Annotated in this window: 49 protein-coding genes and 1 tRNA gene (2 of these 50 only partly in view); 28 read left to right on the forward strand and 22 right to left on the reverse strand. The window is 72.5% G+C overall.

The window, feature by feature from the left end:
* A protein-coding gene (gene arc, locus ACFC09_RS09325; RefSeq protein WP_376525278.1) for a proteasome ATPase crosses the window boundary here: on the reverse strand, window positions 1-404 show its beginning. Its footprint begins 1,363 nt before the window's first position; only the first 404 of its 1,767 coding nucleotides appear in the window; it begins with the start codon at window positions 402-404; its stop codon lies off the left edge, out of view.
* A gap of 242 nt (window positions 405-646) precedes the next feature.
* On the opposite strand from arc, the gene ACFC09_RS09330 reads away from it, so the two are divergent.
* Window positions 647-952: a ferredoxin gene (locus ACFC09_RS09330; RefSeq protein ID WP_376525279.1), complete on the forward strand. Its 306-nt coding sequence runs from the start codon at window positions 647-649 to the stop codon at window positions 950-952.
* Window positions 953-1,014: 62 nt separating this feature from the next.
* Here the strand turns inward: ACFC09_RS09330 and ACFC09_RS09335 are convergent, their stop codons facing one another.
* From ACFC09_RS09335 to ACFC09_RS09345, 3 genes are all read right to left on the reverse strand, one after another.
* Window positions 1,015-1,584, reverse strand: a complete 570-nt coding sequence (locus ACFC09_RS09335; RefSeq protein WP_376525281.1) for a hypothetical protein — start codon at window positions 1,582-1,584, stop codon at window positions 1,015-1,017.
* Window positions 1,585-1,840: 256 nt separating this feature from the next.
* On the reverse strand, window positions 1,841-2,743 hold the full coding sequence (locus tag ACFC09_RS09340; protein WP_376525283.1) for a tRNA (adenine-N1)-methyltransferase: 903 nt from the start codon (window positions 2,741-2,743) through the stop codon (window positions 1,841-1,843).
* A gap of 158 nt (window positions 2,744-2,901) precedes the next feature.
* Entirely contained in the window at window positions 2,902-4,566 is a 1,665-nt protein-coding gene (locus ACFC09_RS09345; protein WP_376525285.1) for a site-2 protease family protein, read from the reverse strand.
* 585 nt (window positions 4,567-5,151) lie between these two features.
* Here ACFC09_RS09345 and ACFC09_RS09350 point away from each other — a divergent pair.
* Both ACFC09_RS09350 and ACFC09_RS09355 read left to right on the forward strand, forming a co-directional pair.
* On the forward strand, window positions 5,152-6,045 hold the full coding sequence (locus ACFC09_RS09350) for a RecB family exonuclease (RefSeq protein WP_376525286.1): 894 nt from the start codon (window positions 5,152-5,154) through the stop codon (window positions 6,043-6,045).
* A gap of 14 nt (window positions 6,046-6,059) precedes the next feature.
* Window positions 6,060-6,731, forward strand: a complete 672-nt coding sequence (locus ACFC09_RS09355; protein WP_121888237.1) for a response regulator transcription factor — start codon at window positions 6,060-6,062, stop codon at window positions 6,729-6,731.
* A 149-nt stretch (window positions 6,732-6,880) separates the two neighbouring features.
* Here ACFC09_RS09355 and ACFC09_RS09360 read toward each other — a convergent pair whose 3' ends face one another.
* The 3 genes from ACFC09_RS09360 to metH all read right to left on the reverse strand — a co-directional run bounded on the left by ACFC09_RS09360 (window position 6,881) and on the right by metH (window position 13,579).
* The gene (locus ACFC09_RS09360; RefSeq protein ID WP_376525287.1) at window positions 6,881-8,482 is read right to left on the reverse strand and encodes an ABC transporter substrate-binding protein; all 1,602 of its coding nucleotides are present in this window, start codon (window positions 8,480-8,482) and stop codon (window positions 6,881-6,883) included.
* A 423-nt stretch (window positions 8,483-8,905) separates the two neighbouring features.
* Window positions 8,906-9,607, reverse strand: a complete 702-nt coding sequence (locus ACFC09_RS09365) for an HAD family hydrolase (RefSeq protein WP_376525288.1) — start codon at window positions 9,605-9,607, stop codon at window positions 8,906-8,908.
* 447 nt (window positions 9,608-10,054) lie between these two features.
* Entirely contained in the window at window positions 10,055-13,579 is a 3,525-nt protein-coding gene (gene metH / locus ACFC09_RS09370) for a methionine synthase (RefSeq protein WP_376525290.1), read from the reverse strand.
* A gap of 454 nt (window positions 13,580-14,033) precedes the next feature.
* On the opposite strand from metH, the gene ACFC09_RS09375 reads away from it, so the two are divergent.
* The 6 genes from ACFC09_RS09375 to ACFC09_RS09400 all read left to right on the forward strand — a co-directional run bounded on the left by ACFC09_RS09375 (window position 14,034) and on the right by ACFC09_RS09400 (window position 21,739).
* On the forward strand, window positions 14,034-14,798 hold the full coding sequence (locus tag ACFC09_RS09375; protein WP_376525292.1) for an IclR family transcriptional regulator: 765 nt from the start codon (window positions 14,034-14,036) through the stop codon (window positions 14,796-14,798).
* Between the two features lie 773 nt (window positions 14,799-15,571).
* Window positions 15,572-16,375, forward strand: coding sequence for an MIP/aquaporin family protein (locus tag ACFC09_RS09380; protein ID WP_376525294.1), 804 nt, complete (start codon window positions 15,572-15,574; stop codon window positions 16,373-16,375).
* Between the two features lie 86 nt (window positions 16,376-16,461).
* Complete coding sequence (glpK, locus tag ACFC09_RS09385) at window positions 16,462-18,000, forward strand: glycerol kinase GlpK (protein ID WP_376525296.1); 1,539 nt, start codon at window positions 16,462-16,464, stop codon at window positions 17,998-18,000.
* A gap of 9 nt (window positions 18,001-18,009) precedes the next feature.
* On the forward strand, window positions 18,010-19,632 hold the full coding sequence (locus tag ACFC09_RS09390) for an FAD-dependent oxidoreductase (RefSeq protein WP_376525298.1): 1,623 nt from the start codon (window positions 18,010-18,012) through the stop codon (window positions 19,630-19,632).
* A 113-nt stretch (window positions 19,633-19,745) separates the two neighbouring features.
* Window positions 19,746-20,417 (forward strand): FadR/GntR family transcriptional regulator, encoded by a 672-nt coding sequence (locus ACFC09_RS09395; protein WP_376525300.1) that lies wholly within the window; start codon window positions 19,746-19,748, stop codon window positions 20,415-20,417.
* A 317-nt stretch (window positions 20,418-20,734) separates the two neighbouring features.
* Window positions 20,735-21,739, forward strand: coding sequence for a PAC2 family protein (locus tag ACFC09_RS09400; protein ID WP_376525302.1), 1,005 nt, complete (start codon window positions 20,735-20,737; stop codon window positions 21,737-21,739).
* A 39-nt stretch (window positions 21,740-21,778) separates the two neighbouring features.
* On the opposite strand, the gene ACFC09_RS09405 is transcribed toward ACFC09_RS09400, so the two are convergent.
* The 5 genes from ACFC09_RS09405 to ACFC09_RS09425 form a co-directional block, all read right to left on the reverse strand.
* A complete protein-coding gene (locus ACFC09_RS09405) occupies window positions 21,779-22,738 on the reverse strand; it encodes an SMP-30/gluconolactonase/LRE family protein (RefSeq protein ID WP_376525304.1) in 960 nt (319 codons plus the stop codon).
* Between the two features lie 454 nt (window positions 22,739-23,192).
* Window positions 23,193-24,422, reverse strand: a complete 1,230-nt coding sequence (gene mshC, locus ACFC09_RS09410) for a cysteine--1-D-myo-inosityl 2-amino-2-deoxy-alpha-D-glucopyranoside ligase (RefSeq protein WP_376525306.1) — start codon at window positions 24,420-24,422, stop codon at window positions 23,193-23,195.
* A 197-nt stretch (window positions 24,423-24,619) separates the two neighbouring features.
* Complete coding sequence (locus ACFC09_RS09415) at window positions 24,620-25,453, reverse strand: SCO1664 family protein (RefSeq protein WP_376525308.1); 834 nt, start codon at window positions 25,451-25,453, stop codon at window positions 24,620-24,622.
* Window positions 25,417-26,007, reverse strand: coding sequence for a DUF3090 domain-containing protein (locus tag ACFC09_RS09420; RefSeq protein ID WP_376525310.1), 591 nt, complete (start codon window positions 26,005-26,007; stop codon window positions 25,417-25,419). The genes ACFC09_RS09415 and ACFC09_RS09420 overlap by 37 nt, the downstream gene beginning before the upstream one ends.
* 87 nt (window positions 26,008-26,094) lie before the next feature.
* A complete protein-coding gene (locus ACFC09_RS09425) occupies window positions 26,095-26,781 on the reverse strand; it encodes a histidine phosphatase family protein (RefSeq protein WP_376525312.1) in 687 nt (228 codons plus the stop codon).
* Between the two features lie 86 nt (window positions 26,782-26,867).
* Between ACFC09_RS09425 and corA the strand changes: the two genes are divergently transcribed.
* Window positions 26,868-27,863 carry a magnesium/cobalt transporter CorA gene (gene corA, locus ACFC09_RS09430; protein WP_376525313.1) on the forward strand — a complete coding sequence of 332 codons (996 nt, stop codon included), beginning with the start codon at window positions 26,868-26,870 and terminating at the stop codon, window positions 27,861-27,863.
* Between the two features lie 24 nt (window positions 27,864-27,887).
* Here the strand turns inward: corA and ACFC09_RS09435 are convergent, their stop codons facing one another.
* Together ACFC09_RS09435 and ACFC09_RS09440 are read right to left on the reverse strand one after the other, a co-directional pair.
* On the reverse strand, window positions 27,888-28,676 hold the full coding sequence (locus tag ACFC09_RS09435; protein WP_376525315.1) for a ferritin-like domain-containing protein: 789 nt from the start codon (window positions 28,674-28,676) through the stop codon (window positions 27,888-27,890).
* 313 nt (window positions 28,677-28,989) lie between these two features.
* Window positions 28,990-30,045, reverse strand: a complete 1,056-nt coding sequence (locus ACFC09_RS09440) for an LLM class F420-dependent oxidoreductase (RefSeq protein ID WP_376525316.1) — start codon at window positions 30,043-30,045, stop codon at window positions 28,990-28,992.
* Between the two features lie 323 nt (window positions 30,046-30,368).
* Here ACFC09_RS09440 and ACFC09_RS09445 point away from each other — a divergent pair, with 323 nt between their 5' ends.
* Together ACFC09_RS09445 and ACFC09_RS09450 are read left to right on the forward strand one after the other, a co-directional pair.
* Window positions 30,369-31,352, forward strand: coding sequence for an aldo/keto reductase (locus ACFC09_RS09445; RefSeq protein ID WP_376525318.1), 984 nt, complete (start codon window positions 30,369-30,371; stop codon window positions 31,350-31,352).
* A complete protein-coding gene (locus tag ACFC09_RS09450; RefSeq protein WP_376525320.1) occupies window positions 31,349-33,733 on the forward strand; it encodes a helix-hairpin-helix domain-containing protein in 2,385 nt (794 codons plus the stop codon). Before ACFC09_RS09445 ends, ACFC09_RS09450 begins: the two co-directional genes overlap by 4 nt.
* Window positions 33,734-33,844: 111 nt before the next feature.
* On the opposite strand, the gene ACFC09_RS09455 is transcribed toward ACFC09_RS09450, so the two are convergent.
* Entirely contained in the window at window positions 33,845-34,585 is a 741-nt protein-coding gene (locus ACFC09_RS09455; protein ID WP_376525322.1) for a hypothetical protein, read from the reverse strand.
* Between the two features lie 47 nt (window positions 34,586-34,632).
* Between ACFC09_RS09455 and ACFC09_RS09460 the strand changes: the two genes are divergently transcribed.
* On the forward strand, window positions 34,633-34,821 hold the full coding sequence (locus tag ACFC09_RS09460; RefSeq protein ID WP_005485166.1) for a DUF5703 family protein: 189 nt from the start codon (window positions 34,633-34,635) through the stop codon (window positions 34,819-34,821).
* A gap of 88 nt (window positions 34,822-34,909) precedes the next feature.
* Here the strand turns inward: ACFC09_RS09460 and ACFC09_RS09465 are convergent, their stop codons facing one another.
* The 3 genes from ACFC09_RS09465 to ACFC09_RS09475 all read right to left on the reverse strand — a co-directional run bounded on the left by ACFC09_RS09465 (window position 34,910) and on the right by ACFC09_RS09475 (window position 37,601).
* Complete coding sequence (locus ACFC09_RS09465; RefSeq protein ID WP_376525325.1) at window positions 34,910-35,737, reverse strand: chaplin family protein; 828 nt, start codon at window positions 35,735-35,737, stop codon at window positions 34,910-34,912.
* A 150-nt stretch (window positions 35,738-35,887) separates the two neighbouring features.
* On the reverse strand, window positions 35,888-36,121 hold the full coding sequence (gene chpH / locus ACFC09_RS09470) for a chaplin ChpH (RefSeq protein WP_376525327.1): 234 nt from the start codon (window positions 36,119-36,121) through the stop codon (window positions 35,888-35,890).
* A gap of 154 nt (window positions 36,122-36,275) precedes the next feature.
* A complete protein-coding gene (locus ACFC09_RS09475) occupies window positions 36,276-37,601 on the reverse strand; it encodes a M20/M25/M40 family metallo-hydrolase (protein WP_376525328.1) in 1,326 nt (441 codons plus the stop codon).
* 201 nt (window positions 37,602-37,802) lie between these two features.
* Here ACFC09_RS09475 and ACFC09_RS09480 point away from each other — a divergent pair.
* The 4 genes from ACFC09_RS09480 to ACFC09_RS09495 all read left to right on the forward strand — a co-directional run bounded on the left by ACFC09_RS09480 (window position 37,803) and on the right by ACFC09_RS09495 (window position 43,950).
* A tRNA-Leu gene (locus ACFC09_RS09480) sits at window positions 37,803-37,887 on the forward strand.
* 275 nt (window positions 37,888-38,162) lie between these two features.
* On the forward strand, window positions 38,163-42,050 hold the full coding sequence (locus ACFC09_RS09485; protein WP_376525329.1) for a Pls/PosA family non-ribosomal peptide synthetase: 3,888 nt from the start codon (window positions 38,163-38,165) through the stop codon (window positions 42,048-42,050).
* 74 nt (window positions 42,051-42,124) lie between these two features.
* Window positions 42,125-43,468 carry a M1 family metallopeptidase gene (locus ACFC09_RS09490; protein WP_376525376.1) on the forward strand — a complete coding sequence of 448 codons (1,344 nt, stop codon included), beginning with the start codon at window positions 42,125-42,127 and terminating at the stop codon, window positions 43,466-43,468.
* A 104-nt stretch (window positions 43,469-43,572) separates the two neighbouring features.
* Window positions 43,573-43,950: a YchJ family protein gene (locus tag ACFC09_RS09495; protein WP_376525331.1), complete on the forward strand. Its 378-nt coding sequence runs from the start codon at window positions 43,573-43,575 to the stop codon at window positions 43,948-43,950.
* Between the two features lie 16 nt (window positions 43,951-43,966).
* On the opposite strand, the gene ACFC09_RS09500 is transcribed toward ACFC09_RS09495, so the two are convergent.
* Complete coding sequence (locus ACFC09_RS09500) at window positions 43,967-44,668, reverse strand: FadR/GntR family transcriptional regulator (protein WP_376525333.1); 702 nt, start codon at window positions 44,666-44,668, stop codon at window positions 43,967-43,969.
* A 142-nt stretch (window positions 44,669-44,810) separates the two neighbouring features.
* On the opposite strand from ACFC09_RS09500, the gene ACFC09_RS09505 reads away from it, so the two are divergent.
* The 4 genes from ACFC09_RS09505 (at window position 44,811) to ACFC09_RS09520 (ending at window position 48,624) form a co-directional block, all read left to right on the forward strand.
* Complete coding sequence (locus tag ACFC09_RS09505; protein WP_376525335.1) at window positions 44,811-45,329, forward strand: gluconokinase; 519 nt, start codon at window positions 44,811-44,813, stop codon at window positions 45,327-45,329.
* A gap of 79 nt (window positions 45,330-45,408) precedes the next feature.
* Complete coding sequence (locus tag ACFC09_RS09510) at window positions 45,409-46,806, forward strand: GntP family permease (RefSeq protein ID WP_376525337.1); 1,398 nt, start codon at window positions 45,409-45,411, stop codon at window positions 46,804-46,806.
* A gap of 13 nt (window positions 46,807-46,819) precedes the next feature.
* Window positions 46,820-47,584 (forward strand): SDR family oxidoreductase, encoded by a 765-nt coding sequence (locus ACFC09_RS09515; RefSeq protein WP_376525339.1) that lies wholly within the window; start codon window positions 46,820-46,822, stop codon window positions 47,582-47,584.
* 14 nt (window positions 47,585-47,598) lie between these two features.
* Window positions 47,599-48,624, forward strand: a complete 1,026-nt coding sequence (locus ACFC09_RS09520; RefSeq protein ID WP_376525340.1) for an L-idonate 5-dehydrogenase — start codon at window positions 47,599-47,601, stop codon at window positions 48,622-48,624.
* Window positions 48,625-48,875: 251 nt separating this feature from the next.
* Here the strand turns inward: ACFC09_RS09520 and ACFC09_RS09525 are convergent, their stop codons facing one another.
* The 3 genes from ACFC09_RS09525 to ACFC09_RS09535 all read right to left on the reverse strand — a co-directional run bounded on the left by ACFC09_RS09525 (window position 48,876) and on the right by ACFC09_RS09535 (window position 51,418).
* A complete protein-coding gene (locus ACFC09_RS09525) occupies window positions 48,876-49,508 on the reverse strand; it encodes a cytochrome b/b6 domain-containing protein (RefSeq protein ID WP_376525342.1) in 633 nt (210 codons plus the stop codon).
* Window positions 49,492-50,241 carry a molybdopterin-dependent oxidoreductase gene (locus ACFC09_RS09530; protein WP_376525377.1) on the reverse strand — a complete coding sequence of 250 codons (750 nt, stop codon included), beginning with the start codon at window positions 50,239-50,241 and terminating at the stop codon, window positions 49,492-49,494. Before ACFC09_RS09530 ends, ACFC09_RS09525 begins: the two co-directional genes overlap by 17 nt.
* A 169-nt stretch (window positions 50,242-50,410) precedes the next feature.
* Window positions 50,411-51,418 carry a hypothetical protein gene (locus ACFC09_RS09535; protein WP_376525343.1) on the reverse strand — a complete coding sequence of 336 codons (1,008 nt, stop codon included), beginning with the start codon at window positions 51,416-51,418 and terminating at the stop codon, window positions 50,411-50,413.
* A gap of 374 nt (window positions 51,419-51,792) precedes the next feature.
* On the opposite strand from ACFC09_RS09535, the gene ACFC09_RS09540 reads away from it, so the two are divergent.
* The 7 genes from ACFC09_RS09540 to ACFC09_RS09570 all read left to right on the forward strand — a co-directional run.
* Window positions 51,793-52,686, forward strand: coding sequence for a DMT family transporter (locus tag ACFC09_RS09540; RefSeq protein ID WP_376525345.1), 894 nt, complete (start codon window positions 51,793-51,795; stop codon window positions 52,684-52,686).
* Window positions 52,687-52,869: 183 nt separating this feature from the next.
* Window positions 52,870-53,385, forward strand: a complete 516-nt coding sequence (locus ACFC09_RS09545; RefSeq protein WP_376525347.1) for an NUDIX hydrolase — start codon at window positions 52,870-52,872, stop codon at window positions 53,383-53,385.
* Between the two features lie 176 nt (window positions 53,386-53,561).
* Window positions 53,562-53,954 carry a YidH family protein gene (locus tag ACFC09_RS09550; RefSeq protein WP_376525379.1) on the forward strand — a complete coding sequence of 131 codons (393 nt, stop codon included), beginning with the start codon at window positions 53,562-53,564 and terminating at the stop codon, window positions 53,952-53,954.
* Window positions 53,951-54,262, forward strand: coding sequence for a DUF202 domain-containing protein (locus tag ACFC09_RS09555; protein ID WP_376525349.1), 312 nt, complete (start codon window positions 53,951-53,953; stop codon window positions 54,260-54,262). Before ACFC09_RS09550 ends, ACFC09_RS09555 begins: the two co-directional genes overlap by 4 nt.
* 177 nt (window positions 54,263-54,439) lie before the next feature.
* A complete protein-coding gene (locus ACFC09_RS09560) occupies window positions 54,440-54,739 on the forward strand; it encodes a hypothetical protein (RefSeq protein ID WP_376525352.1) in 300 nt (99 codons plus the stop codon).
* Between the two features lie 155 nt (window positions 54,740-54,894).
* The gene (locus ACFC09_RS09565; RefSeq protein ID WP_376525354.1) at window positions 54,895-55,917 is read left to right on the forward strand and encodes a phosphotransferase family protein; all 1,023 of its coding nucleotides are present in this window, start codon (window positions 54,895-54,897) and stop codon (window positions 55,915-55,917) included.
* A 5-nt stretch (window positions 55,918-55,922) separates the two neighbouring features.
* On the forward strand, window positions 55,923-56,846 hold the 5' portion of the coding sequence (locus tag ACFC09_RS09570) for an acyl-CoA dehydrogenase family protein (RefSeq protein ID WP_376525356.1). 294 nt of this gene lie beyond the right edge of the window; the window shows 924 of its 1,218 coding nt (coding positions 1-924); its start codon is at window positions 55,923-55,925; the stop codon falls past the right edge of the window.

A 56,846-nucleotide genomic window follows, 5' to 3' on the forward strand; every position in this document is an offset into this window, starting at 1 on the left:
CCGCGCCGCAGGACGTCGAGGTCGACACTGGGGCTGACGTTCACGCGGAGTTTGCGGCCTCCGGTGAAGATGTCGGCGGTGCTGTCCTCGTTGGCCTGTAGGAAGACGCCGAAGCCGGCCGGTGGCTGGGCGAGCCGGTCGACCTCTTCCTTGAGGGCCACGATCTGGTCGCGGGCCTCGCGGAGTGTGTTGGCGAGTCGCTCGTTCTGTGCGGACACGCCGGCCAGGTTGGTCTGCAGCTCGACGATCCGCTCTTCGAGAATCCTCGTGTGTCGCGGAGAGTCGGCGAGCTTGCGTCGCAGGACGGCGATCTCCTGCTCAAGGTAGGCGATCTGTCCGGCAGGGTCGTCGGACCCTCGTCCCGGGCGGATGCCGCGGTTCATGTCGTCGTCGTGGGCTGCCACGGTCCTCACCTCCTCCAAGGGGAGCTGGACGCTTCCAGACCCTACCTGGGTGGGTGTCGATTGAAACCCCTAGATCACAAAGACTGTCAAGGAGTGTCCGATCTTCACCCTTGCGCTCTCCCTCACGCCAGGGGAATACCCAGCGAACATGATTGGGAAGCGGCCGGCGGTAGGGTCGAGGGGTTCAACACCCGCCAGAGCTGGCCGGATTCCCGTCGGCTCTTTCGTCAAGGGTAGGTGAGGTGACCGTGTTGCAGGAGACCCTGGGCGACGGTGAGGCGCTGGAGGTCTGGATCGATCAGGATCTGTGTACGGGGGACGGGATCTGCGTCCAGTACGCGCCTGAGGTGTTCGAGCTGGACATCGACGGTCTGGCCTACGTGAGAGGCGCCGGGGGCGAGCTGTTGTCGGCCAAGGGGGCTGTGGCCGGGGTGCCGTTGCCGCTCGTCGTGGATGTGGCGGACTCGGCGCGGGAGTGTCCGGGCGAGTGCATCCATGTGCGTCGGGTTTCGGACAGGGTCGAGGTGTACGGACCCGACGCGGAGTGACGGGAGCGCCACCCCGCGTAATGATTGTCTGATTTCTCACATTCCCACCGTAGCGGGGGTTTTCATACGCTGTGGGAGCCCACCGGGGTGGAGCGTATGAACGCGCTGCCGTTCCACTGCCACTTGGCGGGCGTCTTCACGTCCGGGCAGCAACTCGGCACGTCGGACGTGGAGTAGCCGAGCAGGGTCGCGGTGACCGCGCCGAACCGCACGGCGAAGTCGGTGACGGTGATCCGGTCCTTGGGATCGACGAGCGTGGCGACGACGCGGGGGTGCTTGTCCTTCTCGCCCTGAGTGAGGACGTACACCCCGTCGGGCGGGGTGCCCATGGGGGCGTCGCAGTGCACCACGGCGACCGTCTCGGGGCGGCCGTCGCCGTCGAGGTCTCCGCCGGCCTTCTGTTTGACGACGGCTTTCACGGGACCGCACTGGACGGGGAAGGCGACGCCCGCGGTGCTGGGCGCGGTGGCCGCGGGGTCCGGCTGTCGGCCGTCGGTGGCCTGGGCCGCCTTGGCCGAGCCGGGCTGGAGCAGCGAGGAGAGGGCCATGACACCGGCGACGGCGGTAGCGGTGGCCACCCAGTGGATGGGGCGGGTGTGGGTGTGTGCGAGTTCCGGGGCGGCGGATTGCACTAGGAGTGTCTCCTGTGAGGGCTGTGCCGGTGGGGGCTGTGCCGGTGGGGGTGGCCAGCATGGTGCCACACGTCACAGGACGGGGGAACGGCGGGGTCGGGATTCCCGTGGGGTGCTCGTCCCGCGGGGTGGCCGGCACGGATGCCGACGTGCTCCGGGGTGCTTCTTCTCAACGTGCGGGCGCCGCGGGCGAGTTCCCGGTGGGTCCGGGGGAACTCGACCACGGCGCCGTCGTGTTGTCGGTCGGGAGGGGTTGTCAGCGGCCGGGGCCGCCGTCGGCGTTGGGTCCCGCGTAGTCCTCGCCGTAGGCGCCCTTGGCGGGGCGGCGGCGGCGCATGGGCGGCTCGACGCCGTCGGCGAGGCGGCGGGCGGTGAGCAGGAAGCCGGTGTGGCCGATCATCCGGTGGTCGGGGCGGACGGCGAGGCCCTCGATGTGCCAGTTGCGGATCATCGTCTCCCAGGAGGTCGGCTCGTTGAAGCTGCCGATCTCGCGGATGGACTCGACGGTCCGGGCGAGCTGGGTCGTGGTGGCGACGTAGCAGCACAGGATGCCGCCGGGGACGAGCGCCTTGGAGACGGCCTCCAGGCATTCCCAGGGGGCGAGCATGTCGAGGATGACGCGGTCGACCTCGGTGTCGGACAGGTTGTCCTGGAGGTCGCCGACGGTGAGCTGCCAGGCCGGGTGCGGGCCGCCGAAGTAGCGTTCCACGTTCTGCCGGGCGATGTCGGCGAAGTCCTCGCGTCGCTCGTAGGAGTGCAGCATGCCCTGGTCGCCGATGGCCCGCAGCAGGAAGCTGCTGAGCGAGCCGGAGCCGACGCCGGCCTCCACGACGCGGGCGCCGGGGAAGATGTCGGCGAAGGCGAGGATCTGTCCCGCGTCCTTCGGGTAGACGACGGCCGCCCCGCGGGGCATGGACAGGACGTAGTCGGGGAGCAGGGGGCGCAGCGCGAGGTAGGCGACGTTGCCGGTGGTGCGGACAACGCTGCCCTCGGGGGCACCGATCAGTTCGTCGTGCGGGAAGGAACCCTTGTGGGTGTGGAAGTTCTTCCCGGCTTCGAGCGTGAACGTGTAGTGGCGACCCTTGGGGTCGGTCAGCTGTACCTGGTCCCCGACCTTGAAGGGCCCGCGTCTGCGGGCGGCACCGGTCGGTTCGGACATGTGACCAGCCTACCGGGCCCGGGGGCGGGCTCCGGCCCGCGGACGGCGGCGGGCTCCGGCCCCGGACGGCGGCGGGGGCGGCCGTCCGCGGTGGGTGCTCGGGGTGCGGGTGGTGCGGTGGCCGAGGTGCGGTTCCGCGTGCCCCTGGGGGGCGCTTTTCAGGCGGGTCGTGCCATGGCCCTGACGAAGGCCCGTTCCACGTCCGCCGCGGACAGGACGCCGTAGATCTCGCCCGTCTCCTCCACCACCAGGTATTCGGTCGCCGGGGTGGCCCGCAGGGCGTCCAGCAGGTCCTCGCCCGCCAGTTCCACGGAGACGCGCATGCCGTCGGTGAGTTCCTGGGCGAGGCCGCTGACGGCGACCCAGGGGCGGCGGTGTTCGGGTACGCCGACGATGGCGGCTTCGCGGACCAGGGAGAGGGGGGCGCCGTTGGCATCGACGACGACGAGGGCGCGGGCGCCGGCGGAGTTGGCGCGGCGCAGTGCCTCGGACAGCGGGGTGTCGGTCTCCACCGGGACCGCGCGCCGGGTGAGGGCACGGGCCCGCAGCTCCGGCAGGTGCTCGCGCAGCCGGGCCATGCGCAGGCTGTTGCCGGCGCCGGTCCAGATGATCGCCGCGAGGATGGCGGCGAGCAGGGCGTCGGTGACGGTGTCCATGCCGCTGATGTCCTGGGAGCCGGAGCCGAGGGCGCCGGACTGGTTGAGCAGCGGCAGGCCGATCAGGACGGAGATGGCGAGGGCGCGGCCGACCCAGGCGGCGGCCACGGTGCCGCTCATGGGCCTGCCGGTGATCTTCCAGATGACGGCGCGGAGCATCCGGCCGCCGTCGAGGGGGAGGCCGGGCAGGAGGTTGAAGGCGGCGACGATGAGGTTGGAGACCATCAGGCCGGCCAGCAGGACGCCGGGCACGGTGCCGGGTTCGACGGGCTGCATGGCCAGGTAGAACACTCCCGCGAGAACGAGGGAGAGCAGCGGTCCGACGAAGGCGAGGACGAACTCCCGTCCGGGTGTCTCGGCTTCCTTCTCGATCTCGGAGACGCCGCCGAAGAACTGGAGCTGGATGCGGCGGACCGGGAGTTTGAAGCGGACGGCGGCGACGGTGTGGGCGAGTTCGTGGACGAGGACGGAGGCGTAGAAGGCGACCGCGAAGAAGAGGGAGACCAGGTAGCGGGCGGCGCCCAGGTCGGGCAGGACACGGTCGAGCTGGCCGCCGAACACCCAGGTGATCAGCGCGGCGACGAGGAACCAGCTGGGCGCCACGTACACGGGTACCCCGAAGGGGCGGCCCATGAGCAGTCCGCCGCCGGGATCCTTGCGCCGCTGTCGGGCCGGTCCCTTGCCGGTGGCGGAATCGGCGTGAGCGCGGGAGGGGTCACCGGCGGGTCCGTGGCGGTCCGCGGTGGGTCCGGGGGCGCGGGACGGGGTGTCCTCGCCGTCGGGTCGCTTCCCGGTCCTGTGCGCGGGTTCGGGGGTGCGGGTGGGCTCGGCTGCCTGCGTCCGCTCGGGCGTCCCGGTGGGGTCCGCGTTCTGCGCCGGCGTCTTTTCCGTCGGCGTCCTCTCGGTCGGGCCCGGCTGCTCGTCGGAACGGGTGGTCCCGGCGGAGCCGGGTGCGGGGGATCCGGGGGGCTGCGTCGGGGGCGGTGGCGTCTTCGCCGGGCCCGGTTCGGCGGGCTTCTCGGGGTTCGGGGCGGATCCGGTGGTTCCATCGGGCCCGGTGGTCCCGGCGCCGTCGTCGTCGCTGCTCGGGGCCGTAGGACCTGCGGGGCGCTCGGTCGGCCCTTCGGTGCCGGACCGCGGCTGCCCGCTCCCGCCGCTCACGTCCACGGTGTCCCCTCGTTCGAAGCGTTTCCGCGCCTGCCGGGGCGGAAGGGTCTCTGGTCGATGGTATGCGGCCGTCGTCACACGTTCCGCCCCGGCACCCCTCGTGTTCGCCCCGAGGTTGTGCGGGCGGGCGGCGCCGCGGGTCACTGTCAGTGGCGGCACGTATGGTCTGTGGTCATGGACAGCAGCATCGAGGGTGCCACGGAGACCCGTTGCGGGGACGTGGCGATGGGGGATCCACCGGTCTCGTCGGCGGCTGCGGAGGCGAGGGACCGGGCCGACGCGGCGGACGCCCTCGCGGCAGGGGGGACGGGCACGGCGGACACCTCGGCGTCGGACAGGGCGGGCTCTGCCGGCGCGGGCGGTCCGGACAGTGCGGCAGGTCTGCCTGAAACAGCTGGTGCGATCGGTACGGGTGATGCCGTTGAGGCCGCCGGTACCAGTGAGGCCGGTACCGGTGATGCCGCCGGTACCAGTGATGTCGTTGCTGCGGCCGAGGCGGCTGGTGCGGGTGGTGCAGCCGGTGCGGGTGTCAGAGCCGGGGCGGTGGCCGGAGCCGGGGCATCGGGTGGAGCCGGGGCGGCCGACGTGCTCGCTCCGGCTGGTACGACGGTGCCGGCCCGGCCCGTGGCCGGTGCGCCCGAGACCTTGTCGCCCTCCCGGGCCGGCGACTTCATGCAGTGCCCGCTGCTGTACCGGTTCCGGGTGATCGACCGGCTGCCGGAGAAGCCGAGCGAGGCGGCGACCCGGGGCACCTTGGTGCACGCGGTGCTGGAGCGGCTCTTCGACGCGCCCGCCGTGGAGCGGACGGCGCCCCGCGCCAAGTCGCTGATCCCCGGCCAGTGGGACCGGTTGCGGGAGACGAAGCCCGAGGTCGTGGAGTTGTTCGCGGACGATCCGGAGGGCGAGCGGCTCGCGCGCTGGCTCGGTGAGGCGGAGCGGCTGGTGGAGCGCTGGTTCACGCTGGAGGATCCGACCCGGTTGGAGCCCGCCGAGCGGGAGCTGTTCGTCGAGACCGAGCTGGAGTCGGGGCTGCGGCTGCGCGGGATCATCGACCGGGTCGACGTGGCGCCGACGGGTGAGGTGCGGATCGTCGACTACAAGACGGGCAAGGCGCCGAGACCGGAGTACGCCGAGGGCGCGCTGTTCCAGATGAAGTTCTACGCCCTGGTCGTCTGGCGGCTGAAGCGGGTGGTGCCGCGTCGGCTCCAGCTGGTCTATCTGGGCAGTGGCGACGTGCTGACGTACGACCCCGTGCCCGCCGACCTCGAACGGGTCGAACGCAAGCTGCTGGCCCTGTGGGACGCGATCGGGCGGGCCACGGAGACCGGTGACTGGCGGCCGCGTCCGACCCGGCTGTGCGGCTGGTGCGACCACCAGGCGCACTGTCCGGAGTTCGGTGGCACTCCCCCGCCCTATCCGCTGCCGGTGAGGGCGGCCGAGTCCGGGGAGGTCCCGCAGGGCAGAATGGGGCCGGACTAGCGAAGGAGACTTACGTGGCCATCCGCGTCCTACTGGTCGACGACCAGCCGCTGCTGCGCACCGGATTCCGGATGATCCTGGAGGCGGAGCAGGACATCGCGGTCGTGGGCGAGGCCGGAGACGGCCTCCAGGCCCTCGACCAGGTGCGTGCCCTGCAGCCCGATGTGGTGCTGATGGACATTCGCATGCCGCGGATGGACGGGGTGGAGGCGACCCGGCAGATCTCCGGTCCGGGTCGTGACGGCCCGGCGAAGGTGCTCGTGCTGACCACGTTCGACCTGGACGAGTACGTGGTGGAGGCGTTGCGGGCCGGGGCGAGCGGTTTCCTGCTGAAGGACGCGCCCGCCAACGAGCTGGTCCAGGCGATTCGGGTGGTGGCGGCCGGTGAGGCCATGCTGGCGCCGAGCATCACGCGTCGGCTGCTGGACAAGTACGCGACGCATCTGCCGTCGGGCGAGGAGCCGGTGCCGGACACGCTGCACACGCTCACCGAGCGGGAGGTCGAGGTGCTGAAGCTGGTGGCGCGCGGGTTGTCGAACGCCGAGATCGCCGCCGACCTGTTCGTCAGCGAGACCACCGTGAAGACGCATGTCGGGCACGTGCTGACCAAGCTGGGCCTGCGGGACCGGGTGCAGGCGGCGGTGTACGCGTACGAGAGCGGGTTGGTGCGTCCCGGCGCCCAGTGACAGCCGACGGCCGCCGCGGGCCGGACGACCGCGGACGGGCCGGGCCTGCCGCGGACAGACCCGAGGGCGCCCCCTTCTCCTCGAAGGGGGCGCCCTCCTGTCCGTTCCCGGGCCGCGGTTCTCGCGGCTGCGGACCGCCGGGTGCGGGGTCAGCCGCTGACGCCGCGGCCCAGCTCCCACAGTTGCAGTGAGGAAGCGGAGTTGATGGCGTAGGCGGCGCCCGTGATGTCGTCGCGGGCGGCGACGTACTCCTTGCCCTGCCACAGCGGAAGGAGGGGGACTTCGTCGGCGACGATGTCCTGGATGCGGGTCAGGGTCTGGGCGGCACCGAGCCGGTCGGCCTCGCGGCGGGACTCCGGGATCAGGGTGCCGATGATCTCCTGGTTCGTGTACGGCGAGTTGAGGAAGTTGTTCTTGTCGAGGAAGGGCGCCAGGTAGCTGTCGGGGTCGGGGAAGTCGGGGAACCAGCCCATGCCGTAGACGTCGTACTTGCCCTTGCGTTCGTCGCTCTGGTAGACGGACCAGGGCCAGCCCTTGATGTTGACGTCGAAGAGACCGCTGTCGTTGAGCTGCTTCTGCAGGACCTCGAACTCCTGCTTGGTGGCCGCGCCGTAGTGGTCGGTCGTGTAGTGCAGGGTCAGCTTCACGGGGGTGGTGATGCCGGCCTGGCTGAGCAGCGTCTTGGCCTTGTGGACGTCTGGCTCGCCGTACTTGTTGAAGAACGAGTTGGAGTGTCCGGTGATGCCGGCGGGGACCATGGAGTAGAGGGGTTCGGCCTGGTCGCCGTAGACCTTGGCGACGAGTTCGCCGCGGTTGACGATCTCGGCCATCGCCTGGCGGACGGCCTTGTTCTTCACGGTCGGCGCGTCGGTGTTGAAGCCGAGGTAGCGGATTCCCAGACCGGCCATCTCGACGAGGCTGATGTGTTCGTCGGTGCCGGCGTCCAGTTTGCGGATCTGATCCGGCGTCATGGTGCGGGTCATGACGTCGACGTCGCCCTTCTGGAGGGCCTTGCCCATCGCGTCGGCGTCGGTGAAGGAACGCAGTTCGACCTTCTCGTTGTTGACCTTCAGGCTCCCCTTGTAGTCGGGGTTCTTGGTGAAGGTGGTCGAGACGATCTCGTTGTTCTTGACCTCGGCGGTCATCGTGTAGGGGCCGGAGCCGTCGACCTTGAAGCCGTCGCGCAGCTTGTCCTTGGCGTAGTCCTTGGGGTTGATGATGCCCGCGACCGGGGTGGACAGCTTGAACGGGAAGGTCGCGTCCGCGGTCTTGAGGTGGAAGATCACCTCGCGGTCGCCCTGGGTCTCGATGGTGTCGATGGTGGAGAGCAGGGAGAACACCCCGCTGTCCGCCTTGATGCGCAGGGCCCGCTCGAAGGAGTACTTGACGTCCTCGGCGGTGAGGGCGTCACCGCCTGCGAACTTCAGGCCGTCGCGGAGCTTGCAGACGTAGCGTTCGTTTCCGCTGTCGGAGAAGGAGCAGCTCTCGGCGGCCTCGGGGACCGGGTCGCCGTCGCCCTTGGGCTGCGTCATCAGGGTCTGCACGGTCTGTCGCAGCACGCTCCAGGCGCCGACGTCGTACGCGTAGGCGGGATCGAGTGGCGCGGGGACGTCCTTGGTGGCGGTGAACCGGTCCGTGGTGCCGACGACGATCGCGTCGCCGCCGCTTCCGCTGCCGGATCCACCGCACGCGGCGAGCGCCGGCGCGAGCAGGCCCGCTATGGCCGGCAGCACCAAAGTCTTGCGGTTCATGCTCGAACGTCTCCAAGGCTGTTCGGATCCGTGTACCCGGCATGCAGGGGTGTCGCGGCGGATCACGGGGGTAAGGGTGATGTTCTCGCGATGAGGTTAGACCGGACCCGCACCGGGCTTCACCGTCGGTGGAGTTGAGGTGTCATCACGGAGTGAAGCCGGGTGTGAACGCGCTGAAACCCGTCAGCGGCAGGATTAGTGCAGCGTTTCATGAATCGGGACACATGGTCATGCCGCCGCCGTACCACCGAGGGCGCACCGCACAGGTCTCGACGGATGTCGACCCCCATGAAAGTGGGGAAACTCACACTCTCAACTCGGTTGGGTGATCCCGGAATTCGGCCGCGCGGCCCGCTTCGGGTCGCGGTGGCGGTGTACGGCGGCGGGTCCGTGCCGGACGGGTTCCGCGTGCCGGGTGGACGGTCAGCGCATTTCGGTCATCATCCCGCGTAGAAACGCCAGGTCGACTTCTTCGAGCGAGTTGACGACGGTGCGCCGGACGGCCGGGGTGATGGGTGCGACGGACGGTACGGCGACCACGCGGCAGCCGGCGGCCTCGGCGGACGCGACGCCGGTCGCGGTGTCCTCGACGACCGCGCACCTGGCTGGATCCACGCCCAGCCCGGAGGCGGCGAGCAGGTAGGGCTCCGGGTCCGGTTTGGTGCGGGAGACCTCGTCGCCCGCGACGGACAGGCCGAAGTGCTGGGGGCCGAGGAAGGTCAGTACGCGGTCGATGATGCGCCGGTGGGAGGCGGAGACGAGGGCGGTGGGGATCTCCTGCTCGTACAGTTCGGCGAGCAGTCGGGCGGCGCCGGGCATGAGCGGCAGGGCGCGTCCGATGCGGTCCTCGAACCCCTCGTTGAGCAGCACCGACAGCTCGGTGAGGGTGATGTCGGCGCCGGTCGCCTCGATCAGGAAGCCGGCGCTGCGGGTCATCGGGCCGCCGACCACGACATGGCGCCAGGATTCGTCGAGGATGTGGCCGAGGCCCTTGAAGACCTCGACCTCGACGTCCCACCAGAAGCCTTCGGTGTCCACCAGGGTGCCGTCCATGTCCAGGAGGACGGCCTGGAGGGCCGAGCCTTCCGCCGAACGGGTTCCGAGTGCGGGGACCGTAGCGGTCATCCGGCGTACCTCCTTGAGGGACGATCAGGCCGGTTCCCATGCGGGAACCGGCCTGCGGTGGACCGACCAGTGTACGTCTCCGGCACGCGAACCGCCTCAGGTACCGACCACACCTGGGAGTACCGTGGGTAACACCTCCGGCGGGCGCAGGTACGACGCGGCCGTGCCGCCCGTGCGGCACGGCACGGCTTCTGCACAGGTCGTGTTCTGCACAGGTCGTGCACACGAGGCGCACAGTCCCCGCCGAGGCGCCCGCAGAGGCCCGTGGGTGCCTCGCTCGGGCCCGACGGCCCGGTGTGCGGCCCATCGAGTCCCGGCGGTCCGGCAGGGGCCTCACGGGCCGCACGAGGCCGTGCGGCCCGCCGGCGAGCGGGTGACCCCGGCTCGCGCGACCATGGAGGAGGAACGCGACCTTCGACAACGAAGGGGACGACGGGCCCCGGCGGCTCACCGGGCGTTGAAGTACTTGGCCTCCGGGTGGTGGATGACGATCGCGTCCGTGGACTGCTCGGGGTGGAGCTGGAACTCCTCCGAGAGGCGGACGCCGATGCGTTCCGGCCGCAGCAGTTCGGCGATCTTGGCCCGGTCCTCCAGGTCGGGGCAGGCGCCGTAGCCGAGGGAGAAGCGGGCGCCCCGGTACTTCAGGGCGAACATGTCCTCCATGGCGGCCGGGTCCTCACCGGCGAAGCCCAGTTCGGAGCGGACCCGGGCGTGCCAGTACTCGGCCAGCGCCTCCGCCAGCTGCACGGACAAGCCGTGCAGTTCGAGGTAGTCCCGGTAGGCGTCGGCGGCGAAGAGGCGTGCCGTCTCCTCGCCGATCCGTGAGCCGACCGTGACGACCTGGAAGCCGACGACGTCGGTCTCCCCCGACTCCTCCGGGCGGAAGAAGTCGGCCAGGCACAGCCGGCGGCCGCGGCGCTGGCGGGGGAAGGTGAACCGGGTGCGTTCGTTGCCCTGTTCGTCCAGGATGATCAGGTCGTCGTCCTTGGAGACGCAGGGGAAGTAGCCGTGGACGACGGCTGCTTCGAGGAGGTTGTCCGTCTGGAGGCGGTCCAGCAGTCCGCGCAGCCGCGGCCGGCCCTCGGTCTCGACCAGTTCCTCGTAGGTGGGCCCGTCGCCGGTGCGGGCCTGCTTCAGCCCCCACTGCCCCTTGAACAGCGCGCCCTCGTCCAGCCAGCCCGCGTACTCCTTGAGCTGGATGCCCTTGATGACGCGGGTGTCCCAGAACGGCGGGGTGGGCACCGGGTTGTCGGTGGCGACATCCGAACGGACGTGGCCCTCCTCGGGCCGCTCCTCGGTCTCGACGGCCGCCGCCGCGCGCACCCGGCGCTGCTTCAGCTCCGGCAGCTTCGCCCCGGGCACACCCCGCTTGACGCCGATCAGGGCGTCCATCAGGCGCAGTCCCTCGAACGCGTCCCGGGCGTAGCGGACCTCGCCCCCGTACAGCTCGTGCAGGTCCTGTTCGACGTAGGCCCGGGTCAGGGCCGCGCCGCCGAGGATCACCGGGTAGTCCGCCGCCAGGCCGCGCTGGTTCAGCTCCTCCAGGTTCTCCTTCATGATCACCGTGGATTTGACCAGCAGTCCGGACATGCCGATGACGTCCGCGCGGTGTTCCTCGGCCGCTTCCAGGATCGCGGAGACCGGCTGTTTGATGCCGAGGTTGACGACGTTGTAGCCGTTGTTGGACAGGATGATGTCGACGAGGTTCTTGCCGATGTCGTGCACGTCGCCGCGGACCGTGGCCAGCACGATGGTGCCCTTGCCCGTCCCCTGGCCGTCGTCGACCTTCTCCATGTGCGGTTCGAGGTGGGCCACCGCGGTCTTCATCACTTCCGCGGACTGGAGGACGAACGGCAGTTGCATCTGGCCGGAGCCGAACAGCTCGCCGACCACCTTCATGCCGTCGAGGAGGGTCTCGTTGACGATGTCCAGGGCGGGGCGGTCCTGGAGGGCGTCGTCCAGGTCCTGCTCCAGGCCGTTGCGTTCGCCGTCGATGATGCGGCGCTTGAGGCGTTCCTCCAGCGGCAGGGCGGCCAGTTCCTCCGCCTTGCCCGCCTTGAGGGACTTGGCGGTGGCGCCCTCGAACAGGGCCATCAGCTTCTGCAGCGGGTCGTAGCCCTCGGCGCGGCGGTCGTGGATGAGGTCGAGGGCCGTGGTGACCTGCTCCTCGTCGAAGCGGGCGATCGGCAGGATCTTCGAGGCGTGCACGATGGCCGAGTCCAGGCCGGCCTTCACGCACTCGTCGAGGAAGACCGAGTTGAGCAGGATGCGGGCGGCCGGGTTGAGGCCGAAGGAGATGTTCGACAGGCCCAGGGTGGTCTGCACGTCCGGGTGGCGGCGCTTGAGCTCGCGGATGGCCTCGATGGTGGCGATGCCGTCCCGCCGGGACTCCTCCTGACCGGTGCAGATGGTGAAGGTCAGGGTGTCGATGAGGATGTCGCTCTCGTGGATGCCCCAGTTCCCGGTCAGGTCGTCGATCAGCCGTTCGGCGATCTCGACCTTCTTCTCCGGGGTGCGGGCCTGGCCCTCCTCGTCGATGGTCAGCGCGATGAGCGCGGCGCCGTGCTCCCGGGCCAGCTTCGTGACCTTCGCGAACCGGGACTCAGGTCCGTCGCCGTCCTCGTAGTTCACGGAGTTGATGACAGCCCGGCCGCCCAGCTTCTCCAGGCCGGCCCGGATGACGTCCACCTCGGTGGAGTCGAGCACGATCGGCAGGGTGGACGCGGTGGCGAAGCGGCCGGCCAGTTCGTCCATGTCGGCGACGCCGTCCCGGCCGACGTAGTCCACGCACAGGTCGAGCATGTGCGCGCCCTCGCGGATCTGATCGCGCGCCATCTCCACGCAGTCGTCCCAGCGGCCCGCCAGCATGGCCTCGCGGAACTTCTTGGAACCGTTGGCGTTGGTGCGCTCGCCGATGGCCAGGTACGCGGTGTCCTGGCGGAAGGGGACGCTCTGGTAGAGGGAGGCGGCGCCGGGCTCGGGGCGCGGATCGCGGGTCGCGGGTGCCATGTCCCGCACCCGCTCGACCACCTGGCGCAGGTGCTCCGGCGTCGTACCGCAGCAGCCGCCCACGAGCGAGAGGCCGTACTCGCGGACGAACGTCTCCTGCGCGTCGGCGAGTTCCGGGGCGCTGAGCGGGTAGTGGGCACCGTCCTTGCCGAGCACCGGCAGGCCCGCGTTCGGCATGCAGGACAGCGGGATGCGGGAGTGCCGGGCGAGGTAGCGCAGGTGCTCGCTCATCTCGGTGGGGCCGGTGGCGCAGTTGAGGCCGATCATGTCGATGCCGAGCGGCTCCAGCGCGGTGAGCGCAGCGCCGATCTCGGAGCCGAGCAGCATCGTGCCGGTGGTCTCCACCGTCACCGAGACGATCACCGGCACGTCCAGGCCGAGGGCCTCGATGGCGCTGCGGGCGCCGAGCACGGCGGCCTTGGTCTGCAACAGGTCCTGGGTCGTCTCCACCAGCAGCGCGTCCGCGCCGCCCGTGACCAGGCCCTCGGCGTTGCGCTGGTAGGCGTCGCGGAGCGTGGTGTACGGGGCGTGTCCCAGGGTGGGCAGCTTGGTGCCGGGGCCCATCGAGCCCAGCACCCAGCGCCGGCGGCCGTCCCGGGCGGTGTACTCGTCGGCCACCTCGCGGGCCACCCGGGCACCGGCCTCGGACAGCTCGTGGACGCGCTCGGGGATGTCGTACTCGCCGAGCGCCGAGTGGTTGGCGCCGAACGTGTTGGTCTCGACGCAGTCGACGCCCACCGCGAAATAGGCGTCGTGGACCGAACGCACGATGTCGGGCCGGGTCAGGTTCAGGATCTCGTTGCAGCCTTCGAGATTCTGGAAGTCGTCGAGCGTGGGCTCCTGGGCCTGGAGCATCGTGCCCATCGCTCCGTCGGCGACCACCACCCGGGTGGCGAGCGCCTCGCGGAGCGCGGACACACGGGTCCGGCTGTCGGCGGAAGGGGTCGTTGGCGACGAGGCCATGTAGGGGCTCCCTGGAGTGCGACGGCTGTCGGCTATGCGGCTGCCCCGGCCGGGCCGGAGAAGGCGCACGGCGCCAGGGTAACCGGGAGTGGGCTCGGATGGGCAGGACGTCCACGGGACGGACACGTGTGGCGGCCCGGCCCCGCACGGGTCTCCGTGACGGCCGGACCACGTCCCGGGCGTGCGCGGTGGCCCTGGCGCCGGTTTCGGCCGGGGCGCCGACGGGGCCCGTGGGGTGACCCGCGTGCGGGTCACCCAGGGCGGCCCGGCCGCGCGTTGGTCACACGTGGGTCACGACGGACGTGGACAGATGCTGACGGATGCAGACGGATGTAACAGATGGCGACCGGCCATTAGCGGGAGGTCGACATGGGCCGGTAGTGTTCGACATTGCCGAACGGTGGATACGCTTACCGCCGAGGTCGCAAGTCGGAGGGACGGAGGCAGAACGGCGATGGCACGGAACATCCAGTCGCTCGAACGGGCGGCCGCGATGCTGCGGCTGCTCTCGGGGGGCGAGCGACGGCTGGGCCTGTCGGACATCGCCTCCTCGCTGGGCCTCGCGAAGGGCACCGCCCACGGCATCCTGCGCACCCTCCAGCAGGAGGGGTTCGTGGAGCAGGACGAGGCGTCGGGGCGGTACCAGCTCGGCGCCGAGCTGCTGCGCCTGGGCACCACCTACCTCGACGTGCACGAGTTGCGGGCGCGGGCCCTGGTGTGGACGGACGACCTGGCCCGCTCCAGCGGCGAGAGCGCCTACCTGGGCGTCCTGCACCAGCAGGGCGTGCTGATCGTGCACCACGTCTTCCGTCCCGACGACAGCCGGCAGGTGCTGGAGATCGGGGCCATGCAGCCGCTGCACTCCACCGCCATGGGCAAGGTGCTGTCGGCGTACGACCCGGTGGCGCACAGCGAGGCGCTGGACGCCGACCGCAAGGCGTTCACGGACCGCACGGTGTGCGATCTGGGGGACTTCGAGCACATCCTCGACCTCACGCGCGCGCGTGGGTACGCGGCCGACGTGGAGGAGACCTGGGAGGGCGTCGCCTCGGTGGCCGCGCCCATCCACGACCGGCGGCGGCTGCCGGTGGGCGCGGTCGGTGTCACCGGTGCGGTGGAGCGGCTGTGCCGGGACGGCGAGCTGCGTCCCGAACTGGTCGCGGCCGTGCGTGACTGCGCCCGCGCGGTGTCGCGCGATCTGGGCGCCGGGCGGTTCTGACGCGATCTCGGCGCCGGCACCGGCTGGCCGGGCGGCGCGATCCGGATGCCCGGGGCTCCGGCGCGATCCGGGTGCCCGGGGCTCTGACGCGATCCGGACGCCGGACCGTTCGTACACGGTCCTGGCGCGGGACTGTTCTCACGTGATCTGAGCGCCGGACCGTTCTCACGCGATCCGGGCGCAGGGCGTGCCTCGCACGCGCTCCGGACGCCGGGCGGTGCCGGCGGCGGGCGGTTCCGAGCCGGGGCCGTCGGTCGGCCGGTGCTCGGCCGCGTCCACGTCCGGGCAGCCCCGCACCTCGTCCGGACAGCACACGCCGCGTCCGGACAGCACCACGCCACGTCGGGGCGCCGCCACGTCCGAGCAGCCCCCGCACCACACCGGGGCAGCCCCGCACCACACCAAAGCAGCACCTCACCCCGTCCGGACAGCGCGGCACTCCCCCGCCCATGCCCACGCCCCCGCCCCCGCCCCACGTCACCGAGTCCCCTGCCGGAACCGGAGATCGGCAGCTCGCGGGGATTCGGTGCGCCGGAGATCCCGGCCCGCGGCGATCGATAACGATCGGTGGTTTCGGCCACGAACCCCTTGACGCCCGCATGACGCCAGAGCGAGACTCCCGTCCATCGGTCGGCATTGTCGAACAGCTACCGGCAATACACGCTAGAGTGTCGCAACGCCAAGGGCCGGCAACGCCCTCACCCCGAGGGCACCAGAACCCCCGGCGGGACCCGGGGTTCGGCTTCCCTGGACGAAGGACAAAGGAGTCGCGGGTGTCCAGCTCCGACATCTTCATCGGCGAGACCATCGGTACCGCCATACTCATCCTGCTCGGCGGCGGCGTATGCGCCGCCGTCACGCTGAAGGCATCAAAGGCCCGCAACGCCGGCTGGCTCGCCATCTCCTTCGGGTGGGGCTTCGCGGTGCTCACGGCGGTCTACACCTCGGCGCCGCTGTCCGGCGCCCAACTCAACCCGGCCGTGTCGCTCGCTCTCGCGATCACGAACGACGACTTCGCCGACCTCCCCACGTACCTGGGCGGTCAGCTGCTCGGCGCCATGATCGGTGCCGCACTGGTCTGGGTGGCCTACTACGGCCAGTTCCACGCCCATCTGACCGACCGGGAGATCGTCGGCGGTCCCGGCGCCCAGGACACGGCCAGCGCGCCCGTCAAGTCCGTCGAGGCCGAGGAGACCGCGGCCGGTCCGGTCCTGGGCATCTTCTCCACCGGTCCGGAGATCCGGAACGCGGTGCAGAACCTGGCCACGGAGATCATCGGCACGCTGGTACTGGTCCTCGCCATCCTCACCCAGGGTCTGAACGACAAGGGCAACGGCCTCGGCACCGTCGGCGCCCTGATCACCGCGCTGGTGGTCGTCTCCATCGGTCTGTCCCTGGGCGGCCCGACCGGCTACGCCATCAACCCGGCCCGTGACCTCGGCCCGCGCATCGTGCACGCCCTCCTGCCCCTTCCCAACAAGGGCGGCTCCGACTGGGGCTACGCCTGGATCCCGGTGGCCGGTCCGCTGATCGGCGGCGCCATCGCTGCAGGCATATACAACGTCGCATTTGCTTAGAAGCACCGCGCTTCCCGGAAGCCCCACGCCTCACAGCACGCGCCGTCCGCCGGCCCCCTCACCCACGGAACCTCCAGGAGCACACAGTGACCGACGCCCACACCGCTGGCCCCTTCATCGCCGCGATCGACCAGGGCACGACCTCCAGCCGCTGCATCGTCTTCGACCGGGACGGCCGTATCGTCTCGGTCGACCAGAAGGAGCACGAGCAGATCTTTCCGAAGCCGGGCTGGGTCGAGCACGACGCCAACGAGATCTGGACCAACGTCCAGGAGGTCGTCGCCGGAGCCATCGAGAAGGCCGGCATCACCCGCGACGACATCAAGGCCATCGGCATCACCAACCAGCGCGAGACCACCGTGCTGTGGGACAAGAACACCGGTGAGCCCGTCCACAACGCCATCGTCTGGCAGGACACCCGCACCGACGCCCTGTGCAAGGAACTGGGGCGCAACGTCGGCCAGGACCGTTTCCGCCGCGAGACCGGTCTGCCGCTCGCCTCCTACTTCGCCGGCCCCAAGGCCCGCTGGCTGCTCGACAACGTCGAGGGGCTGAAGGAGCGCACCGCGGCGGGCGACATCCTCTTCGGCACCATGGACACCTGGGTCATCTGGAACCTGACCGGCGGTGTCGACGGCGGCAGGCACGTCACCGACGTCACCAACGCCTCCCGCACGCTGCTGATGAACCTGCACACGATGCAGTGGGACGACAAGATCGCCGAGTCCATCGGCGTGCCGAAGCAGATCCTCCCCGAGATCCGCTCGTCCGCCGAGGTCTACGGCGAGGTCACCGGCGGCCGGCTCGGCGAGCTGCTGGGCGGCATCCCGGTCGCCTCCGCGCTCGGCGACCAGCAGGCGGCGCTGTTCGGCCAGACCTGTTTCTCCGAGGGCGAGACCAAGTCCACCTACGGCACCGGCACCTTCATGGTGATGAACACCGGCGACAAGATCATCAACTCGTACGCCGGTCTGCTCACCACGGTCGGCTACAAGATCGGCGAGCAGCCGACGGTGTACGCCCTGGAGGGCTCGATCGCCGTCACCGGGTCGCTGGTGCAGTGGATGCGCGACCAGATGGGCCTGATCTCCACCGCCGCCGAGATCGAGACGCTGGCGCTCTCGGTCGAGGACAACGGAGGCGCCTACTTCGTACCGGCGTTCTCCGGTCTGTTCGCGCCGCACTGGCGCTCCGACGCGCGCGGCGTGATCGCCGGCCTGACCCGGTACGTCACCAAGGCGCACCTGGCCCGCGCCGTCCTGGAGGCCACCGCCTGGCAGACCCGGGAGATCGCGGACGCCATGACGAAGGACTCCGGGGTCGAGCTGTCCACCCTGAAGGTCGACGGCGGCATGACCGCGAACAACCTGCTCATGCAGACCCTCGCCGATGTGCTGGACGCGCCGGTGGTGCGCCCGATGGTCGCCGAGACGACCTGCCTGGGCGCCGCCTACGCCGCCGGTCTCGCCGTCGGTTTCTGGACCAACACCGAGGATCTGCGCGCCAACTGGCGCCGGGCCGCCGAGTGGACCCCCCGCATGGACGCGGAGACCCGCGACCGTGAATACAAGAACTGGCTCAAGGCCGTCGAGCGGACCATGGGCTGGATCGAGCACGAGGAGTAAGCACCCGACATGACCAGTCAGCCCGCCCTGCAGTCCGTGCCTGCCCTGGGAACGCGCCCGGCCTCGGGCGCGAGTCCCAGTCGCGCCGAGACCCGGGAACAGCTCGCCAAGGCGTCCTACGACCTTCTCGTGATCGGCGGCGGCATCCTGGGCATCTCCACCGCCTGGCACGCCGCGCAGTCCGGCCTGCGGGTGGCCCTGGTCGACGCCGGCGACTTCGCCGGTGCCACCTCGTCCGCCTCCTCCAAGCTGCTGCACGGCGGTCTGCGCTACCTGCAGACCGGCGCGGTGAAGCTGGTGGCGGAGAACCACTTCGAACGCCGCGCGGTCTCCCGCCAGGTGGCCCCTCATCTGGCGAACCCGCTGACCTTCTACCTCCCCGTGTACAAGGGCGGCCCGCACGGTGCCGCGAAGCTCGGGGCGGGTGTGTTCGCGTACTCGGCGCTGTCGGCGTTCGGGGACGGCGTGGGCCATCTGCTCTCCCCGGCGAAGGCCGCGCGGGACGTGCCGGAGCTGCGGACCGAGAACCTGCGGGCCGTGGCCGTGTACGGCGACGACCAGATGAACGACGCGCGCATGGCGCTGATGACCGTCCGCGCGGCCGTCGAGGCGGGTGCCGTGGTCCTCAACCACGCCGAGGTCACCGGGCTGCGCTTCACCAGGGGCCGGGTCACCGGCGCCGAGCTGACGGACCGGCTGTCCGGCGACGAGTTCGGTGTGAGCGCCCGGCTGGTGCTGAACGCGACCGGCCCGTGGGTCGACCACCTGCGCGCGATGGAGGACCCGCACGCCGCGCCGTCGATCCGGCTGTCGAAGGGCGTGCACCTGGTGCTGCGGCGCACCGCGCCCTGGAAGGCCGCGCTCGCCACCCCGATCGACAAGTACCGCATCACCTTCGCCCTCCCCTGGGAGGACATGCTGCTGCTCGGCACGACCGACGAGGCGTACGAGGGCGATCCGGCGGACGTCGCGGTCACCGAGAAGGACACCGCCCAGATACTCTCCGAGGCCGCGATCTCCGTCCGTGACCAGCAGCTCGACCGGGATCTGATCACCTACGCCTTCGCCGGTCTGCGGGTGCTGCCGGGCGGTCCCGGCGACACCGCAAAGGCCAAGCGGGAGACGGTGGTGACCGAGGGCAAGGGCGGCATGCTGTCCGTCGCGGGCGGCAAGTGGACCACCTTCCGGCACATCGGCCGTACGGTCATGAAGAAGCTGGAGGCGCTGCCGGGCCATCCGCTGGGCGAGGACGTCGAGCCGGTCTCGGCGCTGCCGCGGAAGCTGCCGCTGCCCGGCGTGGCCAATCCCCGTGCGGTCGCGCACCGGCTGCTGGTGGACCGTCCGGCGCCGGGTTCGCGGATGGCCGCGGACACGGCGCGGCACCTGGCCACCCACTACGGTTCGCTGGCCTTCGACATCGCGCGTCTGGCCAACGACGACCCGGAGCTGGCCGAGCGCGTCCACCCCGACGCGCCGGAGATCTGGGCGCAGGTGGTGTGGGCCCGGGACCACGAGTGGGCCGAGACACCGGACGACGTGCTGCGCCGCCGTACGACGCTGACGATCCGCGGCCTGGCCACCGACGAGGTGCGGGCCAAGGTCGGTGACCTGCTCGGCAAGAAGCCGGTGTAGGCGCGCTTCCCTCGGTCAGGGCGGCGGCTCCGCTCCGGTGGGACCGCCGCCGTTCGGGTGCCCCCATAATGTGGCTGAGACATCGGATGTCTGAGCGTTCAGGGAGGCCCGTCATGGCAGTCACCGATGAGGCGATCGAGAAGATCAAAGACATGATCGTCTCCGGTGCGCTGCGCCCCGGCGACCGGCTGCCGAAGGAGAGCGAACTCGCCGCCGAGCTGGGGCTGTCCCGCAACTCGCTGCGGGAGGCGGTGCGCGCGCTGTCGCTCATCCGGATCCTGGACGTGCGTCAGGGCGACGGCACCTACGTGACCAGTCTCGACCCCCAGTTGCTGCTGGAGGCGATGAGCTTCGTCGTGGACTTCCACCGCGACGACACGGTCCTGGAGTTCCTGGCGGTGCGCCGGATCCTGGAGCCGGCCGCGACGGCGATGGCCGCGTCGCGGATCAGCGAACAGCAACTGGACGCGCTGTCGGCCCAGTTGGACGCGCTGGGTGCCGCGCCCTCGGTGGAGGAACTGGTCGCCGGTGACCTGGAGTTCCACCGCGGGATCGTGCAGGGCTCGGGGAACTCGGTGCTGTGCTCCCTGCTGGACGGCCTGTCCGGGCCGACCACCCGGGCCCGGATCTGGCGGGGCCTCACCCAGGAGGACGCGGTGGGCCGCACCCTGCGCGAGCACCGGGCGATCCTGGCCGCGCTGCGCGACCGGGACGCGGAGGCGGCGCGGTCCTGGGCGACCGTGCACATCGCGAGCGTGGAGCAGTGGCTGCGGTCCTCTCTGTGACTTCGCGGGGGTGCCGCGTGACTTCGCGGGGGTGCCGCGGGTCGTGCGGGCGGTCCGGCCGCCGCCGGTACGTCGGCCGCCGGCGCGTGTGACCGCTCGCGCGGTTCCCCGCGCCCCTGGGTCTGTCCGCCGGTCCCCCGCTCGCTCGTGCGGCGGAGCGCAGCCGGGTCTGCCGCCACCCGGTGACGGCGGGGTGTTCCCGGGCGGCGAACCGGGCAGTGATCCGTTCACTCCCCCGTGCAAGGGGGCTGCGGGCGTCCTTGCCGGACGCCGTAAGGTTGGGACGTACGCGAGGGCACGTCGGAAGGAGGCGCTGGGTGATCGAGCTGGAGGGAGTTCCCGAGCTGATCGACCCAGTCATGGTGGCCGCGTTCGAAGGCTGGAACGATGCCGGCGACGCCGCCTCCACCGCGGTCGCTCACCTGGAGCGGGAGTGGAAGGGCGAGGTGTTCGCGGCGCTGGACGCCGAGGACTACTACGACTTCCAGGTGAACCGGCCCACGGTGTTCATGGAGGACGGCGTGCGGAAGATCACGTGGCCGACGACCAGACTGTCGGTGGTCCGGGTGGGCGGCGACAAGCCGCGTGACCTGGTGCTGATCCGCGGTATCGAGCCGTCGATGCGCTGGCGCTCGTTCTGCAACGAGCTGCTGGGGTTCGCGCACGAACTGGGCGTCGAGATGGTGGTCATCCTGGGCGCGCTGCTCGGCGACACGCCGCACACGCGTCCGGTCCCGGTCAGCGGGGGCACGTCCGACCCGGATCTGGCCGGCCGCATGGATCTGGAGGAGACCAAGTACGAGGGTCCGACGGGCATCGTGGGCGTGCTCCAGGAGGCGTGCACGCACGCGGGTGTCCCGGCGGTCAGCCTGTGGGCGGCCGTGCCGCACTACGTGTCGCAGCCGCCCAACCCGAAGGCGACGCTGGCCCTGCTCAACCGCCTGGAGGACCTGCTCGACCTGCGCATTCCGCTGGGCGAGCTGCCGGAGGACGCGCGTGCCTGGCAGGTGGGCGTGGATCAGCTGGCGGCCGAGGACAGTGAGGTCGCCGAGTACGTCCAGACGCTGGAGGAGGCGCGGGACACCGCCGAGCTGCCGGAGGCGACGGGCGAGGCCATCGCCCGGGAGTTCGAGCGCTATCTGCGGCGCCGGGACGTCAACCCGCCCGGCGGGCACGCCACGGCGGACGGCGGGGAGGGCCCGTCGTCGCCTCCGTACCGGCGGCAGGACAATCCGCCGGGCCGGTCCCGGCCGCCCCGGCCGCCGAAGCCGGGCGGCTCCGGGAGCCCGGACAACGACGACGAGGACACCTCGGAGGACTGAGCGGGGGCGGTGCGCGACAGGCGTACCGCCCCCGCCGCGTCAGGCGTCGACGGCGGTCACGGAGTACGTCGTGTCCGGTGCCGGCGGCGTGGTGAACCGGGCGTTGGGCAGGTAGAGCCTGCCCCGGTGGGCGGCGACGGTGGTCGGTACGTCGAAGCCGGGTGCGGTGATGCGCCGCCGGAAGGCGCCGCTGCGGCCGTCGGGTGCCAGCCGGAAGACGTCGATCGCGTTCTGCCGGTTCTGGACGACGTACAGGGTGCGGCCGGTGACCAACAGGCCGTCGCCGTTGGTGAGCGGTGCCGCGTCCCCGAGGTCGACGGTCCCGGTGCGGCCGGTGGCCGTGTCGATCCGGTGCAGCAGGCCGACGCCGCTCTGCACCACGAGGAGCGCGGAGCCGTCCGGGGTGCGGGCGATGCCGTTGGCGTTGACCGCGCCGCCGGGCGTCTGGACCCAGTCGCCCGCCAGGGGCAGCCGGACGACGCCGTCGGGCCCCGGCAGGGCGCCGTTCGGGCCCAGCGGCAGGGCGTACAGGACGGGCTGGTAGGAGTCGGTGAACCAGGCGGCCCGCTCGGTCAGCACCACGTCGTTGGCGAAGCTGGGGGTGGTGGCGGCGAGGGTGTACGAGGCGAGGGTGGCGCCGCTGCGGGCGTCCACCACCCGGGCGCCGGACTGCCGTCCCGCGATGAACAGCCGTCCCCGGCCGTCGAGTTCGAGGCCGACGGCGGGGGTGCCGGGCCCGGTGGCGATGATCCGGCCCGTGCCCGTGCGCAGGTCGGCGCGGTAGACGGAGCCGTCGGCGAGGGAGCCCAGGTAGGCGTAGGGGCCCGCGCCGATGGCGATGCCCTCCGGCTGCCAGCCGTTCGGCAGCGGGATCGTGGTGGGCCATGGGGCGGCGTCGGCGGGCGCTGCGAGGGCCGTCGCGGCGGCCGTGGCCGCGGCGACGGTGAGCAGCCGGCGGCGGGTCGGGTGTGATGCGAAGGAGCGGTGTAAGGGTGGCACGGGGTCACCTTCCGCGAGGGGACCGGCAGTTGGCCGGTCCACAGTCGACTGTCGCGTCCACCTCAGCACAGCTTCCGCCGCCGTCACAGCCCCGCCGTCACAGCCCACGGCCGGTGAGCGGCGAGGGGCGCACGGCTTCGGACGGCCGGCGGCACGGCCTGACGCGCCCTCACGATCCCGGAGCCGGGCGTGCCCCGCGCCGAGCCCGGCAGCCCGGCGTGCTCACGGCGCCGCGTGCGCCCGCCACGGGCCGCCGTGCCCGGCGCACCGGCAGTACCGCGCCGGCAGTACCGCGCCGGACGGGCGGCAGCACGACGTCCGCCGCACCTCAGAGCGGCAGCACGACGCCCGCCGCACCTCACGTCCTCGCACGGCCCGGCGTGCCCGGCGTGGCAGCACCACGCGGGCCGCGCCGGACCTGGTCACCCCACCGTGCCCGCCATGCCCGGCGTCCTCACAACGCCACGCCCAGCAGGGCGTCCACGGCGCGTGAGACGACGCCGGGGGCGCCCGGGTCCGTACCGCCGTGTTCCTGCTGGGCGGCGGCCCAGCGGTCGACGGCGGCCAGCGCGGCCGGGGCGTCGAGGTCGTGCGCGAGGGCGTCGCGGATCTCCTCGACGAGTGCCTCGGCGGCCGGCCCGTCCGGCCGGGACACGGCGGCGCGCCAGCGGCCGAGCCGGGCCACCGCGTCCGCCAGCACCTGGTCGGTCCACTCCCAGTCGGACCGGTAGTGGTGGGCGAGGAGGGCGAGCCGGATCGCGGCCGGGTCGACTCCGTCGCGGCGCAGTCGGGAGACGAAGACGAGGTTGCCCTTGGACTTCGACATCTTCTCGCCGTCGAGGGCGACCATGCCGGCGTGGACGTACGCCTTGGCCATGGGGAACTCGCCGGTCAGCACCTGGGCGTGCGAGGCGCCCATCTCGTGGTGCGGGAAGGCGAGGTCGGAGCCGCCGCCCTGCACGTCAAAGCCCATGCCGAGGTGGTCCAGGGCGATGGCGACGCACTCGATGTGCCAGCCGGGGCGTCCGGGGCCCAGCGAGCCGCCGTCCCAGCTGGGCTCGCCGTCGCGGGCGGCCAGCCACAGCATCGGGTCGAGCGGGTTCTTCTTGCCGGGGCGGTCCGGGTCGCCGCCGCGTTCGGCGGACAGCAGCCGCATGGCGGCGGCGTCGAGGCGGGAGACGCTGCCGAAGTGCGGGTCGGACTCCACGGAGAAGTAGATGTCGCCTTCGAGGTCGTAGGCGGCGCCCAGGTCCCGCAGGCGTTCGACGAGCGGCACGATGCCGGGTATGGCCTCGACGGCTCCGATGTAGTGCTTCGGCGGCAGCATCCGCAGGGCGGTCATGTCCTCGCGGAACAGGGTCGTCTCCTGCTCGGCGAGGGCGACCCAGTCGACGCCGTCCCGCTGTGCGCGCTCCAGCAGCGGATCGTCGACATCGGTGACGTTCTGGACGTAGTGCACCTGCCGCTTCGTGTCGAGCCACACGCGTTGGACGAGGTCGAACGCGTTGTAGGTCGCCGCGTGCCCCATGTGGGTCGCGTCGTACGGGGTGATCCCGCAGACGTAGAGACGGGCGACGGGACCGGGGACCAGGGTGACCGGACCGCCGGTCGCGGTGTCGTGGAGCCTCAGGTCGCGGCCCTGACCGGGCAGGGCGGGGACTTCGGAAGCGGGCCAGGCATGCATGTACATGAGACTAACCGGCGGCAGGTTCGGTGTACGAACCGGACCAGGCCGGATGGCCGGAAAGGCGATCTTGCGTCTGGTCGGCCGGTGTGCTTCACCGCCGACGACGGGTCAACGGGTCAACGGGTCAACGGGTCGACGGATCGGCGGATCGGCGGATCAACGGATCGGCGCGGCGGGTCGGGCGCGGCGGGCCGCTACACGGGCGGCCAGGGGATGGCCGGCCACTCGCCGCTCGGCTCCGGGTGCTTCCCGGAGACCAGCAGCGCGTCGACACGCGCGCGTGTGGCCGCCAGTTCCGCCGTGGTGATCAGCCGGGTCAGCCGGCCGCCGAGCGCGCCGTCGTCGTCCAGGGCGTCCCGCAGACCCCCGAGGACGTCGACGGCCTCGGCGGTGAGCGGTTCGCCCGCCCACCCCCACAGGAGCGTCCGCAGCTTGTTCTCGGCGTTGAAGGTGACCCCGTGGTCGATGCCGTAGAGCCGGCCGTCGGTGGTCGGCAGCAGATGGCCGCCCTTGCGGTCGGCGTTGTTGATCACCGCGTCGAGGACGGCGAGGCGGCGCAGCCGTTCGTCGTCGGCGTGCACGAGCAGCGCCGTGCGGTCCTCGTCGACCTGGGCGAAGCCGATCGCCTTCCAGCCCGCCTCCGGCTCCTCGGTGTCCACGAGGGCGAGCAGTTCGGCGTCGGGGGTCGCCTCGATCCACAGCTGGCACATGCCCTCGCCGTAGGGCCCGTCCCGCAGGACGGTGGGCGGCACGAGGCCCCAGCCGGTCGCCTCGGAGACCTCGTAGGCGGCCACCTCGCGCGCGGCGAGGGTGCCGTCGGGGAAGTCCCACAGGGGGCGCTCACCGGCGACCGGCTTGTAGACGCAGGCGGCCTCCTGGCCGTCGTACGCGATCGTGCAGAACAAAGCGGCGTTGGACGCCTCGCGGATGCGGCCACGCACCGTCAGCTCGCCGTCGGCGAGCAGTTCGGCGGAGCCGGCGGCGGGGGGCGTCACGCTCCGCGGCGGTATCCGTTCTGGCGCGGACATACGTGTCCTTCCGGATCGAGCGGCAGGCTGCACAGCGGGCACGGCGGCCTTCCGGCGTTGACGACGTCGAGGGCGCGTTTGGCGAAGGCCCTGGCCTGCGCGCCGGTGAGCCGGACCCGCAGCATCGGGGGTCCGTTCTCCTCGTCCTGGAGGAGTCGTTCCTCGGCCTCCGCGAGATCCTCGTCGGAGTCGGCGTCCAGTTCGACCAGCGCCTGGGCCTCGACGATCATGCGCTGTTCGTCGCCGTCCCAGGCCAGAGCCATGGTGCCGACGCGGAACTCCTCCTCGACAGGGGTGTCCAGCGGGGCGGTGTCCGAGACCTCGGTGGGGGCAACCGCGGGTACCGGCGCGCTGCCGCCGCTACGGCGTACGACCTCGTCGAGCAGCTCGTCCATGCGCTCCGCGAGCGCGGCGACCTGGGTCTTCTCCAGGGCCACGCTGGTCACCCGGGGGCCGGCGGAAGCCTGGAGGAAGAACGTACGGCGCCCGGGCAGTCCGACCGTACCGGCCACGAAGCGGTCCGGGGGGTCGTAGAGGAACACCTGACGGGACACGTCCTGTCTCCATTGAATTCGAGTATGCGTGAAGGTCCATGTGCGCACGCGATGATGTCAACCGCTTCACCCTACTGCGCCCGACGATCACGGTGCGCCCGCACCGCCACCGACCGGAGCGTCTTCCCCCGGGGGTTCCTCGCGGGGTACAAGGGAGGCGAAATCCCCGGTTTCACCCAGGCGAACGAGAAACGGCCTGAGCTGTGTGTAGCGGATCACGGTGACGGAGCAGGGGTCGACCGAGATCCGCTGGAAGAGGTCGAGGTGCAGGCCGAGCGCGTCCGCGACGAGCGACTTGATGACGTCGCCGTGCGAGCACATCAGGTAGACGGCGTTCTCGCCGTGGTCGCGCTCCACGCGCGCGTTCCATTCGCGCACGGCTTCGGCGGCGCGGGTCTGCATGGCCCGCATGGACTCCCCGCCGGGGAAGGCGGCGGCCGACGGGTGTGCCTGGACGACGCGCATCAGCGGCTCGTCGTTCAGTTCGGCGAGTTTGCGGCCGGTCCAGTCGCCGTAGTGGCACTCCCCGATCCGCTCGTCGGTGTGCGCGCTCAGGCCGGGCCGGGCGTCCAGCAGCGGCTGGAGCGTCTCCTGGCAGCGTTGCAGGGGGCTGGTGACCACCTCGGCGAGGGGCAGCGCGGCGAGGCGGCCGGGCAGCGCGGCGGCCTGCGCGGCGCCGCGCTCGTCCAGGGCGACACCCGGCGTCCAGCCGGCGAGCACGCCCGCGGTGTTGGCGGTGGAACGTCCGTGCCTTACGAGGATCAGCGTGGGCATGCGGCCCAGGGTAGGCGCCCGCCCGGTGTGCCGGGGCACCGGTGCCGCGAAGTGCGCCGGGGCGGGCACGACGGGAGAATTCCTGCGTGATCGTCGACTGCGCCATCTACCGCGACGGGCACCGCACGGAGAGCCCGCAGGACTTCTCCGATGCTCTGGCCGAGGCCCGCGCGCGGGGTGACAGTTTCCTGTGGATCGGGCTGTACGAGCCGACGGAGCGGGAGTTCGACCTGGTCACGGAGGAGTTCGGGCTGCACCCGCTGGCCGTCGAGGACGCCTTGAAGGCGCATCAGCGGCCCAAGCTCGACGTGTACGAGGACTCGCTGTTCGTGGTCCTCAAGCCGGTGACGTACGAGCCGGAGGACGACACCGTCACCTCCGGGGAGCTGATGATCTTCCTCGGCGACTCGTTCGTGGTGACCGTACGGCACGGTGCGGCCTCGCCGCTGGCCGGCATCCGGCGCCGGCTGGAGCAGCGGCACGACATGCTGCGGCACGGCCCCACGGGGGTGCTGTACGCGATCACCGACGCGGTCGTCGACCACTATCTGGAGGTGGCGGCCGAGCTGACCGGCGACCTGGAGGAGCTGGAGGCGGAGGTGTTCTCGCCGACCGGCGGCTCGGGGTACACGGCGTCGCGGATCTACGGCTTCAAGCGGCAGGTCATGGAGTTCCGCCGGGCCACCGTCCCGCTGTCGACGCCGCTGACCCGGCTCGCGGGGCTGGGTCCGTTCGTCGAGTCGGTGCCGTTCGTGCGGGAGCAGTCGCGCCCGTTCTTCCGGGACGTCAACGATCACCTCATGCGCGTGAACGAGTCCGTGGAGGGCCTGGACCGGCTGGTGTCGGACATCCTGTCGGCGCATCTGGCGCAGATGAGCGTCCGGCAGAACGACGACATGCGGAAGATCTCCGCGTGGGCGGCGATGGCCGCGATCCCCACGATGATCGCGGGGATCTACGGCATGAACTTCCAGCACATGCCGGAGTTGCACTGGCTGTGGTCGTATCCCGCGGTGATCGCGGTGATGGGGTTCCTCGAAGTGGTGCTGTACCGGACGTTCAAGCGGCGCGGATGGATGTGACCCGGCGCCGCCGGGGCCGTGCCGTCAGGCGAATTCGGGTGCGGTGCCCGCCGGGCCGCCCAGGGCGTCGCGGTGCTCGGGCATCCGCAGGGACACCATCCGGCGCCAGCCCGCCGCCCGCTCGTAGCCGTAGACGGCGTGGATGCCGGCCGTGAGCAGCGCGGACCTGGTCGTCGACCAGCCGAGGATGCGTCCCATGTGGGCCATGACGGCGAGGCTGACGTCCCGGTAGATCCGGATCTCGGCCAGTGCGCACGTGCGCAGGGCGTGCCGGATGGCGGGGCCGTGGCCGGCCCGGGCGAGGCGCAGCAGTTCCTCGTGGCAGTAGGCGAGGTGGTTGTCCTCGTCGTTCGAGATCATCCTGACCGCGCGGCCGACGTCCGGGTGGTCGCCGAAGTACGTGCGCAGCATCCTCATCTGCTCGGCGGCGCGCTGCTCGGTGACCCGGCTGTGGGCGAGGTAGACGACGATGTCCTGCACCGTGAGCGGCTGCTCGGCCTTCAGTTTCTCGTGGGCGAGTCCGATGCCGTGGCGTTCCAGGAGCATGGTGTAGTCGGTCTCGGGCGGGACCGGGACGGGCCGCAGTCCGCGCCTGTTCATCAGTGCGTTGAAGATGCGCCCGTGTTTGTCCTCGTCGGCACCGTGCCGGGTGATCTTGGGGGCGAGTGCGCGTTCGCTCCGCGGTACCAGTGCGGCGATCCGCGCGTTCTCCCAGCCGCCCTGTGCCTCACCGCTGGCCGCGATGGAGCAGAACAGCCGGAAGGACTCGTCGTCGTCGAGGATCTCCTGGAACAGGGTCTTCGCCGAAAGCATCGTGGGCACCTCTCTGCAGGATGCGCGGGTCCCGCGGCGGGCTCCGCCCGGTTTCCGGGTCCGCCGGGATTCCGGGTCCGCCGGGATTCCGTGTCCGCCGGGTTTCCGTGGTATTCCGCAGAGAACGAGTCAAATGCCGTACAGAGGGTGCTGCAACAGGTGTGGCGGCCGACTGCGCCGAACGGATGAGCGGCGGGTCCCGGCGGGGGCGCGTAACCGCGCGGCCCCGGTCGCGTTGTTACGCGTGACGGCCGTGGCGGGGAGACCCCGAGCCCCCACCACGGCCGCGGACGGTCCCCCCGGGGACGTTCCCCTAGCCGAGGCCGGCGCGCTCCAGTGCCTCCGTGCCGGCCCGCAGGGAGGCGAGCCGCTCGTCGAGCGTGAAGCCCGCCGGGTTGACGGTGAGAGTGGTGACACCGGCCGCGGCATAGGCCCGCATGCGGTCGGCGATGCGGTCGACGGAGCCGAGCAGCGTGGTGCGGTCGATCAGGTCCTGCGGGACGGCGGCCGCGGCGGCCTGCTTGTCGCCGGAGAGGTACTTGTCCTGGATCTCGGCGGCTTCCTTCTCGTAACCCATGCGCTGGGCGAGCTGGTTGTAGAAGTTCTGCCTGCGGCTGCCCATGCCACCGACGTACAGGGCCGTGAAGGGGCGGAAGACGTCGGCGAGCCGGGGCACGTCCTTGTCGTCGCCGACGGCGATCGGCAGGGTCGGGCAGACGTCGAACCCGTCGAACCCCTTGCCCGCCTTCTCGCGCCCGGCGCGCAGGTGGGCGACGGCCGTCTCCTCCAGGTGGTCGGCCGAGGGGAGGATGAGCAGCGCCCCGTCGGCGATCTCCCCGGTCTGCTCCAGGTTCTTCGGCCCGATGGCGGCGATGTAGAGCGGGATGTGCTCGCGCTGCGGGTGCACGGTCAGCTTGATCGGCTTGCCGGGGCCGCCGGGCAGCGGCAGCGTCCAGTGCTCGCCCTCGTACGACAGGCGCTCGCGCGACATGGCCCTGCGTACGATCTCGACGTACTCGCGGGTCCGGGCGAGGGGCTTGTCGAACTTGACCCCGTACCAGCCCTCGGAGACCTGCGGGCCGGAGACGCCGAGCCCGAGCCGGAAACGGCCGCCGGAGAGCGAGTCGAGGGTCGCGGCGGTCATCGCGGTCATCGTCGGCTGGCGGGCCGGGATCTGGAAGATGGCCGAGCCGACGTCGATCCGGTCGGTCTTCGCGGCGACCCAGGCCAGCACGGTGGCCGCGTCCGATCCGTACGCCTCGGCGGCCCAGCACACTGCGTAGCCCAGCCGATCGGCCTCCTGCGCCACGGCCAGATTGTCCGCGTCCATCCCGGCACCCCAGTACCCGAGGTTGATCCCGAGCTGCATGGCCGATTCCCCTTACCCGTGAGTAACGTCCCTGTTCCGCAGACCCTAGCGCGCACCGGGCGCGAAAGGCAGGGCAGGCCGCGCGGAGAGATCAATGTCCCACCGGCGCGGAGGGGCACACCCGTCGGTGCCGGGGCGGGCGCCTCGCCGGCGAGCGGGCCGGAGCGCCGGCGCGACGCGGCGCCCCCACCAGGGGCCGGACCTGCCGCGCGACCCGGTCGACGGACCGGGCGGAACGGGGGTCGCGGATGGTCGGGCGGCGGGCGAAATCGGTTGTCCACAGGCACCCACGGGGCCAGTTCGGGCCAGTAGGGTCGGCGGACATGGAGCAGAGGCATCTCGGCCGTACCGGCCTGCGTGTGTCCCGGATCGGACTCGGCACCCTCACCTGGGGCCGGGACACCGACGAGCATGACGCCGCGGACATGCTGAAGGCGTTCTGGGAGGCGGGCGGGACCCTCATCGACACCGCGGACGTGTACGGCGGGGGCGAGGCGGAGTATTTGCTCGGCCAGCTCATAGAAGGGCTCGTGCCACGTCGGGACCTGGTCATCTCGACGAAGGCGGGGAGCGTACCGGACCCGGACCGCCGCTTCGACGGCTCGCGCGGCCACCTGCTCGACGCCCTCGACGCCTCCCTCGCCCGCCTCGGCACGGACTACGTCGACATCTGGCACATCCACGCCTTCGACCCGGACACCCCGCTGGAGGAGACCCTCCAGGCCCTCGACCTGGCCGTCAGCAGCGGCCGGGTGCGCTACGCGGGCGTCTCCAACTTCTGCGGCTGGCAGCTCGCCAAGGCCGCCACCTGGCAGTTGTCGGCACCGAGCAGCCGCACCCGGCTGGCGAGCACGCAGATGGAGTACTCGCTGCTCCAGCGCGGCGTCGAGCGCGAGGTGCTGCCCGCCGCCCTGGACCTGGGCGTCGGGCTGCTGCCGTCCTCGCCGCTCGGCCGCGGCGTCCTGACCGGCAAGTACCGCAAGGCGACTCCCCCGGACTCGCGCGGCGCCTCCGAGCACCTGGCGCCGTTCGTCGCGCCGTACCTCGACGACACCGCGAGCCGGATCGTGGACGCCGTGGCGACGGCCGCGGACGGACTCGCGGTGACCCCGCTCCAGGTCGCCCTCGCCTGGGTCCGGGACCGTCCCGGCGTGGCCGCCCCGGTCATCGGCGCGCGCAACGCGCAGCAGCTCACGGCGGCTTTGTCAGTGGAGGCCCTTAGTCTTCCTGACGAGATCTGCCGGGCACTCGACGATGTGTCGGCACCTCTGCACCGCTATCCCGATCACGACTGGAGCACGCTGTGAGCACGGACCCGGAGACCACGGAGGAAGCCCGGCCGGGACCGGGGGCGTCGGACGCCGCGCCGGACACGGACGGGACGCACGGCGCGGGACCGGACGCGGACGGGACGGACAGCGCGGACACGGACGGGACGCGGAGCGCGGGGTCCTCGGACGGGACGCAGGGCGAGGAGACGGGCGTCGCGTCGCCCGGGGCCGCGGCCGGGAGCGGGGAGCAGGCCGCCGAGGACGCGGCCCAGCGGTCCGAGGCCGCGGCGGAACTCGCCGCACAGCAGGTCGAGCGGGAGCGGATCGAGCGGCGCAAGGCGGAGAAGAAGGGGCCGATCGAGAGCGGCGGCGGACTCAGCGGCTCCGCGGCCGAGCTGCTCGCGGCCGTACGGGCGGTGGAGAGCGGGGCGCGGCCCGTGCTCGCGGTCCCCGACGAACCGGAGCCCGTGCCGGCACGGCCGACCGTCCCGGAGCCCGCCGCGCGCCCGCAGCCCTCCCCCGTCCCGGCGGCAGCACCGGTCACCACGGCACCGGTCACCGCGGCACCGGCGGCGGTCGACGCGGTGCGCGGGGTGCTGGCCGGTGGCGGCGCCCCCGAAAGCCTCGCGTCCCAGGCCGCCGCGACGCTCGGCGAGGACGCGGACGCACGGCTGCGCGCCGACCCCTGGCTGCTGCTGCGGGTCACCGGAGTACGGCCGGAGCAGGCCGACGGGTTCGCGCGGGCGCTGCTCGGGGCCGAGTGCCGTCCCGACGACGAGCGGCGGAGCCGGGCGCTGACCGTCTGGCTGCTGGAGCAGGCGGCCCTGTCCGGGCACACCGCGCTGGAACTGTCCGCGCTGACCGCCGCGCTGGCCCAGCGGGGTGTGCCGGATCCGGACGCGGCCGTGCAGGACGCGCTCGACCAGGGCGAGGTCCTTGTCTTCCAGGACGCCCTGGAGGAGCCGACAGCCGCGGCCCGGCCTCGGTCGGCGGCACAGCCGGAGGCGGACGCGGACGCCGGGGTCGCGGAGGACGCCGAGGGCCCGGACGAGGACGGCGCGCAGGAGCGGCCCGTGCGGGTCCTGGCCGGCCTGGAGCGGTATGCGCTCGCCGAGGAGAGCCTCGCCGACGGCCTGGCCCGTCTGGTCAACTCCGTACCGAAGCAGGACGGCCCCGCCGAGTCGTGGGAGCGGGCGGCCGGTGCCGTGCGGGGTTCGGCGGGCGAGCTGATCGGGGCGGTCGCCGCACACGGTCTCGTGCTGCACACCGGCGGCCACGCCTCCCTCGTCGACCCGGCCCGCCTGCTGCACGCCGCGTCCGCGCTGGGCCTGCGGGCCTGGGCCGCCGCGCACACGGACGGTGGCCGCGAGGAGTGCGCGGCGCTGGTCGCGGGCTTCGGCCGGCCGGACGGGCCGGCGCAGGCGGAGGCGCAGGCGCAGGCGGTGGCGGAGGCGGCCGGCTGCGGGGTCGCGACCGTGGCGGGGCTGCTGGCGGACACCGAGGGACCGGGGCGGGACGCGGACGGCGCCCTGGACCTCGACCTGCTGGTCGTGCTCGACGCGCCCCGGCTCGATGTCGAGACCGCCGCCCTGCTGGTGGAGTCGATGCCGGACGGGGCCCGGCTGGTGCTGGCCGGGGATCCCGGCGTGCTGTGGTCGGCCGGGCCCGGACGGGTCTTCGCCGACCTGCTCACGGCCCGGACGTGCCCGCAGGTCGCCTCCCGCGTGCCCGACCCCGGGCCGCTCGGCGAACTCGTGTCCGGTATCGGCGTCGGCGAGCTGAGCCAGGTGGCGGCGCCCGGCAAGGAGATCGTGATCGTGCCGGTGCGGGACGCGGGCGAGGCCGTGCACCGGACGGTGCAGTTGGTCGCGGACTCGGTGCCGCGGGCCATCGGCGTCCCGGCCGAGCAGACGGTGGTGATCACGCCGGTCCACGGCGGGGCGGCCGGTACCCGGGCGCTCAACACGGCGCTCAAGGAACGGCTCAACCCGGGTCCCGGCCGCTTCGGCGGCTTCGACCCCGGCGACCGGGTCGCCTACTCCCCCGCTCCCGGTCGTACGCTCCCCGGCGAGGTGGTGCGGGCCGACGCCGAGGGACTGCATCTCTCCTGCTCGGGAGCGCCGGTCGTGGTGGCGCGGGAGCTGGTGGAGCGGTCCGTGCGGCACGGGTGGGCGCTGACCGCGCACCAGGCCGCGGGCGGCCGGTGGCCCGCGGTGGTCGTGGTGCTGCCCGGTGATGCCGCGCAGGCGCTCAGCAGGCCGTGGGTGTACACGGCGTTCGGCCGGGCCGAACGCCATCTGTCCGTGGTGCACGGGGTCGAGCAGGCACTGCCGAGAGCGGTCGCCGAGATCCAGGCCAAGCCTCGGACGACCCGCCTGCCGGCCCTGCTGCGCGCCCAGCTCCCGGCGGAGGGCTGACAGCAGCCCCGGCGTGCGGGGCCCGGCATCGCGGGGCGCGGCGGCGGACACGGCGGTGCCGCACGGGTCTCACGCCCGTGCGGCACCGGGGTCGGCCGGGGGCCGGTGGGATCAGCGATCCGCGTCCAGGGGTTCCAGGTCCTCGTCCTCGTCGCCGTCCAGGTCGAGTTCGTCCTCAAGGTCGTCGTCGGCCTCGCGTTCGTCGTCGGCTTCGTCGGCTTCGTCGTCGTCATCGTCGTCATCGTCGTCATCGTCGAAGACGGCGCTGACGTCGAAGCGGCAGACCACCCGCTGCGGATCGATCTGTTCGAACGGTGCCTCCAGCCAGTCACCGGGTTCGGCGGGCTCGTCCGCCGCGGTCACCCACAGCGTCGAATCGCCCTCCTCCAGGCCGAACTCCTTGTGCCGGGAGGCGATCTCGTCCGGTTCGAACTCCCCGAAGAGGACTCCGAGCGCCCCGTGCACCGTGCCGGCGGCGTCCGCGCCCGCGCCGTCCTCGTACTCCGCCGCCTCGACCCGCTGGGCCTGCGCCAGCAGCCGCTGCGGCTCCGCCACGGAGTAGTCGCGGCGGATCAGCACGCTCAGGGCGTTCGGCTCCTCGGGTCCCGCGTACGGCGGCAGCGAGTCTTCCGTGCCGGGGATCTCGAAGGGCGTGACCTCGTCGTAGCGGTCGTAGAGCAGCTCGTCGTAGGTCTCGGCGGCCGCCGCGAGCTGATTGAACGCCTCGTAGACGACCGGATCGTCCTCACCCGACCTGCGTTCGACCGCCGCCAGGTGGCGGTCGAGCGCGGTCTTGACCGCCTCGGCGGCGGCGCGTACCTCGGCAGCGGTGGGCTGCACAGCATCAGACATAGTGCAGACGCTATCCGTACCCGGCCCCAGCCCGCACAATAGATGCGATGCCGGAATACGAATTTGTCGACGTGTACGTCCCGCGCGGGGTGTCCCGCAAGGACGCCACGCGTCTCCTGACGGACCATGCCGAGTACGGACACTGGGAGTTGGACCGACTGAGCCTGCTGCGCGACGGCAGCCGCAGGGTGCGGCTGCGCCGGCGGATCATCCGCCAGGTGCGTGCCACGTGGTGAGACAGGCAGCTGAGAGTTGAGACAGGCACATGAACGGAGCGGGCCCCGGGTGCGGGGCCCGCTCCGTTTCACCCCCTCTGTCCGCGTCTCAGGCCGAGGCCCGCGCCCTGCGGTACAGCACCGTGCCGGCCAGCAGCGCCCCCGCGCTCATCGGGAGCGCGAAGCCGATCGGCAGGTCACTCCCGGTGTTCGCGAGCTGCGCGAAGCTGCCCTGCGGGCGGGTCCCCGAGGTCCCGGTGACCGACGTGCCGCCACCGGTGGCGGGCGGGGCGCTCGGCGTACTCGGGTGACCGGGTGTGCCAGGTGTCCCGGGGTGGCCCGGAGTGCCAGGAGTGTCCGGACGGCCGGGTGTACCGGGCTCGCCGGGTGTTCCGGGGTGGCCCGGCTGACCGGGCTTTCCGGGCGGTGTCGTTTCGTGACCGCCCTCGGGAGGCGTTCCGTGACCGCCGCCCGGCGGCGTCGCGTGGCCGCCCCCCGTGCCACCACCGTTGGCGCAGTGGTTGCCCGTGGCCGCGTTGCCGACTCCGATGACGTCGACGCTGTTGCCGCACACATTGACCGGCACGTCGACCGGCACCTGCACCGTGTTGCCGGAGCCCACGCCCGGCGAGTCCTCGGTGTGTCCGCCCGCGTGCGTGCCCCCCGAGCCGCCGTGGCCGCCCGTCGCGCCGCCGCCTCGGTCGGCGCAGGTGTTGCCCATCGCCGGGTTGAGGACCCCGACGACGTTCACGGTGTTGCCGCAGACGTTCACCGGCATGTGCACGGGCACCTGGACGGTGTTGCCTGACAGCACACCGGGTGAGTGTGCGGCGGCGCCGTGCGCCGACGAGTCCGCGTGGGCGCTGCCGCTCGCGGCGGCGAGCGCTCCGGTCGCCGCCGCCATGGTGAGCAGGCTCTTGCGTGTGCCCTGTCGCATGGTTGAAACCCCCCTGTCCTTCTGATCTGTATGGTCAGATCTCTTCGAATCTGTGCCGGGTCGGATTCCCCGGGGAGAAAACCGGTCGGGCCCCGCGCGCCGGGCGCGCGCGCCGGGGCCGACGAAGGGACGCCCCTCAGGAAATCGACGTCACTTGTTGACGCAGGTGTTGCCGAAGGTGGGGTTCAGCAGTCCGATCACCGAGATGGTGTTGCCGCAGACGTTCACCGGGACGTGCACGGGCACCTGGATGACGTTGCCGGAGACGACACCCGGGGAGTGCACGGCGGCGCCCTGGGCACCGGAGTCGGCGACGGCCAGGCCCGCGCCGGCCAGAACGAGACCACCAGTGGCAGCCGCAGCGGCGACGACCTTCTTGAGCATTATTCCTCCTTGTTGGCAAAAGCGATCCCAGCTGCGGACCGCATCACGTGTAACGAGGAGGGAGTAATGGAGCTACGAGCTTATCGTCGGATTCACTCGTCCCAGTGGTTTCCGTACGGGTGACTGAATTCGCCATCGTCGCCCGGACCGTCGTTCAGGACGCGTCGATGAACCGGTCGAGCACCCGCACGCCGAACCGCAGCCCGTCCACCGGGACCCGCTCGTCGACGCCGTGGAACATGCCCGCGAAGTCCAGCTCCGGGGGCAGCTTGAGGGGCGCGAAGCCGAAGCCGCGGATGCCCAGGTCGTCGAAGGACTTGGCGTCCGTGCCGCCGGACAGCATGTAGGGGATCGCCTTGGCGGCCGGGTCCTCGGCGACCAGCGCGGACTGCATGGCCGCCACCAGGGGGCCGTCGAAGCCGGTCTCCAGGGCCTTGTCGGAGTGCACGTCCTCGCGCCGCACCTTCGGCCCGAGGATCCGGTCGAGGTCGCCGAGGAACTCCTCCTCGAACCCGGGCAGGAACCGCCCGTCGACGTGCGCGGTGGCCTCGCCCGGAATGACGTTGACCTTGTACCCGGCGTCCAGCTGGGTGGGGTTGGCGGTGTTGCTCAGGGTCGCGCCGATGAGTTTGGCGATGCCGCCGAGCTTGGCGAGCGTCGCCTCCATGTCCTCCGGGTCCAGCTCGGTGCCGAGCGCGTCGCCAAGTTCGTCGAGGAAGGCCCGGGTGGTCTTGGTGACCCGCACCGGGAACCGGTGCCGGCCCACCCGGGCGACCGCCTCGGACAGCTCGGTGATCGCGTTGTCCCGGTGGATCATCGAACCGTGCCCGGCGGTGCCGGCCACGGTCAGCTTCATCCAGTGCATGCCCTTCTCGGCCGTCTGGATCAGATACAGGCGGCGCTGCTCGCTCACGGTGAACGAGAACCCGCCGACCTCGCTGATCGCCTCGGTGACGCCGTCGAACAGCGCGGGATGGTTGTCGACCAGCCAGCGGGCGCCGTAGGTGCCGCCGGCCTCCTCGTCCGCGAGGAAGGCCAGCACGATGTCCCGCGGTGGCCGCCTGCCGCTGCGCAACCGGTCGCGCACGACGGCCAGCGTCATGGCGTCCATGTCCTTCATGTCCACGGCGCCGCGCCCCCAGACGCAGCCGTCCGTGACCTCCCCGGAGAACGGGTGGTGGGTCCAGTCGTCGGCGTTGGCCGGTACGACGTCGAGGTGGCCGTGGATCAGCAGGGCCGGCCGGGACGGGTCCTCGCCCTCGATGCGGGCCACGGTCGAGGCGCGCCCCGGATGCGACTCGAAGATGCTCGGCTCCAGGCCGACCTCCGCGAGCTTCTCGGCGACGTACTCGGCGGCCTTGCGTTCACCCGGGCCCGAGTGGTCGCCGTAGTTGCTGGTGTCGATCTGGATCAGCTCGCGGCAGAGGTCCACGACCTCGTCCTCGCCGGTGACGCCCCTGGCCGTGTCCGTCTCGCTCACGCTGGTTCCTCCCGCGGTGTCGCTGCTGGTGGTTCCCCCTCATCCTCCCTCGCCCCCGCTCGTGCCCCAAGCCCGGATCCGCCCCGTCACAGGGCGTTCACGCGGCCCCGGACGCGGGAACAGGGCGTGATCGGCCGACCTCGAAAGCCTGGTAGTGTTTCCCTCGTCGCCGCGGGTCGAACCCCGTGCGACGGACACCTTGTCCGGGTGGCGGAATGGCAGACGCGCTAGCTTGAGGTGCTAGTGCCCTTTATCGGGCGTGGGGGTTCAAGTCCCCCCTCGGACACATGAGATGAGTGAAGGCCGCGACCCTTGGGTCGCGGCCTTCACTCGTCGTGTGTGGGCCATGTCTCGTTCGACGCCCGGACCGGCAGGTCACCGCGGTGCGCCCGGTCCGGCGAGGCGCACGGACAGCCCACCCGAGTGGCCGGACAAGAGGGTGACACCTAGCGTCGTACTAGAATTTACCGCTTGTTCACGCGCTGGAGTCGGACAACCCCAGGCAGACCTGCGGGCCCGCCAGCGCCCCGGAGGGTTCCGGGACCTAGACGCGAGGACCCGATGGCAGCCATACACGAGGGCAGTGCTCTCGGTCTGCTCGACGAAGAGACCGGCGACGCGTTCGCGGCGGAGATCCGTGCGCGGATGGCCGAGCGGGCACGGTTCACCGCGGGCCGCGCGGCGCCGCCGCGCACGCTGGTCGACGTGTTCGACGCGTCGGTGCGCGCGCATCCGGACGAACTCGCCCTGGACGACGGCACCGAGCAGCTCACGTACCGCGCGCTGGCGGCGCGGGTCGAGCGACTGCGGCAGCGGCTCGCGGACGCCGGGGTCGGCCTCGGGGACCGCGTCGGCGTACGGGTTCCCTCGGGCACCAACGACTTGTACGTGGCCGTCCTCGCGGTCCTCGCGGCGGGCGCAGCGTACGTGCCCGTCGACGCCGAGGACCCGGACGAGCGGGCCGAGCTGGTGTTCGGCGAGGCGGAGGTGGGCGCCGTCGTCGGGGCCGGGCACCGGATCACCGCCCACGGCTCCCCCTCGGGTTCCGCCGCCGCGCGCCCCGGCGCCGGGCAGGACGCCTGGATCATCTTCACCTCCGGCTCCACCGGCAGGCCCAAGGGCGTCGCCGTGACGCACCGCAGTGCCGCCGCGTTCGTGGACGCCGAGGCGGCCCTGTTCCTCGCCGAGGAGCCCATCGGGCCCGGTGACCGGGTGATGGCCGGGCTGTCCGTGGCGTTCGACGCGTCCTGCGAGGAGATGTGGCTGGCCTGGCGGCACGGGGCCTGTCTGGTGCCCGTGCCCCGGTCGCAGGTCAGGAGCGGCGCGGACCTCGGGCCCTGGCTGGTGGAGCAGGAGATCACCGTGGTGTCCACGGTGCCGACGCTGGCCGCGCTGTGGGAGCCCGAGGCCCTGAGCGACGTACGGCTGCTGGTCTTCGGCGGCGAAGCCTGCCCGCCCGAGCTGGCGCAGCGGCTGGTGACGGAGGGCCGCGAGGTGTGGAACACCTACGGGCCGACCGAGGCGACCGTGGTGACCTGTGCGGCGCTGCTGACCGGCGCGGAGCCGGTGCGGATCGGGCTGCCCCTGGACGGCTGGGAGCTGGCCGTCGTCGACGAGGCCGGCGAACCGGTGCCGATGGGCGGCAGCGGGCAGCTGGTGATCGGCGGGGTGGGTCTCGCGCGCTATCTCGATCCCGAGAAGGACGCGGAGAAGTACGCGCCGCTGGCGGCGCTGGGCTGGGAGCGGGCGTACCGCAGCGGTGACCTGGTGCGGGCCGACCCGGAAGGGCTGGTCTTCCTCGGGCGGGCCGACGAGCAGATCAAGCTCGGCGGGCGGCGGATCGAGCTGGGCGAGGTGGACGCGGCGCTCCAGGCGCTCCCGGGTGTCGCGGGCGCCGCCGCCGCGGTGCGCACCGCCCGGGGCGGCAATCAGCTCCTCGTCGGCTACGTCGTCACCCAGGACGGCTGGGACCAGGCGGCTGCGGTCGAGAAGCTGCGGGCCGCGCTGCCCGCCGCGCTGGTCCCGCTGCTCGCGCCGGTCGACGCGCTGCCGACCCGTACTTCAGGCAAGGTCGACCGGAACGCGCTGCCCTGGCCGCTCCAAGGGGTGACGGCCCCGGCGGCGGAGCTGCACGGCGTCGAGGCGTGGCTCGCCGAGCAGTGGACCGAGGTCCTGGGCATCCCGGTGACCGGTGCCGGTGACGACTTCTTCGCGATCGGCGGCAACAGCCTGGCCGCCGCCCAGCTCACCAGCCGGCTGCGCAGCCGCTACCCGGACGTCGCCGTCCTCGACGTCTACCAGCAGCCCGTGCTGCGCAAGCTGGCCCGGCGCCTGGAGGCGTCGGCGCGGGAAGAGGCACCGCGACGGACGGTGGCGCCGGTTCCGGTGCGCGCCCGCGCCCTCCAGACGCTGCTGCTCGTGCCGCTGTTCACGCTGCTCGGGCTGCGCTGGACGGTGGTGCTGGCCGCGGCCGGGAACCTGCTGCCCGGGTACGGGTTCCTGCCGACGGCACCCTGGTGGCTGCTGGCCGCCGGTGCCGTGCTGCTGTTCAGCCCGCCGGGGCGGATCGCTCTCGCCGCCGGCGGGGCGCGGCTGCTGCTGCGGGGGCTGCGGCCCGGACGGTATCCGCGCGGCGGCGGCGTCCATCTGCGGTTGTGGACGGCGGAACGGCTGGCCGAGTTCAGCGGGGCGACCGGGCTGACCGGGGCGTGGCTGGAGCGGTACGCGCGGGCGCTGGGCGCCCGGGTCGGCGCGGACGCGGACCTGCACTCGCTGCCGCCGGTCACCGGCATGCTCAGGCTGGGCCGCGGGGCGGCCGTGGAGTCCGAGGTCGACCTGTGCGGGTACTGGGTGGACGGGGACCGGCTGGAGGTCGGTGCGGTGCGGGTGGGCGCGCATGCCGTGGTCGGGACCCGGAGCGTGCTGTTCCCGGGTGCCCGGGTGGGCAAGCGGGCCGAGGTGGCGCCGGGCTCGGCCGTCACCGGGCAGGTGCCGACCGGGCAGCGGTGGGCCGGGGCGCCCGCGGTCAAGCTCGGCAAGGCCAAGCGGAACTGGCCCAAGGAGCGCCCGCAGCGCGGCACCTCCTGGCGGGTGATGTACGGCATCACCGGTGTCGTGCTGAGCGCGCTGCCGGTGACCGCGGGGGCGGCGGCGCTGCTCGTGGGCACGCTGTTCGTGCGGCCCGGTGACGGTCTGGGCGAGGCCCTGCGCGGGGCCGCGCTGGGCCTGGTCCCGGCGACGCTCGCCTTCGGGCTCGCGTACGCCCTGCTGATCGTCGTCGCCGTGCGGCTGCTGAGCCTGGGGCTGCGCGCGGGCACGTATCCGACGCACAGCCGCACCGGCTGGCAGGCGTGGACGGTCACCCAGCTGATGGACCGGTCCCGGCAGACGCTGTTCCCGCTGTACGCCGGGCTGGTCACGCCGGCGTGGCTGCGGTTGCTGGGGATGCGGATCGGCCGGGGTGCCGAGGTGTCGACCGTGCTGGCGCTGCCGAGCCTGACCACGGTGGGCGACGGCGCGTTCCTGGCCGACGACACGCTGACCGCGCCGTACGAGCTGGGCGGCGGCTGGGTGCGGATCGGGCGCGCGCAGATCGGGCGGCGGGCGTTCCTCGGGAACTCGGGGATGACCGCGCCGGGACGGCGGGTGCCGGACGGCGGGCTCGTCGGGGTGCTGTCGGCGACGCCGAAGAAGGCGAAGAAGGGCAGTTCGTACCTGGGGCTGCCGCCGGTGAAGCTGCCGCGGAGCGCGGAGGCCGGCGACCAGAGCCGTACCTACGACCCGCCGGCCCGGCTGCGCTGGGCGCGCGGGCTCGTGGAGCTGTGCCGGATCGTGCCGGTGCTGTGCTCGGCGGCGCTGGCCGTGCTGACCGCGGCGGCGCTGTGCGCGCTGGGCGGGTGGGCGCCGCTGCTGTCGGGGCTGGTGCTGCTCGCGGCGGGGCTCGCGGCGGGCGCCGGGGCGATCGTGGCGAAATGGGTGCTGGTGGGGCGGCACCGCCGCGGGGAGCACCCGCTGTGGTGCGGTTTCGTGTGGCGCAACGAGCTGGCCGACACCTTCGTCGAGGTGCTGGCGGTGCCGTGGCTGGCCGGTTATGTGCCGGGGACGCCGCTGATGACGGTGTGGCTGCGCGGGCTGGGCGCGCGGGTCGGCCGGGGCGCCTGGGTGGAGAGCTACTGGCTGCCCGAGACGGACCTGGTGACGCTGGCGGACGGGGCCACCGTGAATCGGGGCTGTGTACTGCAGACACACCTCTTCCATGACCGGATCTTGCGGACGGATACTGTGGTCCTCCGTGAGGGCGCCACGCTGGGCCCTGGCGGGATCGTGCTGCCCGGCAGCACGGTCGGGGCCCGTACGACCCTGGGTCCCGCGTCGCTCGTCATGGCCGCGGAGTCCGTCCCGGACGACACCCGCTGGCTCGGCAACCCGATCGAGGCATGGCGTCCCTGAGCGCGGGCCACCCCGAGGCGGTCGACGGTGTCCCGGCACTCAGTGGTGGCATGGCGCAGGGAGCGGACGCGGCGGTGGCAGTTCAGCGGATGGCAGGGCAGGACCCGTATTTTCCGGGCAACGGCGATCCCCGGTACCGGGTGCACCGCTACGAGCTGACGCTGGACTACCGGCCCGGCCCCAACCGGCTGTCGGGCACGGCCCGGATCAACGCCATCGCGGGGCTCTCCCCGCTGCCCGAGTTCCAGCTGAACCTGGCGGACTTCAAGATCGGCCGGATCCGGGTGGACGGGCGGCAGCCGCACTACACGCACCGCGGCGGCCGGCTGCGGGTCCGGCCCGCGAAGCCGCTGCGGGCCGGGGCCGCGTTCACGGTGGAGGTGCACTGGTCCGGCAACCCGCGGCCGGTCGCCAGCCCGTGGGGCGGGATCGGCTGGGAGGAACTGGCCGACGGGGCGCTGGTGGCGAGCCAGCCGGTCGGGGCGCCGTCCTGGTACCCGTGCAACGACCGGCCCGCGGACAAGGCGTCGTACCTGATCTCGGTGACCACGCCGTCCGCGTACGCGGTGGTGGCGGGCGGGCGGCTGCTGACCCGGACCACCAAGGCGTCGACGACGACCTGGGTGTACGAGCAGTCGGCGCCGACCTCCAGTTATCTCGTCGGGCTGACGATCGGCAAGTACCAGACGGTGCTGCTGGGCGATCCGGGGCCGGGTGGTGTCCCGCAGCACGGTCACATCCCGGCGCGCCTGCTGCCCGAGTTCTCCCGGGACTTCGCGCGGCAGCCGGCGATGATGGAACTGTTCCAGGAGCTGTTCGGGCCGTATCCGTTCGAGGAGTACGCGGTCGCGGTCACCGAGGAGGAGCTGGACGTGCCCGTCGAGGCACAGGGGTTGTCGCTGTTCGGTTCCAACCATGTGGACGGGGCGCGGGGTTCGGAGCGGCTGGTCGCGCACGAGCTGGCGCACCAGTGGTTCGGCAACAGCGTGTCCCTCGCGGACTGGCGGCACATCTGGCTGAACGAGGGGTTCGCCAAGTACGCGGAGTGGCTGTGGTCGGAGCGGTCCGGGGGGCCCTCCGCCGGGCAGTTGGCCACCGCGGCGCACCGGTCGCTGGCCTCGCTGCCGCAGGATCTGCGGCTGGCGGATCCGGGGCGCAAGGCGATGTTCGACGACCGGCTCTACGAGCGGGGTGGGCTGGTGCTGCACGCGGTGCGCTGTGCGCTGGGTGACGACGCGTTCTTCCCGATGCTGCGGAGTTGGGTGCGGCTGCACCGGGGCGGGACGGTGACGACGCGGGCGTTCGCCGAGCACGTCGGGCGGTTCGCGGCGGAGCCGGTGGACGGGTTGTTCGCCGCGTGGGTGCAGGGGGCTGCGCTTCCGCCGTTGCCCTTGCCGGGGGCTCGGGCGGTCGGCTGACGATTCGCTGCGCTTGGCTTGGGGGTGCGGGGTGGTTCTTGTCTGCGGGTGCGTGGGGGGTGGGTGCGCTGTTGTCCGCGCTGCTGCCGGGCACAATGGGCGGTATGACATCGGGTTCTTCCTGTCCGTGCGGGCTGTCCGGGGCGTATGCGGGGTGCTGTGGGCGGTATCACCGGGGGCCGGGGGCCGCGCCGACCGCTGAGGCGTTGATGCGGTCGCGGTACGCGGCCTTCGTGCGCGGGGACGCGGGGTATCTGCTGCGGACCTGGCACCCGCGGACCCGGCCCGGACGGCTCGACCTCGACCCGGGGATGCGGTGGACCGGTCTTGAGGTGCTGGGGACGAGCGGGGGTTCGGCCTTCCACAGCGCCGGGACGGTGACGTTCCGGGCGTCCTACCGGGGTGGTGCGCTGCACGAGCGCAGCCGGTTCGAGCGGGTGGAGGGGGCGTGGGTGTACGTCGACGGGGAGATCGTCGGCTGAGCGGGCGCGGCGCCGGTCAGGGCGCGAGGATGTCCAGTTCCTGGAGCGCGCCCACGGTGATCTCGCGGGTCAGTTCTTCGGCGCGGGCCGCGTCGCCGCCGCGTACCGCCTCGGCCACCTGGACGTGCAGGGTGACGGCGGCCGGGTCCGGGTCCTCGAACATGACCTCGTGGTGGGTGCGGCCGGTGAGGACCTCGGCGACGACGTCGCCGAGCCGGGCGAACATCTCGTTGCCGGAGGCGGTCAGGACGATCCGGTGGAAGGCGACGTCGTGGAGCAGGTAGGTCTCCAGCCGGTGGCCGCGTGAGTTGGCCACCATGCCGAGCGCGCACTCGGTGAGTTCGGCGCACTGCTCCGGCGTGGCGTGCCGGGCGGCGAGCCCCGCCGCGACCGGTTCGATCGCCGAGCGCAGCACGGTCAGCGAGCGCAACTGGTGCGGGCGGTCGGTGCCTTCCAGACGCCAGCGGATGACCTGCGGGTCGTAGACGTTCCACTCGGACTTCGGCAGCACGGTGACGCCGACCCGGCGGCGGGACTCGACCAGGTGCATGGATTCCAGGACGCGTACCGCCTCGCGCATCACCGAGCGCGAGACCTCGAAGTGCTGGGCCAGTTCGTCGGTGCGCAGCACGCTGCCCGGGGGGTACTGCCCGGCGGTGATCGCGGGGCCGAGGGTGTCCAGTACATGGCCGTGCAGCCCCCGGCCCGGTGTGCTCATGCACTCAGCGTACAGAGTGGATCACCGAGCAAAAAGTCAGACTTATTGGGCCCGGACTCTTGAATTCGTCTTACCTAATGGGGTTCAGTGTGGCTGACGTCAGTTGTCGACGTCGTTTGTCGAGGAAGACAGCGAGGCTGTGATGCGCACCCCCCACGTCGTCGTGGTGATGGGCGTCGCCGGCACGGGCAAGACCACGATCGGTCCCCTGCTCGCTGCCCGGCTCGGCGTCCCGTATGCCGAGGGCGACGACTTCCATCCGCCCGCCAGCATCGCCAAGATGTCGGCCGGTGTCCCGCTCGACGACGCCGACCGATGGCCGTGGCTCGACGCCATCGGCGGCTGGGCCCACGGGCGGGCCGGTCGCGGCGGGGTGGTGAGCAGCTCGGCGCTGAAGCGGTCGTACCGCGACCGGCTCAGAGCCGCGGCCCCCGGGATCGTGTTCGTGCACCTGACGGGTGACCGCGCGCTCGTCGAGGACCGCATGTCCCACCGGCAGGGTCACTTCATGCCGACCGCACTGCTCGACTCCCAGTTCGCGACGCTCCAGCCGCTGGAGCCGGACGAGACGGGGGTCGCCGTGGACGTCTCCGGCAGCCCGCAGGAGATCGCCGAACGGGCCGCCGAGGCACTGGCCGCACTTCCCGACAGCGCGCGGTAGCGCTCCGCAGGGGCACTACCGCCGCTCAGCAAGATCCTTCCTGTCCCCCGTCCCCGTCCACCCTGGAAGGGAATCCCCCGTGACCAGACTCAGCGTCGAGATGCTGGCAGCGGACACCGTCCAGCCCATCACCTCGGCCGGGCACACCCAGCTCGGCGTAGCCGTCCTGGTGGGCATCGCCGTCATCGTCCTGCTCATCACCCAGTTCAAGCTCCACGCCTTCCTGGCGCTGACCATCGGCTCGCTCGTGCTGGGCGCCTGCGCCGGGGCACCGCTCGACAAGGCGATAACCAGCTTCACCACCGGCCTCGGCAGCACGGTCGCCGGCGTCGGCGTACTGATCGCCCTCGGTTCGATCCTCGGCAAGCTGCTCGCCGACTCCGGCGGCGCCGACCGGATCGTCGACACCATCCTGGCCCGCGCGGGCGGCCGGACGATGCCGTGGGCGATGGTGCTGATCGCCTCCGTGATCGGCCTGCCGCTGTTCTTCGAGGTCGGGATCGTGCTGCTGATCCCGGTGGTCCTGATGGTCGCGAAGCGCGGCAACCACTCGCTGATGCGTATTGGCATCCCGGCGCTCGCGGGCCTGTCCGTGATGCACGGACTGGTCCCGCCGCACCCCGGCCCGCTGGTCGCGATCGACGCGGTCAAGGCCGATCTGGGGGTCACGCTGGCGCTCGGCGTGCTGGTCGCGATCCCCACCGTGATCATCGCCGGGCCGCTGTTCTCGAAGTTCGCCGCGCGCTGGGTGGACGTACCGGCCCCCGAGGGGATGATCCCGCAGCGCCCCGCCACGGAGCTGGAGAAGCGGCCCGGCTTCGGCGCGACACTCGGCACGATCCTGCTGCCGGTGGTCCTGATGCTGGCCAAGGCGCTGGTGGACATCGTGGTGGACGATCCGGCCCGCCTGGTGCAGCGCGTCTTCGACGTGCTGGGCTCGCCGCTGATCGCCCTGCTCCTGGCCGTGCTGGTCGGCATCTTCACGCTGGGCCGTCCGGCCGGGTTCTCCAAGGACCGGATCGCCCGGACCGTCGAGACGAGCCTGATGCCGATCGCCGGCATCGTGCTGATCGTCGGCGCGGGCGGCGGTTTCAAGCAGACCCTCGTCGACTCCGGTGTCGGCCAGATGATCCTGGACGTGTCCAAGGACTGGTCCGTCCCGGCGCTGCTGCTGGGCTGGCTGATCGCGGTGGCGATCCGGCTGGCGACCGGTTCGGCGACCGTGGCGACCGTCTCCGCGGCCGGTCTGGTCGCTCCGCTGGCCGCGGACATGTCGACCACGCACACGGCCCTGCTGGTCCTCGCCATCGGCGCCGGCTCGCTCTTCCTGAGCCATGTCAACGACGCCGGGTTCTGGCTGGTGAAGGAGTACTTCGGGCTCGGTGTCGGCCAGACGTTCAAGACCTGGTCAGTGATGGAGTGCATCATCTCGGTGGTGGCCGGCGGCCTGGTCCTCCTGTTGTCCCTCGTGATCTAGGAGCGGTACGCCCATGACGGCTCACCCCCTCTTCGACATCAGCGGCCGTACCGCCCTGGTCACCGGCTCCAGCCGGGGCATCGGACACGCGCTGGCCCGCGGCCTGGCCGAGGCCGGCTGCACGGTCGTGCTCAACGGACGCGACGGCGCCCGGCTGGCCGAGGCCGCCGCCGCCCTGCCCGCGGACCGGGTGCACACGGCGGTGTTCGACGTGACCGACGGGCCGGCCGTGGCCCGGGGCGTCGCGGACGTCGAGGAGCGGGTGGGCCCGCTCGACATCCTGGTGAACAACGCGGGCATGCAACTGCGCGCCCCCCTCCTCGAATTCACCGACGACGACTGGCACCGGGTCCTACAGACCAATCTGACCAGCGCGTTCCTGGTCGGCCGGGAGGCCGCGCGGGGAATGACGGCGCGCGGCCACGGAAAGATCGTCAACATCTGCTCGGTGCAGAGCGAGGTGGTGCGCCCCGGCATCGCGCCGTACGCGGCGGCCAAGGGTGCGCTGAAGATGCTCACCAAGGGCATGTGCGCGGACTGGGGGCCGCACGGCGTCCAGGTGAACGGGCTCGGGCCGGGCTACGTCGAGACCGAGCTGACCCGGCCGCTCGTCGAGGACGAGGAGTTCACCGCCTGGGTGCGCCGCCGTACCCCGGCCGGCCGCTGGGGCCGTACCGCCGACCTGGTGGGCGGGGTGCTGTTCCTCGCCTCTCCGGCCGCGGACTTCGTCAGCGGGCAGGTGCTCTACGTGGACGGCGGCATGACCAGCGTGCTGTGAAGGAGGACAGCGAAATGATCGGTTGTGTGCTCCACGGACGCGGTGACCTGCGCGTCGAGGAGCTGCCGGTGCCGGAGCCCGGTCCCGGGCAGGCGCTGGTCGCCGTCCGCTACGGCGGAGTGTGCGGGTCCGATCTGCACTACTGGCGGCACGGCGGCGTCGGTGACTTCCGGCTGCGGGAGCCGCTGGTGCCGGGTCACGAGGTGGTGGGCACGGTGGCCGGGTACGGGGCGGGCGCCTCGGGGCCGGCCCCCGGCACGGCCGTCGCCGTGCATCCGGCGACACCGTGCGGGGCGTGCCCGGAGTGCGCGGCCGGGCGGCGCACGGTGTGCCGGGACGTCCGCTACCTGGGCAGCGCGGCCCGTTTCCCGCACGTCCAGGGTGCCTTCGCGGGCATGGTGGCCGTGCCGGCCTGGCAGTTGCGGGCCCTGCCCGGCGGTCTGGACGCACGCCGGGCGGCGCTCGCCGAGCCGCTGTCGGTCGCCTCGCACGCGGTGCGGCGGGCCGGGCCGGTGACCGGGCGGCATGTGCTGGTGACCGGTGCCGGGCCGATCGGGTGCCTGGTGGTCGCGGCGGCGCGGGCGGCGGGCGCGGCCCGGGTGACCGTGACCGACCTGCTGCCCGAGGCACTGCGGTACGCCGCCGTGGCGGGCGCGGACACGGTCGTACGGGCCGGTGATCCGGGCGACGCCGGGTGGCCGGACGAGGTCGACGTGGCCGTCGAGGCTTCGGGGACCGCCGCCGGGCTCGACACCTGTCTGCGGCTCGTACGACGCGCCGGGATCGTGGTGCAGCTGGGCATGCTGCCGCCCGGACAGAGCCCGTTCGCGGGGAACCTGGTGGTGAGCCGGGAGATCGAGCTGCGCGGGTCGTTCCGGTTCGACGCCGAGTTCGACGCGGCGCTGGATCTGCTGGCGGCCGAGCCCGCGCTGGACGGGCTGATCAGCGCGGTGGTTCCGGTGGCCGACGCGGAACGGGCCTTCGCCCTGGCGGTGGACCGTACTCGCTCGTGCAAGGTGCTGCTGGACTTCGGCGGCTGACCGCGGCCGGCGGCTCGCGTCGGCGGGATCCGTGGGCAGCTCACGACGCCGGGATCCGTCGGCAGCTCACGACGCCGGGATCCGTCGGCAGCTCACGACGCCGGGATCCGTCGGCAGCTCACGACGCCGGGATCCGTCGGCAGCCCGCGACGCCGGCATCCCTCCACGGCTCACGACGCCGGGATCCACCGACGGCTCACGACGCCGGGATCCGTGGGCCGTGCGGCCGGGAGCGGACGGGGAAGCGCGGGTCAGGGCCGCCACAGCGGGTGTTCCCGGTCCGCCCAGTCCCGGCTCACGGTGCCCGTGCGCAGACCGCGGCGGGCCTCCGGGTCGGCCAGCGCCATGCCGATGTGGCCGGCGAGGACGACGCCCATGGTGAGGGCGAGCCAGTCGTGCACGAAGGTCGCCGAGGTGCGCCACATCAGCGGGGCGAGGTGGGTGAACCACATCAGCAGGCCCGTGCCGAGCATCACCAGCGTGGCACCGGCGATCCAGGCGGCGTAGACCTTCTGGCCGGCGTTGAACTTCCCCGCCGGGCGCTCGGCGGGCCGCCGGTCGCGGCGCAGCGCGGCGCGGAGCCAGATCCCGTCGTGCGGGCCGAAGCGGTTGAGGAAGCGCAGGTCGGCGCGGAACGCCCGGGAGGCGAGACCGAGCAGGGCGGGCACCGGCAGGGCCAGGCCCGCGCACTCGTGGACGCGGACGACGAGGGCGCGGCGGCCGACGAGCACGGCGAGCTGGGGGACGTAGAGGCAGGCCGCGGTCAGCACGCACAGGCCCATCAGCGCGGCGGTCGTGCGGTGCACCCAGCGTTCGGCGGGGGTGAAGCGCCGCAGCCGGGCGCCGAGGGCGGCGGTGGCGGCGGTCTCAGCTCGTAGGCTCATCGGTCCGTCCGTTCGAGCGGCCGACCCAGGCGTCCACGTCGTATCCGAGCTGTTCCCAGTAGCCGGGCCGGACCCGGTCGGTGACGGTGATGCCGGAGAGCCACTTCGCCGACTTGTAGAAGTACATGGGAGCGACGTAGAGGCGGACCGGGCCGCCGTGGTCGTGGCCGATGTCCTTGTCCTGCATGCGCAGCGCGACCAGTACGTCGGAGCGGCGGGCCTGGTCCAGGGTGAGGCTCTCGGTGTACGTGCCGTCGAAGCAGGTGAAGCGGATCGCGCGGGCCGTGCCGCGCACACCCGCCGCGTCCAGCAGCCGGGACAGCCGGACCCCCTCGAACGGGGTGCCGGGGACGCGCCAGCCGGTGACGCACTGGACGTCCTTGACCATCCGGGTCTGGGGCAGGGCGCGCAGATCGGCGAGGGTGTAGGTGCGGGGGCGGTCGACGAGTCCGCCGATCGTGAGCCGGTAGTCGGCGGGGCCCTGGTCGGGTACGGAGGCGGCGACCGAGTAGTAGCGGAAGCCGCCGCCGTTGGGCAGCAGGCCCGTCAGTCCGGTGGGGTCCTTGCCGGACAGGGCGCCGAGGAGTGCGTCCGTGCCGCGCTGGAGGGCGGGCGCGGCGGCCACGCCGAGGGCGCCGAGGGCGAGGGTGCCGAGCAGGACCCGGCGGCCGACCGGGCGGCCGGCCGCCGCGGACGCGCCCTCGGCCCGCGCGCCCCGGGCACTCTCGTCCACGGCGTCCCCGCCCGGCGTGTCCTTGGATGGTTCGAAGTTCACGCATTCATTCGAGCACCGCCGACGCGGTGGGACCAGGGGACCGGGCGACGAGTCAGCGTTCCGTAATGACTTCTCACCTACGCCGCGGCGGGAAGGCCGCTCACCGGCGCCCTGCCGTCAGCGGCGCTCACGTGCGCCGGGCACGGCCGTACGCGTACGGCTCCGGGAGCGCCTCGTCGGAGGCCGACCGGGCGGCGCCGAGCGCGCGTTCCCGGGCGGCGCGGAAGGCGGTGCACGGATCGCGGTCCGGGTAGCACCACGGCTGCGGGGTGAGGTGCCGGCCGATCCGCTGGAACAGTACGGCGGCTTCCGCGGCGTGGCCGGCGCAGAACGTGGCGTGGGCGAGGAAGTTCAGGTCGACGTGGCGGCGCGGGTGCTCGTCCTGCTCCCACTCCAGCCACCAGTCGAAGGCGGCCCGCAGCACCTGCTCGGGCCGCGGTCCCGACCAGTGCCCGGAGGCGGCGGGGTCGGCGGGCAGCAGGCCCGCGGCGGCCAGCACCCGGTAGCGCTCGGCGTACGCGACGACGGGCAGGATGGCCAGCGGGGAGTCGGCGGGGGCGCGGGCGGCGCTGCGCCCTGCGAAGGCGTACGCCTCGTGGCCCGGGTCGGCGTGCTCGGGGCGGTGCTCGGCGAGGCGGGCCGTCATCAGGTGGTGCGCCTGATGGTGCTCGGGGTGCCGGTGGCACACCTCGGCGAAGGCGTCTGCCGTCTCCTGGTCGGTGCCCAGGTGGCGGGCCAGGTGGAGCAGGCCGAGCCAGGGGGTCGGGTCGGCGGGCGCGAGGACGGCCGCGGCCCGGCAGGCGGCGCGGGCCCTGGCGGGCTCCGCCTTGCCGCGCAGGGTGCGCCGCACCAGGGCCAGGGCGAGCAGCACGGCGGCGTCGGCGGACGCCGGCTCGGCGGCCAGCCAGTCGCGGGCCCAGGCGGAGGTGTAGGACTCCCGGGCGAGGACGCAGATCCGGTGGCCGCGGCGGTCCCAGTCGTCGCCGGTGCGCTGGAGCAGCGCCCGGACGGTCTGCCGCCGGCCCTGGGCCAGCGCGGTGCGCGCGGCTATCAGGCCGGAGTCGTCGAAGGCGTCGTCGAAGACCCCGGAGGGCCGCTCGCGGCGCGGGTGGAGCACAGGCGAGGGTAAGGGCACCGCGAGACTTCCTGGTTGTCGAACGCCATCGACTGATCACTCACAGCAAATCCCCAGCCAGTGGTTTACGTCAAGTTCACAGTTGCCGGTTTGGTGATCAACTACCCAGTGAATACCGGGAGTTGACCTTCATCGGGTGGCTCGGCGACGGGTCGGTCCCGACGTGCGACGAGCCGTTGTTGTGGTATGCGCCATGGCGCTGCCCTTCCGGGCGGCGGACCATGGCGGTAAGGTCGCGCCGCTGTGGCCGGCCGGGCGTCGTGGCTGATTCGACTGACTGGTTCTGGGCACTCCCGAGGGCACGGAATGCTCCGGAGCGCTACAGTCGGCCACTACGCAGCCCGTGACCCGGCCGGATGATCGAGGTACGCAGCGTGTCGGTTCTGGTTCTGATCCTCGCCGTGAGCGCGGCCTGTTGCGTGGGCTTCGGGTTCGTGCTCCAGCAGAACGCCGCCAAGGACGCACCCCTCAGCGACTTCCTCTCGCCACGGATCCTGCTCGACCTGATGAGAGTGCCGCGCTGGCTCGGCGGCATCGCCCTGATGATGGCTGGAATGATCCTGGGCGCGGTCGCTCTGGGTGACGGTGAGATCTCCTTGGTGGAGCCGCTGCTCGCCACGAACCTGCTGTTCGCCCTCGCGCTCTCCCGGCACCAGACGAAGCAGTCCCTGGGCCGCCAGGGCTGGGCGGGTCTCGCCCTGCTCGCCGGCGGTGTGACCGCGTTCATCGTGGCGGGCCAGCCGCACGGCGGGCACGCGGTCACCGATCCGGTCCGCCACTGGCTGATCATCGGCGCGATGGTGGGGCTGGCCCTGCTGCTGACGACGTACGCCAAACGCTCCCGGCTGAGCAAGGGCCCGGTGCTGCTGGCCCTCGCCGCGGGTGTCCTGTACGGGGTGCAGGACGCGCTGACCCGGATCAGCGGGCAGCGGTTCTCCGCGGGCGGCCTGACCGAGGTGTTCACCGGCTGGCAGCCCTACGGGGTGCTCGTGCTGGGCGTCACCGGGCTGATCCTGGTGCAGAGCGCGTTCGAGACCGCGCCGCTGCGCATGTCGCTGCCGGCGCTCACGGCCGCCCAGCCGCTGGCCGGGATCCTGTGCGGGGTGGGCTTCCTCGGCGACCGGCTGCGCACCGACACCGGGGCGCTGGCGTGGGAGGCGGTCGGACTGGCCGCCGTGGTCGTGGGCATCGTGCTGCTCGGGCTGCACCCCGCGATGCCGCGCGGTACGGCGCAGCCGGAGCCGCGACGCGACCTCCAGCCGCACTGAGCCCCGGCCCGGCCCCTGCGGCCCGGAGCGGACTCCCGGACCTTCTCACTGGGCCCCCTTCCCGTACTCCCGGACTCCTCACCGGACCCCCTCACCGGACCCCCTTCCTGGACTCCCGGACCGTCGGCCCGGACCCCTCGGCCGGGTGGGCGGCCCGGAGCGGCGCCCTGCTTGGATGGGCCCATGAGCGCAGCTGACGAAATCCTCGACATCGTCGACGAGCACGACCGGGTCATCGGGCGGTCCCCGCGGGGCGAGGCGTACGCGCGCGGGCTGCGCCACCGCTGCGCCTTCGTCCTGGCCCGCGACGCGGCCGGCCGGATCTTCGTGCACCGCCGCACGGCGACCAAGTTGGTCTTCCCCTCCCACCACGACATGTTCGTCGGCGGGGTGGTCGGCGCGGGCGAGTCCTACGACGACGCGGCCCTGCGCGAGGCGGAGGAGGAGCTGGGGGTGACAGGGCTGCCCCGGCCGACGCGTCTGTTCACCTTCCTGTACGACGACGGCGCGGGGCACAGCTGGTGGTCCGCGGTCTACGAGGTCCGCTGCGACCTTCCGGTCCGGCCCCAGCAGGAGGAGATCGACTGGCACGACTTCCTGACCGAGGACGAGCTGGAGCGGCGGCTCGGGGAGTGGGAGTGGACACCGGACGGTCTGGCCGCGTACCGGCGGCTGCGGGAGCACCGGGGCGAGGGATGACCGCGAACGGCCCGCACGGCTCGAATTCCGCAGACGCAGACGGCGCGGGCGGCGCGGGCGGCGCAGACGGCGCGGGCGGCGCAGAGGACGCAGACGGCGCGAACGGTGTGAACGGCGCGGGCGGCGCGGCCGACCCGGGCCACCCGCCCGGTAGGGTCCTCGGCGTGAGCGAATCCCTGCGCGATTCCCTGCGCAATGTCCGGTTCTGGTTCGCCCCCGACCGGATCCGGGACGAGGGAGCCACGCCCGACTACCGGTTCTCGCTGGCGAACGAGCGCACCTTCCTGGCCTGGGTGCGCACCGCGCTCGCGCTGATCGGCGGGGGTTTCGCGGTGGACCAGTTCCTGCCGCACCTGCGCTGGGCCTGGCGGGCGGGTCTCGCGCTCGCCCTGCTCGCGGCCGGCGTGCTGTGCGCGGTGCGCGCGGTCAACCACTGGGTGCGCTGCGAGCGGGCCATGCGGCGGGGCGAGGACCTGCCCGCGTCCCGGTTCCCGGCACTGCTGAGCCTCGTGGTCGCGGTGGTGGCGTTCGCCATGGTGGTCGTCGTGGTCCTCGGGCGGGGCGGATGACCGCCGACCGGGATCCGGGGCTCCAGCCGGAGCGGACCCGGCTGGCCTGGCTGCGTACGACGCTGTCGTACACCGTGGCCACCGTGCTCGCCGCGCGTACCGCCCTGCGCGGCGGGGCGACCCCCGCCGGGATCGTCGTGTGCGTGCTGTGCTGCGGGTTCTGGCTGGGGTTCCTGCGGGTCGCCCACCACCGCGTCCGGGTGCTCGCCGCGGCCCACCGGCCCGCGGCGCTCGCCCCGCGGCACGCCGCGGCGGCGGTGCTGTGCGCGGCGGCGACGGCGGTGTGCGCGGTGGCGATAGTCCTCTAGTGCCCCGGCAGGCAGCCGGCGGCCCTCCTCCGGCGTGGCCGTGGACCCTCGGGCTTGGTTCATGCTCCCGGTGCGGCGGGGTACTCGGGCGCCACGCGCAGCCAGGATGTCGGAATATCTCCCTTATGCGTGGCAGCCTGTCCGTCGTCAGCACCCCGCACCCCGAAGGTGAGCACCATGACCGCCGTTCATCAGGAACACGCCTCCCACGACACGCACAGCCACGGGCCCGACTGCGGGCACACCCAGGTGCCGCACGGCGACCACGTCGACTACGCGCACGACGGCCATCTGCACCGCGAGCACGCCGGACACTGGGACGAGTGCGAGCCCGCCCGGCACACCGCCCACGAGGGCCACGACCACCAGCACGGCGAGGACTGCGGGCACGCGCGCGTGCAGCACGGCGACCACGTCGACTACCTGCACGACGGCCACCGGCACGCCGAGCACGCCGGGCACTGGGACGACCACTGACCCGCACCCGGCCCCGCCCGACGGCCCCCGGCGCGGCGCGCGGGGGGCCGTCCGCCCATCGTGGCCCCGGTCACGTTCGCCCCGCGCACTGGACGACATACCGACCGGTCGGCATCATGAGTCGCGTCCTGTTCACCTGTCCGTAGGAGCGACGCATGAGTCCCGACCACCCGCCCGGACTCGATCTCGACCGGCTGCACGGCCTGCTCGACCGCGAGCGCCCCGGGCTGGTCGACGGCCCCCTGACCGGCCGGCTGATCGAAGGGGGGCGGTCGAATCTCACATACGCCGTCACGGACGGCACGGGGACCTGGGTGGTACGGCGGCCACCGCTCGGTCACGTCCTGGCCACCGCGCACGACATGACGCGCGAGCACCGCGTGATCGACGCGCTGCACCCCACGCGCGTGCCGGTGCCGCGCCCGCTGCTGCTGTGCGAGGACCCCGAGGTCCTCGGCGCGCCCTTCTACGTCATGGAGTTCGTCGAGGGCACCCCGTACCGCACCGCCGGGCAACTGGCCCCGCTGGGCCCGCAACGCACCCGGAGCACGGTGCTCTCCCTGGTCGACACCCTCGTCGAGCTGCACGCCGTGGACCCCGCCGAGGTCGGCCTCGCGGACTTCGGCCGCCCCGAGGGCTTCCTGGACCGGCAACTGCGCCGCTGGGGCAAGCAACTGGACGCCTCCCGCACCAGGGACCTGGCCCGCATCGACGAACTGCACGCGGCCCTCGGGCGTTCGCTGCCCGCCTCCCCCGCGGCGACCGTCGTGCACGGCGACTACCGGCTCGACAACGTCCTGATCGGCGCCGACGACCGGATCACGGCGGTTCTCGACTGGGAGATGTCCACGCTCGGCGACCCGCTGACCGATCTGGGCCTGCTGGTGATGTACAGCCTGCCGCTGGGCCTGCCCGACTCCCCCGTCACCACCACCGCCGAGGCCGCCGGGCACCCCGCGCCGGCCGAGCTGATCGAGCGGTACGCCACCCGCTCGGGACGCGACGTGTCGGCCGTCTCCTGGTACACGGCGTTCGCCTGGTTCAAGCTCGCCGTGATCCTGGAGGGCATCCACTACCGGTACACGCTGGGCCGGACGGTCGGACCCGGCTTCGACCGCATCGGGGACCTCGTCCCCGTCTTCATCGACCACGGGCTGACCACCCTCCAGGAAGGCTGACGGCCATGGACTTCGCGTACGACGAGCGCACCGAGGAACTGCGCGCCCGGCTGCTGGCCTTCATGGACGAGCACGTCCGTCCGGCCGAGGCGGTCGCCCGGGAGCAGCGGGCGGCACTGGCCTCCCCCTGGGACACGCCGGCCGTGGTCGGTGAGCTGAAGGCCGAGGCGCGCCGGCAGGGGCTGTGGAACCTGTTCCTGCCGGACTCCGGGTACGGGGCCGGGCTGACCAATCTTCAGTACGCCCCGCTGGCCGAGATCACCGGCCGCTCCCCGCAGCTCGCGCCCACCGCGTTGAACTGCGCGGCCCCGGACACCGGCAACATGGAGGTGCTGGCGCAGTTCGGCGACGAGCGGCAGCGCAAGCAGTGGCTGGAGCCGCTGCTGGCCGGCGAGATCCGCTCGGCCTTCGCGATGACCGAGCCGGAGGTGGCCTCGTCCGACGCCGCCAACATCACCACACTCATCGAGCGGGACGGCGAGGACTATGTCGTCACCGGCCGCAAGTGGTACATCTCCGGAGCGATGAACCCGGACTGCCGGATCTTCATCGTCATGGGCAAGACCGACCCCGACGGGGCCGACCCGCGCCGCCGGCAGTCCATGGTCCTCGTCCCCCGGGACACACCGGGGGTCACGGTGCGGCGGGCGATGCAGGTCTTCGGGTACGAGGACCACGCCCACGGCGGGCACGCCGAGGTGGTCTTCGACCACGCGCGCGTGCCGGTGTCGAACCTGATCGGCGAGGAGGGCGGCGGTTTCGCCATCGCCCAGGCCCGGCTCGGGCCCGGCCGCATCCACCACTGCATGCGGCTGATCGGCATGGCGGAGCGGGCGATCGAGCTGATGTGCCGGCGGGCCGTGTCCCGTACGGCCTTCGGCAGGGCGCTGGCGCAGCAGGGCGTGGTGCACGCCTGGATCGCGGACGCC

The sequence above is a fragment of the Streptomyces sp. NPDC056161 genome, assembly GCF_042268025.1.
Classification (GTDB): Bacteria; Actinomycetota; Actinomycetes; order Streptomycetales; family Streptomycetaceae; genus Streptomyces.

Excerpts from the sequence above, each read along its gene's own strand:
- ACFC09_RS09340 (WP_376525283.1), bottom strand. The coding sequence starts at position 2,743 with ATGTCCGAACCGACCGGTGCCGCCCGCAGACGCGGGCCCTTCAAGGTC.
- ACFC09_RS09360 (WP_376525287.1), bottom strand. The coding sequence starts at position 8,482 with ATGAACCGCAAGACTTTGGTGCTGCCGGCCATAGCGGGCCTGCTCGCG.
- ACFC09_RS09365 (WP_376525288.1), bottom strand. The coding sequence starts at position 9,607 with ATGACCGCTACGGTCCCCGCACTCGGAACCCGTTCGGCGGAAGGCTCG.
- metH (WP_376525290.1), bottom strand. The coding sequence starts at position 13,579 with ATGGCCTCGTCGCCAACGACCCCTTCCGCCGACAGCCGGACCCGTGTG.
- ACFC09_RS09375 (WP_376525292.1), top strand. The coding sequence starts at position 14,034 with ATGGCACGGAACATCCAGTCGCTCGAACGGGCGGCCGCGATGCTGCGG.
- ACFC09_RS09390 (WP_376525298.1), top strand. The coding sequence starts at position 18,010 with ATGACCAGTCAGCCCGCCCTGCAGTCCGTGCCTGCCCTGGGAACGCGC.
- ACFC09_RS09395 (WP_376525300.1), top strand. The coding sequence starts at position 19,746 with ATGGCAGTCACCGATGAGGCGATCGAGAAGATCAAAGACATGATCGTC.
- mshC (WP_376525306.1), bottom strand. The coding sequence starts at position 24,422 with ATGCATGCCTGGCCCGCTTCCGAAGTCCCCGCCCTGCCCGGTCAGGGC.
- ACFC09_RS09415 (WP_376525308.1), bottom strand. The coding sequence starts at position 25,453 with ATGTCCGCGCCAGAACGGATACCGCCGCGGAGCGTGACGCCCCCCGCC.
- ACFC09_RS09425 (WP_376525312.1), bottom strand. The coding sequence starts at position 26,781 with ATGCCCACGCTGATCCTCGTAAGGCACGGACGTTCCACCGCCAACACC.
- ACFC09_RS09435 (WP_376525315.1), bottom strand. The coding sequence starts at position 28,676 with ATGCTTTCGGCGAAGACCCTGTTCCAGGAGATCCTCGACGACGACGAG.
- ACFC09_RS09440 (WP_376525316.1), bottom strand. The coding sequence starts at position 30,045 with ATGCAGCTCGGGATCAACCTCGGGTACTGGGGTGCCGGGATGGACGCG.
- ACFC09_RS09445 (WP_376525318.1), top strand. The coding sequence starts at position 30,369 with ATGGAGCAGAGGCATCTCGGCCGTACCGGCCTGCGTGTGTCCCGGATC.
- ACFC09_RS09455 (WP_376525322.1), bottom strand. The coding sequence starts at position 34,585 with ATGTCTGATGCTGTGCAGCCCACCGCTGCCGAGGTACGCGCCGCCGCC.
- ACFC09_RS09460 (WP_005485166.1), top strand. The coding sequence starts at position 34,633 with ATGCCGGAATACGAATTTGTCGACGTGTACGTCCCGCGCGGGGTGTCC.
- ACFC09_RS09465 (WP_376525325.1), bottom strand. The coding sequence starts at position 35,737 with ATGCGACAGGGCACACGCAAGAGCCTGCTCACCATGGCGGCGGCGACC.
- chpH (WP_376525327.1), bottom strand. The coding sequence starts at position 36,121 with ATGCTCAAGAAGGTCGTCGCCGCTGCGGCTGCCACTGGTGGTCTCGTT.
- ACFC09_RS09485 (WP_376525329.1), top strand. The coding sequence starts at position 38,163 with ATGGCAGCCATACACGAGGGCAGTGCTCTCGGTCTGCTCGACGAAGAG.
- ACFC09_RS09495 (WP_376525331.1), top strand. The coding sequence starts at position 43,573 with ATGACATCGGGTTCTTCCTGTCCGTGCGGGCTGTCCGGGGCGTATGCG.
- ACFC09_RS09500 (WP_376525333.1), bottom strand. The coding sequence starts at position 44,668 with ATGAGCACACCGGGCCGGGGGCTGCACGGCCATGTACTGGACACCCTC.
- ACFC09_RS09505 (WP_376525335.1), top strand. The coding sequence starts at position 44,811 with ATGCGCACCCCCCACGTCGTCGTGGTGATGGGCGTCGCCGGCACGGGC.
- ACFC09_RS09515 (WP_376525339.1), top strand. The coding sequence starts at position 46,820 with ATGACGGCTCACCCCCTCTTCGACATCAGCGGCCGTACCGCCCTGGTC.
- ACFC09_RS09520 (WP_376525340.1), top strand. The coding sequence starts at position 47,599 with ATGATCGGTTGTGTGCTCCACGGACGCGGTGACCTGCGCGTCGAGGAG.
- ACFC09_RS09525 (WP_376525342.1), bottom strand. The coding sequence starts at position 49,508 with ATGAGCCTACGAGCTGAGACCGCCGCCACCGCCGCCCTCGGCGCCCGG.
- ACFC09_RS09545 (WP_376525347.1), top strand. The coding sequence starts at position 52,870 with ATGAGCGCAGCTGACGAAATCCTCGACATCGTCGACGAGCACGACCGG.
- ACFC09_RS09555 (WP_376525349.1), top strand. The coding sequence starts at position 53,951 with ATGACCGCCGACCGGGATCCGGGGCTCCAGCCGGAGCGGACCCGGCTG.
- ACFC09_RS09560 (WP_376525352.1), top strand. The coding sequence starts at position 54,440 with ATGACCGCCGTTCATCAGGAACACGCCTCCCACGACACGCACAGCCAC.
- ACFC09_RS09565 (WP_376525354.1), top strand. The coding sequence starts at position 54,895 with ATGAGTCCCGACCACCCGCCCGGACTCGATCTCGACCGGCTGCACGGC.